Origin of the sequence: uncultured Williamsia sp., from assembly GCF_947494875.1 — a bacterium.
In the GTDB taxonomy this organism is placed as follows: Bacteria; Actinomycetota; Actinomycetes; order Mycobacteriales; family Mycobacteriaceae; genus Williamsia_A.
Genome location: NZ_CANLWM010000009.1, coordinates 173,015 through 229,951, shown reverse-complemented (window position 1 = coordinate 229,951; position 56,937 = coordinate 173,015). Strand labels below are relative to the sequence as shown.

Genomic DNA, 56,937 nt, shown 5'->3' with positions numbered 1-56,937 from the left:
GTCGATCGCACTGACGGCCGCACGACCCACGACGCGCAGTGCCTGGTTGGTGGTCTCCAGCCCGAGGAGCCCTGCGAACGCCTCGAGGGCATGCCATCGGCCCGCCTCGTAGATCTCCCATGCCTCGGAATCCACCCCGCGGCCACCGAGCACGAGTCGCAGTGCGAGGCCGCGGTGTTCGTGCAGATAGGCGAGGTGTTGTTCGAGTGCACCGTGGATCATCTCGCGCGGGGTCGCCCCTGGCTCGAAGGTGAACGCGGCGTTGAGCTGTTCGGCGGTGGCTCGGACCGCGGCGAGGTAGATGCCGCGCTTGTTGCCGAAGTAGTGGAAGAGAAGGCCGTGTGCGACTTTCGCGCGGGCCGCTATGTCTGCCACCGCGACCTGGTCGTAGTCGGTGTCCGAGAACACCTCGATGGCGACGTCGATGAGGCGCGCCTTGGTCTCCGCCGCCTGCGCTGCCCGCTTCGTGGGTTTCCGCGAGGCGGGGTCGGGCACGGCGCGCTCCTCACTGATGACTTGTCGGGTGCGATCCTATCGCCGCGACCGTCCGGGACGGGTCACCACGTCAGAGGGTGAGTGGGGCGTCACCGGGTGACGCGAAACGGTGTACTTCGTCGACGAACCGTCGTGGACGTTCGATGTGCGGCCAGTGACCGGTGTTGTCGAGCCGGACCTCGTCGGCGGAGGGGACCCGCGACAGGAACAGGGCGACGTCATCCGGAGGGGACAGGGCATCCTGCGCTCCACGCAGGATCAGGGTCGGGCATCGCACGTGCTCCAGGTCGCGCCCGGGATCACCCGTCACCGTCGAGGCGAGAACCGGGAATGTCGCGGGCGCACCCAGATCCTGCATGGTGGCGCGGACGACCGCGGGGTCGAGCAGGTCAGGCCGGGCCACGAAAGCGCCCAGCGCGGCTCGGCGCAGGCGCGCCGACCCGGCGATGACGGATGCGACGGACTGCGGGAGCGGCAGACCCACCACCGCCGACTCGGCCACCAGCGTCGACACCGCCCTCGGGCTGCGCCGGAACGTCTCGACCGGCCGTCGGACGAGGTGCACCAGGGAGAGGATCGGCCCGCCGGTGATGATCAGGCTTGCCAGGCGATCCGGATGTCTCACCGCCACACGCGTGGCCACCAACGAGCCCATCGAGTGGCCGAGGACGACCGGCGCGTCGACGTCGAGCGCATCGCACACATCGACGACCGAGTCGGCGAGCCCGTCGAAGGTGAGGTGGTGCCGCGAGAACGGCGACCCACCGAAGCCAGGGAGGTCCACCGCCAGGATCCGATATCGCTGCGACAGGGCTGGGAACAGGTGGGCGAACCATTTCCAGCTCGCCGAGATGCCGTGCAGCAGAACGATCGTCGGGCCGTCCCCGTGGGCCACGTCGACACAGCTCACCCGAGCGGTCCGCGTCGACACGGTGCGTACCGATGATGCCCAGTCGTCCGTGGACACGGCCCCGGGGAGGGTGCCGCCATACCCGTCCCACACATCGCGTCCGCCGAGTCCATCCTGGCGAGTCATCCGATCACCGGCAGTCGTTCCGCCGTGAGGGCCTTGAGTTCCACCGCCATCGCGGAGTGGACACGGTTCGCGTAGTCGGCGACCGACTCGCCGGGTTCGGGCCGCATCGGCGGGAGGATGGTCGTCGTCAGCTTCGTCGGGAGCGGCAGGTAGGGCAGCAGTCCCACCAGTCCGGCGTTGACGCCCCAGGGCAGCGACACCGTGAGGGCGACGGTCTTCACGCGCAGGAGACGGTCGAGTCGAGCGAGGCGGGCGAGCCTTCGTCCCGCGCCCAGCACGACGAGGGATTCGCCCGCGCCGGCGGTCACCACCGGGACGATCGGTACGTCGGCGTCCATCGCGAGCCGGGCGAATCCGGTTCGTCCGACGAAGAGGACCTTGTTCCTGTCGGTCCACGACTTGAACCCGTCGATGTCGCCGCCGGGGAACACGAGCGCATGCTTGCCCGACCGCAGGGCGCGCAGTCCGGACCCGTGATCGGCCGGGACGGAGCCGAACCTCTCCAGGATCGACCCGAGGCCCAGCGTCCACGCGATCTGATGGGTGAGGACGGCGACGTCGCGGGTGTCGCCCAACTGGTCATGAGCCGACGCGAACGCGAGCACGTTGAGATCGAACACGCCACCGAAGCCGTGGTTGGCGACGAACAGCACGGGGCCGTCGGGCATCGGCGCCCGCTGCTCGGCGCTGATCCGGTGGTAGAGCCGACCGATCGCGATCGTCGCGTCGAGCACCTTTCGCGCCGCGTCGTCCATGGTCAGCCGCTGTCCCCGCGCTCAGCTCAGGCCGTAGGAGCGGGCCATGACCGACTCGATCACCCGGCGGGGGAGCAGGCGGCGCGCGGCGAAGACCATGGGCGCTCGGCTGCCGATCGCGTAGAGGGGCTCCGGTCGCCGGGCGGTCGCGGCGCGCAGGATCGTCTGTGCGACACGATCAGCCGAGATCCCCTGTGACTCCTTCTCGTCGAGGGCGGCGACGGTGGTCGTGAACGCCTTCCGATAGGGCGAGTCGTCCGCGATGTACTTCGTCCGGCGATCGGACAGGCCCGTGTCGATCGATCCGGGTTCGACGGTGGTGAGGTGGACGCCGAACGGCGCCAGTTCGAGCCGTGCGGCCGTCGCGAATCCCTTCAGCGCTGCCTTGCTCGCCACATAGGACGACCGGAAGGCCAGTGGGAAGCTGGCGAGCATCGAGCCGACGAACACGACCCGCCCCTGCCTGCGTGCGCGCATCGCCGGGAGGATCAGCTGGGTCAACTCGATGTGTCCCAGCACGTTCAACCGGAAGAGCCGCTCGAGTGCCTCGGCCGGGAGCTCCTCCAACGGCCCGCACTGGCTCTCGCCGGCGTTGTTCACCAGGACGTCGACCTCGGTGTCGGACAACCCGTGCGCGAACACTCGGATCGACTCGGGTGACGCGAGATCGAGGTCGCGATAGTGCACTCCGGGAACGGGATCCACGACTGACCGGCTGTCGCGGCTCGTCCCGATGACCCGGAAGTGGGCGGCGATCAGCGCTTCGGCTGTCGCCCTGCCGATCCCGGACGATGCGCCGGTGACAACTGCGGTTCGCACACGGACCTCACTGATCGACGACGCTGTCGGAGCGGCGTGGCCGCTCCCGGTTGCGCCACCACCCTAAGCATTCGTTGACTCTCAGTCAACAGAGCCTTGCCGGTTCACCCGTGCAGACGCACCGGGTAGGACGAGTACCCGTGCAGCACACGGGTGTTGCGGCGAACCGGTTGCCCGGCGCGGACGAGGTCCGGAAATCGCTCGAAGAGGGTCTGTAGGCCGACCTCGGTCTCGGCGCGCGCCAGTGCTGCCCCGAGACAGAAGTGGCGACCACCGGAGAACGAGTGGTGCTTGTTCGCGTTCTCGCGGGTCACGTCGAAGCGGTCGGGGTCGTCGAACACGGCGGGATCGCGATTCGCGCCGGCCAGTACCAGCAGGATGAGCCGGTCAGCGGGCAGCGTGGTCCCCCCGACCTCGGTCGGGCGCACGGTCGCACGGGCGGTCATCTGGACCGGTGATCGCAGGCGGAGCATCTCGTCGGCGGCGTTGGCCCAGAGATCCGGACTCGCGGTGAGGACCTCGAGCTGGTCCCGGTGTGTGGTCAACAGGTCGATGCCACTGCCGAGGATGTTCACCGTGGTCTCGAATCCTGCGGCGAGCACGAGGCCCGCCGTCGCGAGCAGTTCCTGCTCCGTCAGGGCCACTCCGTCGTCACGTGCGGCGATCAGCTGGCTCATGAGGTCGTCGCCAGGGTTCTCCCGCAGCCTGGCGAGGTGCCCGTGGAGCCATTCGATGAATCGGGACAGCCCGTCGTCGACTCGGCAGCTCTCCGACCACGACAGGCCGAGATCCAGACTGGGGGCCGCGAGCTCGCCGAACTCGAGAACGCGGTCGCGTTCGTCCTCGGGTACGCCGAGGATGTCACCGATGACCGCAACGGGGAGTCGAGCGCAGTACCGATCGATGATGTCCACCGTGCCTGTCTCGCCGTCGAGTTCGTCGAGAAGGCGGGTGGCCGTCAGCTCGACGTTGTCGCGCATCGACGCGACCGCGCGCGCGGTGAACACCGACGACACCAGCCTGCGATAGGTGGTGTGCGACGGGGGCTCCGTGGCCAACAGGGAGGGCGGGCGAAGGGGGTGCAATCCGTCCGTGCGAGTGCGCTGTTCGATCGCGGCGATGATCTTCGGGCCTTGCGGACCCGAGCCGGCGGTGCGGAAGTCATCGGACCGCAACACATCTCGCACCACCGCGTGGTCGACCGTGACATCCGCCAGCCTGCCGCGTGCGATCGGACCCCGTGACCGGATCTCGCGGTGAACGGGACCGGGGTCGACGCGGACCTGCGGGTCGCTGATCAGACGGGCCTGGAGATCTCCCAGGCGCGCACCGAGCGGCGCGGCGGCACGCACGAGCCCATGCGTGGCCATCCAATGGGTGCGCCTGCGGGCGGACTCCAGGGCGAACGACATCGGCTGCTCCTCCGGGTGTGTGATCACCCTCTGACCCGCGCCGTGGCTCCCCGCCGTCAGAGGCTGTCTGGTGGGCCACCGTGAGGGTAGCAGTATTGGACACAGATTCAGTAGTGGAGGCGACGAGACGCCATGGATGTCAGCGACGGGTGTCGTGCACGCGCCGGTCGACCTCGCGGCGCGCGAACTCGCGAAAGCCGGTGGGCGCGCGATCGAGCAGTGCCGGGAGGTGTGTCAGGTCGCCGACGGGCAGGCCATGGGTGTCGTAGTAGGTCATCATCTGCACGTAGTTGTCGCGGGCTTCCGACGACCAGGACCGGATCCCGCGGGCGTTCGGGGCGTCCTTCATCCCGTTCAGCAGGTGGATCGCGCGCCGCGGCGACAGAGTGGGGATCGCGCGGGCAACCCCGCTCAGGACGGCAGCGGCGGCGCCGGCCTGGTTGACGACAGCGGTCGGGGGCAGGCGAACAGCGGTCACAGGATGGCCGAGCGCGTCGGCGAAGCAGCTCGCCATCGCATCGCGGGTGATCGTCTCGGTCGACAGGTCGTAGGTCTTCCCGATGTGCTCGTCGGGCGCGGCCAGCACGACCGCGGCGGCCTCGGCGACGTCCTCGACGTCGACCACGCCCATCGGGCTGGTCGTCGACACCGGATAGGGCATCAGCCCGCCCCGGATGAACTCCCAGAAATCGAGGTAGTTCTGCATGTAGTGCGAGGGCCGCAGGATCGTCGTGGGGATGGACTGTGTGGCCAGCAGTCTCTCGACGGACTCCTTCTGCGTGTGGTGCGGCAGTTCGGTGATCTCCGGGTGGATGACCGAGTGGAAGACGAGGTGGGACAGTCCGTGTCGCGTGCCGAGCTCGACGATGTGCTCGGCGATCGGGCCCTCGTCGATGATCTGCGTCGGCGCCGCGTGATACATCCCGTCCGCGCCGCGGATGGCCTCGTCGAGGGTGGCGGCGTCGCGCATGTCGCCCACGCGGATCTCGGTCGCCCCGTCACGCCGCGCGAGCGACGCCTGGGCGTCGTTCTTGACGAGTGCGCGGACGGTCGCGCCCCGGGCGCTCAGTCCGCGGACGAGGGGGCGGCCGACGCCGCCGGCGGCACTGGTGACGAGAACTGTGGACATGGGACTTCTCCTTGGTGGGTGTCTCGGGGGTGGGGAAACGGCTGCGAGTCAGGTGAACTGGCGCATCGATCGCGCGAGGGCCGGGAGGAGCACCCGCTTGGGTGCGACACGGGCGCCGACGGCGGCCAGGGTGTTGCGTCGCCCGGAGACGACATACAGCGGAGGGAATCGCCGGTCGAGCGCCGACAGTGCCGTGCGCGCCACCTGATCGGCGGTCTGCATCGACCCGACGACGGCGGCGTTCTCGCCGATCACGTCGAAGAACTCGGTCTCGGTCGGTCCGGGTGCCAGCGCCATCACCCGGACACCGTGCTCGCGGGCCTCACACCACAGGGCCTGGGTGAAGCTGAGGACGAACGATTTCGCCGCCGCGTACACCGCCAGGGTCGGCACGGGCTGAAACGCCGTGGTGCTCGACACGTTGAGGATGGTGCCGGAACGGCGTGCTGCCATTCCGGGCAGGAATGCATGACACACGTCGACCAGTGCGGCGATGTCGACAGCGATGACGCGGTCGAGATCGGCGGTGTCGGCGTCGATGAACAACCCCTGGGTGGCGACCCCGGCGTTGTTGACCACCAGGTCGACGTCGCCCGCGACTCGCGCCCGCAACGCCGCGCCCGGGCGATCGCCGGAGAGGTCCAGGGCGACGACGTCACACGTGATCCCATACCGGGATTCGAGTTCGGACGCCAACGCGCGCAATCGATCTTCCCGCCGGGCGACCAGCACGAGGTCGGAGCCGCGTTCGGCTAGGCGACGCGCGAGTGCCGTACCGATCCCGGCGCTGGCGCCGGTGATGAGCGAGCGCGACGGCGTGAAGGCCATGAGTTCCTCCGGATTCGGCGTTGTGTGGGGCTGAGGACCCATAATGCAAAACTAGCATTCGATATGCAAGTGTTCGCGTATTCAAGTGGCGTCGGTGCTGCCGGTCTCGTACGTTGTCGTCGTGGCTCGACAGTCGCGGTTCACCGCCGCCCAACGGCACTCGGCGGTTCTGCGTGCCTTCGGCGGGAAGGAGGACTGTGACGCGGTCGCAACGGAACTGGGTGTCCACAGCGCGACGCTGTATCGCTGGGCCAAGGAGTCGCGTCATGACCCCGGTGGGTCCACTCGCGAACGGTTGATCGGCGCGGCGCAGGACATGTTGCGCGACAACACCTATGCGTCGATCACGGTCGAGGCGGTAGCCGCGCGCGCCGATGTCGCGCAGCGCACCGCTTTCCACACGTTCTCCGGCAAGGCGGAGTTGTTCCAGGCGGCGGTCGACGACGCGGCCACCCGACTCATCGACGCCATCGGTGCCGCCGCGAACGACGTCGCGTGGCCTGCGACCCCGCTCGAACAGCTCGGTGTGTTCCTGACCATCGCAGCCCGGAGCATCTACGAGACACCTGCGGCGCACGTGCTGTTCCGAGACGTCGGTGTCCCTCGTGGCGACGGGCCGGCAGAGAACTGGCACGCGGCTTTCGTCGATGCGGTGGCCGCTCTGATCGCGGAGGGGATCGAGGGCGGTCAGATCGAGGACGGCGTCGACGTCCGCGCCTCGGCGGAGATCATCACCGGCGCGATGCGGGGCATCCACGCCGCGGTGTTCGACGGGGCCGACGCTGCTGTGGCGGTCGAATCCGTCGGTCGACTCAGCGCGGTGGTCGGTGGTCGACCGCGCTCCTGAGGTTTGCGTCCGGCGTGAGAGGTCCTCCTGGCCGGCGCATCGGTGATCGCTGTCGGATCGCAGGCTCCTGGTGATGAGAGCCACTCGTGACCCGCCGACGTACGCAGAGTCGCATCCTCGAGGAGGGCGGATCGGCTCGTCGGGCGCATACCGTTGTCGTGGACGACGGATGTGGCGACCCGGCCGAGATCACGTCGTCGGGGAAGGGGAGGCGACCGATGGTCACTCTGTTCGTGGTCGGCTGTGGGGCAATCGCATTCATCGTGCTGTCGGGGGGCGGCGGACTCGATTTCGCGTCGCGATCCCGGCAGAACCGGTCGTTCTGACCCGCGACCGATCGGTCAGCTCACCGACCACAGTGCGGCGACAGCGGCGACGATCGAGGGCGCACCGGCCACGAGACCGAGCGCGGAGAACCCGCCCGCTGAGACCGCTACGCCGTCGCGGCTGACGATGCGCCGCCACAGCAGGTTCGCCAGCGAGCCGACGTAGGTGAAATTCGACCCGATGTTGACCCCGAGGAGCATCGCCAGCAGCGCGACGGTCGGGGCGCCCGACATCGCGGCGAGCAGCAGCAGCGTCGCGGGGATGTTGTTGATGATGTTGGCGACCACGGCGCCGATCGCCGCGACACCCAGCAGGGCGAGCAGGCCGGTGCCGTGCGGCACGATCCCGGCGAGCCAGCGGCCGATCGAGCCGTCGGCGATCGCTGCCACCAGGACACCCAGTGCGAACACGAACAGCAGGAACAGCGGGTTGATCGCGCGCACGACGTCGACAGGTCCGGATGCCCTGCGCACCACGGCGATCACGGTGAGGACGACCGCGCCGGCGGTCGCGAACCAGACCGGCTCCACACCGACCTGCGACGACAGGACGAAGCCGACGAGGGTCGCTGCGAGGACGACGAGCGCGGCGATCGGGGCCGGCCCCGGGTCCTGGGGCGCACTGTCGGGGACGTCGGCGATCTCGTGGCGGAACCACCAGCGGTGCACCGCGTACTGGACGACGAGTGTCGCGAGCCAGGGCAGTGCCATCAGGACGGTGAACCGCCCGAAGCCGAGACCGGTGGCCGAGAACGCCAGCAGATTGGTGAGATTCGAGACCGGCATCAGCGACGACGCCGCGTTGGCGAGGCTGATCGTCGCCACCGAGAGCGGCCGCGGTCGGACACCGAGTCCGCGCGTGACCGCGATGAGCACGGGCGTCAGCAGGACGACTGTCGCGTCGAGGTTCAGTGCCGCGGTCGTGACGGCGGCACCGACGAATCCGAGCGCGAACAGCCGCCGGCCGTTGCCCGCGCCGGCGCGCCCGATCTGCCGGGACACCCAGCCGAACACCCCGAGCACCTCGCAGGCATGCGAGAGCGCCAACAGAGCGGCCAGGGTCGCGACCGTCGTGGCCAGTGTGCGGATCTCGTCGAACGCCTCGCTCAGGGTCACCGCGCCGACCGCGATGGCGATCGCGGCGGCCGGGACCGCGACCGTCGCCTCGGGCAGGCCCCGCGGCCGCCAGACGGCGAACGCGAGCGCCAGCACCATGAGCGCAACCGCGCCCGCCTCGACCATCCCCGTCGCTCCCGGTGCCTCAGCCCAGGATCTTGCGCAGTGTGCGCAGATTCCGATTGGTGGTCGTCGCCTTGTACTTCGCCTTGCCGAGTTCTTTGCCGAACGCGCTCGTGAGCGTCTGCTTCTGCGGCACGGACCAGTAGACGACGCCGTCGCCGCGCTCGACCGACTCGACCTCGTCGACGTCGACGCCGAGCAGCTGCTCGAGGACGGTCTCGTCGGCGACGAAGACGACGTACGCGTGGACACCGTCCTGCTCGTCGAAGGGGTAGGCCCCGGTCACGGCGGCGACATGATCGCGTCGGTGCACGAAGGCGAAGGCGTCGTATCCGAAGCGGTCGGCGAGGGCCGCCTCGAGATCGGTCCGGAGTGCGGCGATGTCGTCGGAGTCGCTGGTGAACCGAACGTTCCCGCTCGCCAGAACGGTGGATACGTCGCCATGTCCGAGTTCGGCCACCAGGGCGCGCAGGTCCGCCATCGGGATGCGGATCCCGCCCACGTTGATGCCGCGCAGGAGGGCGACGTACTCGGCCACCGGGCAAGGGTAGTGGGTGCCACGCGGCACATGTCTACGATGACGGGGCGAACGAGTCGGCCGGGTGATCGCGGCACCGGGGACAGGCGCTGTGTTGCGGCGGCGCCCGGTGTCGAGGAAAGTCCGGACTCCACAGAGCAGGGCGGTTGCCAACAGCAACCCGGGGCGACCCGCGGGACAGTGCCACAGAGAACAGACCGCCGACCCGTGAGGGTCGGTGACGGTGAAACGGTGCGGTAAGAGCGCACCAGCGCCGTGGGTGACCACGGCGGCTCGGTAAACCCCGCCCGGAGCAAGGTCGAAGGTCGCACCCTCACAGGTGCGGCTGCGCAGGTGCACGAGGGCTGCTCGCCCGAGCCTGCGGGTGGACCGCTCGAGGCACCCGGTGACGGTGTGTCCAGATGGATGATCACCACCGACCGCATGCGGTCGGGACAGGATCCGGCTTACAGGCCGGCTCGTTCGCCCTACAGGTCGTCGGCGTGACGCGCGTACTGACGCAGCGCCTCGTCGTGGGCGGCCTGCTCCCGCGCGTCGATGCGACCGAGCACGAACGCGTCGGCGGGGTCGGCGACGGCGCGTGCCACCTCGGCGATCAGCTCCCGGCTGAGGTTGGCGTCGTTGGAGTCGCCGAGGGCCGACTGGATCTTCTTCGCCGCCGAGGCGGTCGACGCGTACTTCTTCGTGCCGAGCGTGACACCCGACTCGGCGACGTACCGCAACCGCTTCGCCCGTTTGCGGACGGTGTGCATCTGCTCGACCCACTCGGGGGAGTCGGTCTCCATCCGGTCAGCCTTCGCCTGTGCCTTGCGGACCTTCTTCGCGCTGTCCCGCACCGCGTCGCGCAGCGCCTTTTTCGCGCCGATCTCGGCGTCCGCACCGGCGGGTGGTCGGGCCAGGAGGTCGTCGAGTTGGTCGAGAAGCGAGAGGTAGCGCGCGCTGTTCAACGCGGCGACCGCCGAACGCTGACCGCGTGCCCGTCGCCGCATCTGCTCACCGACGAGCCTGTCGTGGACGGCGTCCGACGCGTCCTCGTCGACGAGGAGGTCGCGGTAGCGGTCCGCGGTCACCTCCGCGTCGCGGACGACACCGAGGATCGCGGCGAGCTCTCTCAGTTCGGCGTCCAGTCGGTCGACCTTCGGCCCGGCGACGACGCCGCGGAACGCCCGCAGGACGCTGCGCAGACGACGAGTGGCGACGCGCATCTGGTGCACGGCGTCCTCCTCGTCGGCGCGGACCCGGGGGTCGTGTGCGACGAGTTGCTCGCGGTGACGGGCGAGTTCGGCGACGACGAGTTCGAGCGCGGTCGCCGACGACGAGACCGTCGTCGTGCCGGCGTGACCCGGTGTCGCACCGATCGCCCGGGCCAGCTTCGAAGCCGCCGACGCGGTGCGTGCACCGGCTTCCCGAAGCAGCTCCTCGGCGTCGGCGAGGAGGTCGCTGTCGCCGTCGACCAGCTCGAACTCCCACTCCGCCCACGTGCGGCAGCTCCCGCCGGGCAGCAACGACCGGGCGGTGACGACGTCGGCGCAGAGCAGCGCCAGCACGCGGTCGTCGGCGTCGCGGGCCTCGTGGATCGTCCGCCGGGTGCCGATCGCCGCGACGGGCTCGAGCCGACGTGCGCGCACGTGCACCCGCACAGGGTCGAGGAGATCGGACGGGACCGTCGTGTCGTGGTCGGAGCCCTCGGCGGGCGGACCCAGCGGGACATGCAGCTCGCGACGTCCACCGGCGTCACCGGGACGCTTGAGGTGCCACCCCTCGTCGTGGCCACCTTCCCGGCGGCGCAACGTGATCCGATTGTCGGTGAGGTCGAGGTTCTCGGTGTCGTAGTAGACGGCGTCGAGGTTCTCCTCGATCGGACCCGTCACGCTCTCCACACCCGGCAACCGGGTGAGGTCGGGGACTGCCCGCCCGGGGTCGACGTCGAACTTGAGCTCGATCTCCAGGTGCTCCGTGGCGCTCACGCCGTGACCCCTTCCCGGGTGTCGGTGTCGCGGAAGCCGTCGGTGGCCTCGACGAGGTGGTGCACGATGCCCTTCTCGAACGAGGAGTGCCCCGCGTCGTCGACGATGTGCAGCGCGGCCGACGGCCACGCGCGGTGCAGATCCCACGCGCTGCGGACGGGGCAGACGACGTCGTAGCGACCCTGGACGATCACCCCCGGGATGTGCGCGATGCGGTCGATGTCGCGCAGCAGTTGGCCGTCGTCGAGGAAACCGCCGTGGGTGAAGTAGTGGTTCTCGATCCGGGCGAACGCGAGGTCGAAGCGGACGTCCACCTCGCCGTCGTCGGGACGGGGGAGCAGGTGGCTGGTGGACTGCTCCCAGTTCGTCCACGCTGTCGCGGCGGCCTCGGCCGTCGACCGGTCGTCGGAGGCGAGAAGTCGCGCGTAGGCGGCGACGAGATCACCGTCGCGCTCGGCCTCCGGGACGGGCGCGAGATAGTGCTCCCACAGGTCGGGGTACAGGTGTGCGGCGCCGCCGTTGTAGTACCAGTCGATCTCGCCGCGCCGCAGCAGGAAGATGCCGCGCAGCACCAGTTCCGTCACCCGCTCGGGGTGCGTCTGCGCGTACGTCAGGCCCAGCGTCGACCCCCACGATCCACCGAACACCTGCCACCGGTCGATCCCGAGGTGGGTGCGGATGCGCTCCATGTCCGCGACGAGCCGATCGGTGGTGTTCACCGACAGGTCGGCACCATCGGCGATGTGCGGCGTCGACCGCCCGCACCCGCGCTGGTCGAACAGCACGATCCGGTAGGCCGCGGGGTCGAAGAACCGACGCTGCTCCGGTGACGTGCCCCCACCGGGACCACCGTGCACGAACACGACGGGCTTCCCGTCGGGAGAACCGCTGCACTCGACGTGGATCCGTTGTCCCTCACCGACGTCGAGCATCTCGGTGGAGTACGGCTCGATCGGGGGATACAGCTCACGCATGGGTCCATCATGCCAAGTGCGCCGCCCCGATCCCGACAGAACGCCCGCGGGCGGCGGGCGGGTCAGTAGCTGTGCTCGGGTCCCGGGAAGGTGCCGCGACGGACCTCGTCGGCGTACTGCTCGGCGGCGCGGCGCAATTCGCCGCCCACGTCACCGAACCGCTTGACGAATTTCGCGGTCTTGCCGTGGGTCATGCCGGCCATGTCCTGCCACACGAGCACCTGCGCGTCGGTCTCGTTGCCGGCGCCGATGCCCACGGTGGGGATCGTCAGCTTGCGGGTGATCTGACCGGCGAGGTCGGCCGGGACCATCTCCATCACGACCGCGAACGCGCCCGCCTCGGCGACGGCGATCGCATCGGCGACGAGCTGCTCGGCGCCGTCCCCACGACCCTGCACGCGGAAACCACCGAGGCCGTTGACGCTCTGCGGGGTGAAGCCGATGTGGGCCATCACGGGGATCCCGGCAGCGGTGAGCGTGGCGATCTGGTCGGCCACACGCTCGCCGCCCTCGAGCTTCACCGCGTGCGCTCCGGCCTCCTTCATGAAGCGGGTGGCCGACGCGAGCGCCATGGCCGGGCCACCTTCATAGCTGCCGAAGGTGAGGTCGGCGACGACCAGCGCGTGGGGCGCACCGCGGACGACGCCGCGGACCAGCGGGATCATCTCGTCGGTGGTGACCGGGACAGTGGTGTCGTAGCCGTAGACCACGTTTGCGGCGGAATCGCCGACGAGCAGCACCGGGATGCCGGCCTCGTCGAAGATGCGGGCGCTGGAGTAGTCGTAGGCGGTGAGCATCGACCAGCGGTCGCCGTCGGCCTTCATCTGTGCCAGGTGGTGGATGCGGGTGGCGCGGCGCCGCGGGGAGTCGGTGGAGGTGGAGCCGTACACGGGTGCGTCGGAGCTGTCGGACATCGTCGTCCCTTTCGTGCCTCGGGTCTCGCATCGCGAGTACCCGGGTGGAAGCTGACCCGACCAGTGTGGCACCGCGCCGATCGCACCCCTAGAGCTGCGGGTTGTGGACTAGCTCACACGGTCCGGGGTCGCGCAGGAAGGGACTGTCTCGGACGCATGTCACGATGGCGGGGTGACGTCCCGCTCGCGTGTCCGCGTCCCGCTCGTCCTCGCCGTCGTGGTCGTCCTGGGTGTCGGTCTGCTCGCGGCGTGCGGTGGTTCCCGGGTCGCGCGGCTGGGCCCCGAGGCGGTCGGTTCGTCGGCGTCGTCGACCGTGAGTGCGACCCGACCGTCTCCGGCATCGGGCCCGTTGGCCCGCTACTACACGCAGCGCATCGCGTGGGGGACGTGCGCCGACATGGCACCCGACGGCGACTACCCACCCGATCGCAGCGACTGCGGGCGGCTCACCGTGCCCGTCGACTACGACCGCCCCGACGGCGCCACCGCCTCGTTGGCCGTCTTCCGGCTGCGGGCGGCGAAGGAGTCGACCGGGGTGCTGATCACCAACCCGGGCGGGCCCGGTGTCTCCGGTGTCGACTACATGGCCGGAACCGCCGCGCAGTTCGCGCGGATCCCGGTGGGGGACTCCCTCGACATCATCGGGTTCGACCCGCGGGGTGTCGGCCGCTCGACCCCCGCGGTGCGATGCCGCACTGACGCGCAGCGTGACGCGGTGCGGGCCCGGGACTGGGTGGACACGTCGCCGGCGGGCATCACGGCGACCGAACAGCGCAACGCCGCCGTCGGGCAGGAGTGCCTGTCCGCGCTCGGCCGGGAGTTCCTCGCCCACCTGGGCACCAGCGACGTCATCGACGACATCGACGTCCTGCGCGGCGCACTCGGCCAGCAGCAGATCAACTACCTCGGGTACTCCTACGGCACGCTGATCGGTGCGCGATACGCCGAGCGGTACCCGACGCGGGTACGGGCCATGGTCAACGACGGCGCCGTCGACCCGTCGACGAACCCGGTCGACGACATCGTCGCCCAGAACACCGGGTTCCAGAGCGCCTTCGACGGCTTCGCCGCCGACTGCGTGACGAGGCGGGGGTGCGCTCTGGGCAGCGATCCTGCCCGCGCGACCGAGCGTTACGTGACGCTGGTGCGCTCGCTCATCGGACGCCCGGCGAGCACCCGGGACCCGCGCGGACTGACCTATGGGGACGCGATCACGGCGACGGGTCAGGCGTTGTACACACCGTCCCTGTGGAAGTACCTGCGCGACGCGCTCGCGGAGCTCACCGACGGTCGCGGGGACACGATGCTGCGGCTGGCCGACCTGTACGAGGGCCGCGACCGCTCGGGGAAGTACGACACCACCGCCGACGCGTTCACCGCGATCCGCTGCGTCGACGGGCCGGCCATCACCGACCGCGCCACCATCGACCGCCTCGACACCGAGTTGCGTCGCACGGCCCCCTTCCGTGACGACGGGCGCGGATCGGGTCGCGGCGCCGCCGACGAGTGCGCGTTCTGGCCGGTGCCGCCGACCTCGCAGCCGCACCGGATCAGCGCGCCGGGTCTGGCGACCACCGTCGTCGTGTCGACCACCGACGACCCGGCCACCCCGTATGCGGCCGGCGTCTCGCTCGCGAAGCAGCTGAACGCCCGGCTCGTGACGTTCCGCGGAACGCAGCACACCGCCTCGTTCGAGGGCGACGACTGCCTCGACGGCCCCCTCACCCGCTACCTCGTCGACCTCACCCCGCCCGCCGAGGGACTGACCTGCTGACCGCCTGATCTCCTCGCCCGCGATGTGGCGGGTTCGCCACCCGAGGTCGGATTCGCCCGGCGAATCGCGCGGGCGAAACGCGGACGCGGTGGCGGCGTGGGTGCAGTTCTTTGGGCCTCACAACAACGGATTCGATATCGGCGTGGCGTCGTAACACGGATTTAACAGCGCGCTCCTAGCCTCTGAGGCTATGGATCGCCAAAAGGAGTTCGTCCTCCGCACGCTGGAGGAACGTGACATCCGCTTCGTCCGGCTCTGGTTCACCGACGTGCTCGGATACCTCAAGTCCGTGGCGATCGCACCGGCCGAACTCGAGGGTGCATTCGCCGAGGGGATCGGCTTCGACGGCTCGTCGATCGAGGGCTTCTCGCGCGTCTCCGAGGCCGACACCATCGCCAAGCCGGACCCGTCGACCTTCCAGGTCCTGCCGTGGACGACCAGCCAGGGCAAGCACCACTCGGCCCGCATGTTCTGTGACATCGCCATGCCGGACGGCACCCCGTCGTGGGCGGACTCCCGCCATGTCCTGCGCCGCCAGCTGAACAAGGCCGCCGACCAGGGGTTCACCTGCTACGTGCATCCCGAGATCGAGTTCTTCCTCATGAAGGACGCGCCGACCGACGGCACCCCGCCCACCCCGGCGGACGGTGGCGGCTACTTCGACCAGGTGGTCCACGGCAGCGCCCCCAACTTCCGTCGGCACGCCATCGACGCGCTGGAGTCGATGGGCATCTCGGTCGAGTTCTCGCATCACGAGGGCGCTCCGGGTCAGCAGGAGATCGACCTGCGCTACGCCGACGCGCTGTCGATGGCCGACAACGTCATGACCTTCCGCTACATCGTCAAGGAGGTCGCGATCGGTGAGGGTGTCTGGGCCACGTTCATGCCCAAGCCGCTCTCCGACCACGCCGGCTCGGCGATGCACACCCACATGAGCCTGTTCGAGGGCGACACCAACGCCTTCCACAACCCCGACGACCCGATGCAGCTGTCGGACACCGGCAAGCAGTTCATCGCCGGCATCCTCACGCACGCACCCGAGATCAGCGCCGTCACCAACCAGTGGGTGAACAGCTACAAGCGCCTCATCCACGGCGGCGAGGCCCCGACCGCGGCGACGTGGGGTGGCGCCAACCGCTCGGCACTCATCCGGCTCCCGCTGTACACGCCGAACAAGGCGTCGTCGCGCCGCATCGAGGTCCGCAGCCCCGACTCGGCCTGCAACCCCTACCTGACGTTCGCGGTGCTGCTCGCGGCCGGTCTGAAGGGCATCGCCGAGAAGTACGAGCTCCCCGACGAGGCCGAGGACGACGTCTGGGCCCTCACCTCGGCCGAGCGTCGCACGATGGGCTACACCGAGCTGCCCGGCAGCCTCGCCGAGGCGCTCAAGGCGATGGAGTCCTCCGAGCTGGTCGCCGAGGCGCTCGGCGAGCACGTCTTCGACTACTTCCTCCGCAACAAGTGGACGGAATGGAACGAGTACCGCAGCCGGGTCACCCCGTTCGAGCTCGGTCGCTACCTGTCGCTGTAGACCGTTCGGCGCTCCCGCTACCGTCTGTGGCGTGAGTTCTCCTGTGTCGCGGACCGTCGTGCCGGGTCCGGCGCGTCTCGGACTGATCGACGAGTCGGCACCGGCCGCGCTCGCCGAGCTCGGGTGGACCACCACGGCCGATCTCGCGCTGCTCTGGTCGCTGTCGCGTGCGCCCGATCCCGATCTCGCGTTGCGCACCCTCATGCGACTGCGGGACGTCGTCGACGACTGGTCGGGGCTCGAGAAGGCGTTGCGTGAGGACGTCACCCTGCGGGGCCGGCTGTTCGCGGTGCTGGGGGCGTCGGAGCCCCTCGGCGACCATCTCGTCGCGGAGTCGACGACCTGGCGCCTGCTCCTGAGGGACACGCTGCCGGACGCCGACGAGATGCAACGCTCGATACTCGCCGCCGTCGACGCGGTGCCCGCCGTCGGCGAGGATGTCGGCGCCGAGGACCGCGTGTGTCGCGCACGCATCACCGGTCCCCAGGCCGTCGTCGCCCTGCGGACGGCCTATCGCGACCTGCTGCTGCAGATGGCCGCCCGTGATGTGGCGCCGGCGGTCGAGGACGAGCCCGTCGTGTGGTTCCCCGAGGTGGGTCGCTACCTCGCCGACCTCGCCGACGCCGCACTCACCGCGGCGCTCGCCGTCGCGATCGGGACGGTGTGCGGCGAGGACGACGTCCCCGTACGGCTCGCTGTCATCGCGATGGGCAAATGCGGTGCGCGCGAACTGAACTACGTCAGCGATGTCGACGTGGTGTTCGTCGCCGAACCGGCCGACGGGGTGTCGGCCCGGATCGCGGGGGAGATGATGCGCATCGGGTCCCTCGCGTTCTTCGAGGTCGACGCGGCCCTGCGGCCCGAGGGCAAGGCGGGTGCGCTCACCCGGACGCTCACCTCGCATCTGGCCTACTACCAGCGCTGGGCCAAGACCTGGGAGTTCCAGGCGCTGCTCAAGGCGCGTCCCATGACCGGCGACATGGCGCTGGGGTGGGAGTACCTGCACGCGGTTGCCCCGATGGTGTGGGAGGCGTGTGAACGTGAGGACTTCGTGCACGAGGTCCAGGCGATGCGCAGACGCGTCGAGAGCAACGTCCCGCCCGAACTGCGCTCGCGGGAGCTGAAACTGGGCCGGGGCAGCATCCGCGACGTCGAGTTCGCGGTGCAGTTGCTGCAGCTGGTCCACGGACGCACCGACGAGTCGCTGCGCGTGGCCTCCACCGTCGACGCCCTCGCCGCGCTGAACGCCGGCGGCTACGTGGGCCGCGACGACGCCGCGAACCTCACCGCGTCGTACGAGTTCCTCCGCCTCCTCGAGCACCGACTGCAGTTGACCAAACTCAAACGGACACATCTGCTCCCGGAGTTCGACGACACCGAGGCGCTGCGGTTCCTCGCCCGGTCGGCCCACATCCGCCCCGAGGGCGATCTCGACGCCGCCGATTCGCTGCGCGCCGAGATCCGTCGGCAGTCGCAGCGGGTCCGCCGACTGCACGAGAAGCTGTTCTACCGGCCATTGCTCGAGTCGGTGAGCCGCCTCGACGTCGACGGTCTGCGGTTGTCCGACGAGGCCGCGACCCGCCGCCTGGCCGCGCTGGGATACGCGAAACCCCAACACGCCCTGAGTCATCTGCGTGCGCTCACCGGGATGCGGGGCCGGCGCGGACGCATCCAGGAGCTGCTGCTCCCGACCCTGCTGGAGTGGATCAGCAACACCCCCGACCCCGACGCCGGACTGCTGAACTACCGACGACTGTGCGACGAGCTCGCCGACCAGGACTGGTTCCTGCGGCTCCTGCGGGACGACGGCCTGGTCGCCGAACGCCTGATGCGGGTGCTCGGCACCTCCGCCTACATCTCCGATCTCGTCATCCGCTCGCCCGAGGTCATCCGGCTCTACGCCGACTCGGCGACCGGACCGAAGCTCGTCGAGGTCGCCCTGCGCGACGTCGCCAACGGGCTCGTCGCCTCGGCCCGCCGCCATCGGGATCCCAAGCGCGCCATCGCCGCCGCCCGCTCGTTGCGTCGCGCCGAGCTCGTGCGGGTCGCCTCCGCCGACATCCTCGGCATGCTGGACGTCCCCGCGGTCTGCGAGGCGCTGTCGAGCGTGTGGGCCGCCGTGTTGAACGCGGCGCTGCAGGCGGTCATCGCGGACTCGCTCCGCGACGACGAGGCGGCGCCGGCGCGGATCGCGGTCATCGGCATGGGCCGCCTCGGTGGCGGTGAGCTCGGGTACAGCTCCGACGCCGACGTCCTGTTCGTCTGCCGGCCCGACGGGGCCGCGGACGAGGCTCGCGCGGTCCGCTGGGCCAACACCGTGGCCGAGCGCGTACGGACCGTCTTGAGCACACCGAGCGCGGACCCGCCGCTGGAGATCGACACCGGCCTGCGCCCCGAGGGCCGCAACGGCCCCGTCGTGCGCACCCTCGCCGCCTACGAGGCCTACTACCGCCAGTGGGCGCAGCCGTGGGAGATCCAGGCCCTGCTGCGGGCACACCCGGTCGCCGGCGACCCGGACCTGGGGATGGCGTTCCTGCACATGGCCGACAAGACCCGGTACCCCGAGGGCGGGGTGTCGCCCGACGCCGTCCGCGAGATCCGACGCATCAAGGCCCGCATCGACGCCGAACGGCTTCCCCGCGGCGCCGATCCGCACACCCACACCAAACTCGGCCGCGGCGGTCTGGCCGACGTCGAATGGACCGTGCAGCTCCTGCAGTTGCGTCACGGCCACCGCCTGCCGTCGCTGCACAACACCTCCACGCTGCAGACACTGGACGCGATCGGGTCGGCCGAGATCCTCAGCGAGACCGACGTGACGTTGCTCAAGGAGGCGTGGCTGACCGCGACCGCCGCGCGCAACGCCATCGTCCTGGTCCGCGGCAAGGCGATCGATCAGCTGCCTGCGCCGGGTCAGCAACTGCGCGCCGTCGCCTACGCCGCGGGCTGGCCCGAGGACCAGGCGGCGGAGTTCCTCGACAACTACCTGCGCGTGACACGGCGGGCGAAAGCGGTCGTGCTCAAGGTGTTCGGCGGATGACGCGGGCCCGGCCGTCGGCACGCCGCCGCCGATGGCCGTCGGCGCTGCGGGTGATCGCGGTGGTGGTCGTCACGCTGCTGCTCGCCGCCGGGATCACCGCGATCTGGCTCCACTGGTATCCCGGCCGTGGCCGCTTCTCGACGGCGCTCACCGCCGGGGTTCCGATCGCTGTGGCCGGCACCGCGGTGGCACTCGTGGTGGCCTTGGTGGCGCGTCGCTGGATCCTCGCGGGCATCGGCGTGGTCGTGGTCTCCGCCGGGGTGTGGACGCAGGTGCCGCTGTGGGTCGCGCACACCGCGCCCACCGGACAGCGGATCACACTGGTGCAGAGCAACATCAAGCTCGGCGCGGGTGACGTCGACACCGTCGCCCGGATCGTCGCCGATCACGACGCGACGGTGGTGACGCTCAACGAGGTGACGCCGGACGCGGCGGCGCGTATCGAGGCCTCGTCACTGCGGACGCTGATGCCCCACCGCTATGTCGTGCCCGGGACCGGTGGGGTGGGTTCTGCCATCCTCAGCCGGTACCCGCTGCGCGACACCACCCTCCTCGACGGCTACGCACTGAACTCGTTGCGCGCGACGGTCGAACTCCCGGGGCTGGGGGACACCGTCGTCTACGCGATGCACCCGATCCCGCCCTACCCCTACGACTCGGCGCGGTGGGTGGGTGAGATGCAGCGGATCCGCACCGAACTACACGCCCAGCGGGGTGCCCGCGTGCTCGTCGGCGGCGACTTCAACGCCACCTGGGACCACCGTCAGTTCCGCGATCTCCTGCGTGACGGGTACACCGACGCCACCGAGACCGCGGGCGGGCGCTGGCTCCCCACGTACCCGGCCGACGAATGGTACGGACCCGTCATCGGCATCGACCACGTCGTCTCACGAGGCTTCGTCGCCACCGATGTGCACAGTGCCGACGTCGCCCGCTCCGATCACCGCGCGCTCGTCGCGACGCTCGCGGTCGGGTGACCGGCCCGCGCCGCACGACCGCGGTCGACGGTGCCGTTGTCGTCGGACTCGGCGTCGCCGGCGCCGCGACGGTTCTGCGTCGCTACCGCGGCAGGGCGCAACTGCCCGTCGCCGCAGCCAGTTTCGCCTCGTGGCTCGCACTCACCGCGCCTGTCGCCACCGTGGTGTCGGCGGCCCGGCGGCGCCGGGCCGCCACGGTTGTCGGGGCGGTGCTGACCGCGGTCGTCGTCCACGACCGCCGCGCGCTGATCCCATCCTGGCGCCGCCGACGGCCGGAACCCGGGGCGCTTCGGGTGATGCAGGCGAACCTGTGGCTCGGACGGGCCGACGCCGACGCCGTGGTGGCGGCCGTCGCCGCACACGACGTCGACCTGCTGTGCGTCCAGGAACTCACCCCGGAGTGTCGCGACGCCCTGGGCGACGCGGGTCTCGACCACCACCTGCCGTACCGGTTCGTGGTCGCGGCACCGCAGGGCGCCGGGACCGGCCTCTGGTCGCGGCACCCACTGCACGACGCGCACGCGCTGTCGGGGTTCACCTGTGCGGCGGTGCAGGCGCGGGTGCAGTTCTCCGACGCGACAGCGGTGACGCTGCTGTCTGTGCACCCGATGCCGCCGTATCCCTACGAACCGCGGCTGTGGCTCGCCGAGCTACGCCGCATCCGTGATGCGGTCGACAGCTGTGCGGGTCCCGTCATCGTCGGCGGCGATCTCAACGCCGCGCACGACCACGCCGCCTTCCGGGCGTTGGTGGGCGACGGTCTCGTCGACGCCGGTGCAGCGTCGCGGTCCGGACCGCTGCCGACCTATCCCGCGCACAAGCGGTGGATCCCGCCGTTGATCGGCATCGACCACGTCCTGCTGCGCGGAGTCCGGGCGATCGGGGTCGTGCGCGTGCGGGTCCCGGGTTCCGATCACCGGGCGGTGGTGGCCACGGTGCGGTTCGAGTGAGGCTCAGTCCTCCTGCGCGCGAGCGAGTTCGGCGATGGCGTGCGACAACGTCTCGACCGCCTCGGCGAGCAGCTTGTGCCCGCGGTCGTCGTCGAGATGTGTCTTGGCGATGCTCGCGAGACCCGCGGCCTCGTCGGCCTTCTCCGCCGCCTGCTCGAAACCCATGGTCGTCCACCCTTCGTCGTCGCGCACCGGAAGTCCCCTCCGACCGTATCCGTCCGCCGCGGTCAGGTGACGAGAAAGCGCTCGATCCGGATGTCGCCGATCGGATATCCGGCGTCGAGGAGCCAGTCGCCGAGCGTCTCGACGTACTCGTTGCCCCCGCACAGGTAGAACAGGGGCCGCGACTCGACCGGCAGCACCGCCGCGAGGAACTCGTCACGACGGATGCGTCCGGCCGGACGGGCGGCCCCCGCCGATGCGGATCGGCTGTAGAACCAGTCGACGCGCAGCCGACCGGTCGAGGTCAGCAGCGCGAACTCGTCGCGGTAGAAGGCGTGGTCGGGGGAGCGGGTCGAATACACCAGTCGCATCGGCACATCGGGTCGCGCGGCCTCACGCCACCGGACCATCGACATCAGCGGCGCGATGCCCGACCCGCCGCCGACGAGCTGGACCGGTCGATCCGCGTCGGCCTCGGAGGGCGGCCAGACGAACTGCATGCCGACCGGACCGGCGACCTCCACCTGTTCCGCGATCTCGAGGTCGTGCACGAGGAACGGTGACACCTCACCGTCGTCGAGTTCCTCCACACTCACCGAGACCGTCTCGCCCTCACGGACATCGGACAGCGAGTAGGAACGCGACGTGGAGTAGCCGTCGGGCGCGGTGAGCCGGATGTCGATGTGCTGACCGGGTCGAGGCGTCGGCAGACCGGGGATCTCCAGCCAGATCGAGCGCGCGGTCGCCGATTCCATGACCGCACCGACCACGGTCGCCACGCGCCAGGTCGTCATCGCCTCACCGCGTCAGCCATACCGCTGCTCGAGCCACGGGTCGCCGTACATGTGATACCCGTTGCGCTCCCAGAAACCGGGCTCGTCGCCCTCCATGAGGTGGATCTCGCTGACCCACTTGGCGCTCTTCCAGAAGTACAGGTGCGGGATGACGAGCCGTGCCGGCCCACCGTGCTCCGGTGCGAGCGGTTTCCCGTCGAAGGTGTGCGCGACCATCGCCTGCACGCCGACGAGATCGGCCAGCGGCATGTTCGTGGTGTAGCCGTCGGAGCTGTGCGCCATCACGTGCGTCCCGACACCGGTGGCACCCGCGGCCTCGAGGAGGGTGTCGACCGCGACGCCCTTCCAGGTGGTCCCCAGCTTCGACCATCGTGTGACGCAGTGGATGTCGACGGTGAACTCGGTCTGCGGCAGGTCGAGGAATTCCCGCCACGTCCAGCGGTGCCCCTGCCCGTCGGGCGTCGTCACCGACAGGGACCACCGGTCGGTGAGGACTCGGGGCGTGGTGCCGATCTGCAGGACCGGGAAGTCGGTGGTCAGGTACTGACCGGGTGGCAGCTGCGGTCCGTCGCGGCGCTTGCCGCGGAACCTCGCGTTGATGACGGCCATGGCGTCGATCCTCCCAGGAACGGACCGTGGAGACGACTCCGCCCGCCCTGCGGGACGCAGGACGGGCGGAGGAGGCGTTGTCGCCGAGGGCGACTCAGCAGTCGTAGTACAGCGAGAACTCGTACGGGTGCGGACGGATCTGCGTGGGCAGGATCTCGTTCTCGCGCTTGAGGCTGATCCAGGTCTCGATCAGGTCCTCGGTGAACACGCCACCCGCGGTGAGGTACTCGTGGTCCTCCTCGAGGCGGTCGATGACCGCGGAGAGCTGCGTCGGGGCCTGCGGGATGCCCTTGGCCTCCTCCGGCGGGAGCTCGTAGAGGTCCTTGTCGACGGGCTCGTGCGGCTCGATCTTGTTCTTGATGCCGTCGAGCCCGGCCATCATCATGGCCGCGAACGCCAGGTACGGGTTGCCCGAGCTGTCGGGGCAGCGGAACTCGAGGCGCTTGGCCTTCGGGTTGTTGCCCGTGATCGGGATACGCACACAGGCCGACCGGTTGCGCTGGCTGTAGACCAGGTTGATCGGGGCCTCGTAGCCGGGCACCAGACGCTTGTAGGAGTTCACCGTCGGGTTGGTGAACGCCAGCAGCGACGGCGCGTGGTGCAGGATGCCGCCGATGTAGTGGCGCGCCAGGTCCGACAGGCCCGCGTACCCGGCCTCGTCGTGGAACAGCGGCTTGCCGTCCTTCCACAGCGACTGATGGCAGTGCATGCCCGAGCCGTTGTCACCGAAGAGGGGCTTCGGCATGAAGGTGACCGACTTGCCCTGCTGCCAGGCCGTGTTCTTGATGATGTACTTGAACAGCATCACGTCGTCGGCTGCGTGCAGCAGGGTGTTGAACTTGTAGTTGATCTCGGCCTGACCGGCGGTGCCGACCTCGTGGTGGCCGCGCTCGAGCACGAAGCCGGCGCTCTGCAGGTTCGTGGCCATGTCGTCGCGCAGGTCGACGTAGTGGTCGTAGGGGGCGACCGGGAAGTAGCCGCCCTTCGGACGCACCTTGTAGCCCAGGTTGGGGCTGCCGTCGGGATCGGTGGGCGAACCGGTGTTCCACCAGCCCGACTCCGACTCGATCTCGTAGAAGGTGCCGTTCATCTCCGACCCGAACTGCACCGAGTCGAAGATGTAGAACTCGGCCTCGGCGCCGAAGAAGCAGGTGTCGGCGACGCCGGTCGAGGCCAGGTAGTCCTCGGCCTTGCGCGCGATGTTGCGCGGGTCGCGGCTGTACGCCTCGCGGGTGAAGGGGTCGTGGACGAAGAAGCTGATGTTCATCGTCTTGGCCTTGCGGAACGGGTCGATCCGCGCCGTGGCGGGGTCGGGCAGGAGCATCATGTCCGACTCGTCGATCGACTGGAAACCGCGGACGGACGAACCGTCGAACGCCAGGCCGTCCTCGAACACACTCTCGTCGAAGGCCGATGCGGGGATCGAGAAGTGCTGCATGACACCGGGCAGATCACAGAACCGGATGTCGACGTACTCGACTCCCTCGGACTTGATGCCCTCGAGGAGTTCTTCCTTTGAGCTGTACACCTGTCGGTGGCTCCTTCTCTACAGACGGGATGATGCGGCCCTCACACTATCGTCACGGCCGCTTCTCCTGCGCGTTCCCTATCATCGAGGCATGAGCAGAACTCTCGGTTCCTGGCTGTCCGGCCCGCAGGCGGGCATGGATCAGGCCGCCGACACGGGCGCCTGGCGGGGCGAGAAGCTCGGGTTCGGGGAGTCCGGTCCGGGATCTCTGGCGTCGTCGTGGCCGCGTGTGCTCGGCCTCTTCGTCGACTGGGTGATGTGTTACGGCGTCTCGCTGCTGTTCGTGGGGTTCCTGTCGCAGTCGCTGTCTACCGTCGTGCTCGGCATCTGGTTCGTCGTCGGTCTGTTGGCCGTCTCGATGTTCTCGTTCACGCCCGGGCAGTTCCTCGTCGGGTTGCAGGTGGTGCGCGTCGACGGGGCCGGCCGCGTCGGCATCGTCCGCGCGTTCTTCCGGCAGCTGCTGATCGTGTTCATCGTTCCTCCGCTGCTCAACGACGCGGACGGCCGCGGACTGCACGATCGCGCGACCGGGACGGCTCTCGTCCGCACGCGCTGACCCGCGTAACCCGGCCTCCGGTCGGGATCGTCGCAGCTCATGGCGTTGTGTCGCCCGCGAAACCTGATCGTTGCGTGCTGCGGTGGCCGCGTAACACGGGTCCGTCGTTCGCTGGGTGTCACCGAGTTCCTCGGTGATCCCGACGAGGAGGGCCTGCCATGTCCGACCACCCATCCGAGGCGTACGCCGAGGCCGTGATCGCCGGTCACGGACTGTCGATGGACGCCGCTGACCGTGCACGCCTGGCGGGCACGATCGCGGCGTTCCGGCCACTGGCCGAGATGCTCCATGCGACGCCCGCCGCGCGCTACGCCGTCCCGGCGATCGCACTGGACCCGCGGGTGCCCACCGGGGGTGATCGGTGATGGACGCACTGCCGGACATCGTCGGCACCGCCGAACGTCTGCGACGAGGCGAGGTCACCTCCGCGCAGCTGACCGAGGAGGCGATCGCCCGCACCGACCGGATCGACCCGGAGGTCGGCAGCTTCGTCAGCCGTTTCGACGACCAGGCCCGTGACGCAGCCGCCCGCGCCGACGCCGAGTTGCGCGCCGGGCACATCCGGGGGCCCCTGCACGGCATCCCGGTCGGGGTGAAGGACATCATCACGACGACCGAGGGACCGACCACGGCGCAGAGCCTCGTGCATGACGCCGCGTGGAATCCCGAGGACGCAGTCGTGGTGTCCCGCCTGCGGGAGGCCGGCGCCGTGATCGTCGGCAAGCTGACGACGATGGAGTTCGCCATCGGTGCCCCGGACGAGGAGAAGCCGTTCCCGATCCCTCGCAACCCATGGGATCTGAGCCGCTGGGCGGGCGGGTCGAGTTCGGGGTCTGGCAGTGCCGTCTCCACGGGCATGGTGTTCGCCGCGCTCGGCACCGACACCGCGGGCAGCATCCGCATCCCCGCCGCCTACTGCGGGATCACCGGGCTGATGCCGACATTCGGGCGGGTGCCGAAGTCGGGATGCGTCCCGCTGGGTTTCACGCTCGACCACATCGGGCCGATGGCGCGCTCGGCGGCGGACTGTGCCGCCGTCCTCGACGTGATCGCCGGGCATCACCCGTCGGATCTCACCTCGATCGACACCGACCACACGCCGGTCGTCGGCGGCCTATCGGGGGACCTGCGCGGGAAACGTGTCGGCGTGGCCTCGCTCGTCGACGAGGCCGGCGATGCAGCCGACCCGATGACGCAGCGGTTGTTCGCGGACGCGGTGACCCTGCTGGAGGACGCCGGCGCGACCGCCGTCCCGGTCCAGCTGCCCCTCTACGCCGAGATGCGTGCGGCGAACATGGTCATCATGCTCAGCGAGGCGCTCGCGTATCACCTGGGTGACCTGCGCGCGCACTGGTCGGACTACTTCACCGAGACGCGCGCGCTGGTCGCGGCCGGCCTGGCGTTCACCGGCGCCGACTACGTGCAGGCGCAACGGGTCCGACAGGTCGCCCAGCAACAGATGGCCGAGCTGTACACCGACGTCGACCTCGTCGTCACCCCGACCTGTGCCACCGGCGCGTCGCCGCTCACGCGCGCGGTCGACGTCGTCGAGGGCGACGACTTCGCGACCATCCACACCCAGTACTGGGACTGCATCGGCAACCCGGCGATGTCGCTGCCCATGGGCTTCAGCGCCGACGGCTTGCCGCTGGGCCTGCAGGTGGCGGGCCGACCGTTCGACGAGGCGGGTGTGCTCGCCGCGGGCGTCGCGGTGCAGGAGCGCAGCGACTGGCATCGTGCCGTGCCGCCGGTCGCGGACATCGCGGTGACGGACGCGGCGTAACCCACCGGCAACCACGATCTTTCGCCGCCGTCGCATCGGGGCTGCACAGTCGAGGCATGGTCCCGCGACACGAGCATCCGCCCTCGGTGTGCCGCGCCGATCCGCGGACGTCGGGGTCTCGTCGCCTGGAGATCGGCCGGTTGAGCGATCTGCTCCGCGTCTCGCTCACCGACCGGCCGGTCGGGACCGACAGCGCCCGCCTCGCCGACGAGGCGGCGTTGATGCGCGAGTACCGGGCATCACGCGACGTGATCCGCGCGGCGCTGGCGTTGCTCGCCGACGAGGGCATCATCGAGCGCCGTCGGGGACGCGGGACCCTCGTCGTGGGGGACCACCGCACGGTCGACGGCAGTCTGCCCGGCGGGGAGTCGTTGGCAGAGCACGTCGGCGACATCGCCATGACGTCGCAAGTGCTGTCGTGGGACCGTGTCCCGGCCCCACCGGTGGTCGCGGCGCGCCTCGACGGCGTGGGCGCCGGCGACGACATGCTCTGCATGACCTACGTGTTGCACGCGCACGGTCGGCCGATGGGGGTCATCACCAACCACCTCCGGGCGCCCGAGGCGGACGGGCTCGCGGCCGCGTCGTTCACCGGGGACTTCTACGCGCTGCTCGACGACCACGGCGTCGACGTGGCGAGCCACGACATCGACCTCAGCGCGCACCCCGCGGCCCCGTGGGTGGCCGACACCCTCGACGTCGCGCCGGGCAGTCCGGTGCAAGTGTTCGAACAGACCATCCGCGATGCGACCGGTGCCCGCGTCGACTTCGCGATCGGGAGGATCCGCCCGGAGTTCCCGCTGCGGATCACCGGCGTCGGCCGCGTGACGGCGGCCGGCGAGCCGCGCTGAGTCCGGGTCAGCGCCGCCGGGCGGTGCGGGCGACGTTGCGCATCTTCGCGCCCGCGGGCATCGGACCCTTGGGCACACCGGGGCCGGCCTGACGTCCGCCGAGTGCGGCGAGGCGACCCTCGAGGGCGTCGATCCGCTTGCCGTCGATGTTGTTCGGCAACTTGTTGAGGTGGCGCTCGAGACGCTTCAGCGGGACCTGGCCATCGTCGTTGCCGACGACGACGTCGTAGATGGGGGTGTCGCCGACGACCCGGGCGATCTTCTTCTTCTCCTGCGCGAGCAGCTGCCGCACACGGGCCGGGGACCCCTCACCGACGAGGATCACGCCGGGCTTGCCGATCACGCGGTGCACGGCGTCGAGGTGGGCGGTGCCCGTGACGGCCTGCTTGACCCGCCACCGGCCGCGCATGTTGTCCAGCGCCCACCCCGCGGCACCGGCCTGACCCTCGGCCTTGCGGAACACACTGCTCTGCACGCGGCGACCGAAGATGATGAAGGCGATCAGCACGCCGAGGACGATGCCCAGCGGGAGCAGGAACCACAGCAGGCCGACGACGAGCCCGACGACGACGAACACCGCGGTCGAGACCAGCAGAGCGCCGATCATCAGGGGCAGCAGCAGCTTGTCGTCCTTGCGCTGCATCTGGAACGCCTGCCAGAGCTGCTTGCGCCGATCGCGCGACGCCTGCTTGCGGGCGGCCTTGGCCGCCGCCTTCGCCTCTTTCGACGCATCTGCCTTCGCCATGGCACCCAGGATAGGGGACCGGGCCCGACCCTCCGCCAGAGGCGGAGACGCCGGTCAGCGTGCGAGGCGCTCCAGCACCGAGGTGGCTTCCTGCGCCGCGCCGGACTCGTCGGCGAGGTGGGCCATCGCGGCGGGCAGCTCGCGCCCGTGACGACGCATCGCCTGCGCGTAGAGGCGGCCCGCGCGGTAGGACGACCGCACCAGCGGACCGGCCATCACACCGGCGAACCCGAGCTCCTCGGCGTACTGCGAGTGCTCGACGAACTCCTCGGGCTTGACCCACCGGTCGACCGGATGGTGACGCGGCGACGGGCGGAGGTACTGGGTGATCGTGACGATGTCGCAGCCGGCCTCGTGCAGGTCGGCCAGGGCCTCGCGGATCTCCTCCGGCGTCTCGCCCATGCCCAGGATCAGGTTGGACTTGGTGACGAGACCGGCGTCACGGGCGGCGGTGAGGACACCCAGCGAGCGGTCGTACCGGAACGCGGGCCGGATGCGCTTGAAGATGCGCGGCACCGTCTCCAGGTTGTGCGCGAGAACCTCGGGGCGCGAGTCGAACACCTCGGCGAGCTGGTCGGCGTCACCGGTGAAATCGGGGATGAGGTTCTCCACCCCGGTGCCCGGGTTCAGCGCGTGGATCTGGCGCACCGTCTCGGCGTAGAGCCACGCGCCGCCGTCGGGCAGGTCATCGCGGGCGACGCCGGTGATGGTCGAGTAGCGCAGGCCCATCGCCTGCACGCTCTCGGCCACACGCCGCGGCTCGTCGCGGTCGAGTTCGGCGGGCTTGCCGGTGTCGATCTGGCAGAAGTCGCAGCGCCGGGTGCACTGCTCGCCACCGATGAGGAAGGTGGCCTCGCGGTCCTCCCAGCACTCGTAGATGTTCGGGCACCCGGCCTCCTCGCACACCGTGTGCAGGCCCTCGCGCTTCACCAGCTTCTTGAGCTCGGTGAACTCCGGTCCCATCGTCGCGCGGGTGCGGATCCACTCCGGCTTGCGTTCGATCGGGGTCTGCGCGTTGCGCACCTCGAGACGCAGCAGTTTCCGCCCTCCGGGCGCGGTGTCCTGGGAAGCGGTGGTGGTGTCCGGCGAGTGCGATGTCACTGCGTCGATGCTACGCGCGGCCGATCCTGCGCACCGGTCCGCGGTCGGGGGCCGTCGAGTGCGTCCGCGACGGCCGCCGCGACGGCCTCCCGCACGTCGTCGACGCCGACGTGGCGCCCGAGCTCGGCGGTCAGCGACGTGACCCCGGCGTCCGGTATGCCGCACGGGACGATCGAGGAGAAGGCACCGAGATCGGGATCGCAGTTCAGCGCGAACCCGTGGAGCGCGACCCCGCGGGCGACGCGGATGCCGATCGCGGCGACCTTGCGCTCCGGGCGCCCCGTCGCCGGATCGGCGGCGACCCAGGCGCCGCTGCGACCGTCGACCCGCCCGGCATCCACGCCCCGGGCGGCGCAGACGCTGATCATGGCCTCCTCGATGCGGCGCACGTAGTCGACGACGTCGAGGGGCTCGGCGAGCGCGACGATCGGGTAGCCCACCAGCTGACCGGGGCCGTGCCAGGTGATCTTGCCGCCGCGGTCGACCTCGACGACCGGTGTCCCGTCGACCGGACGGTCGCCGGGCTCGGTGCGCTTGCCCGCGGTGTACACCGGCGGGTGTTCCAGCAGCAGCAGGACGTCGTGGTCGAGGGTGCCGTCGGCGCGCTCGCCCGCGAGCCGGTGCTGGACCTCGAACGCCTCGGCGTAGTCGACGACGCCCATCGACCGGACCTCGAGGGCGGCGGGGTCGCGACGCGCGCCGCTCACCGGTCGCTCCCGTTCGCCCACCGCAGGCCGTCGTCGACGGTGGGGTGGGTGAAGGTGAACCCACTGTCCTGCAGCACCGTCGGCACCGCGCGCTGTCCGCCGAGCAGCATCTCCAGCGCGAGCTCGCCGCCCGCCACACGCAGCACCGCGCGGGGTGCTCGGAAGAACGCGGGCCGGTGCACGGCACGTCCGAAGGCGGCGGTGAACTCGGCGTTGGTGACCGGCTGCGGAGAGGTGATGTTCACCGGACCCGCCATCTCGCCGGTCAACACGTGCTGTACCGCCCGGACGTGGTCGGTGAGGGTGATCCACGGGAACCACTGCTTCCCGTCGCCCAACCTCGCGCCCAGCCCGGCCTTGAACAGCGGCCGCAGCGGACCGAGAAGACCGCCCGAGCGGGAGAACGCGGGTGCCGTGCGCAGATGGACGACGCGCGCCGAGGTGGCCAGCGAGGCCGTGCGCTCCCAGTCGGCGGAGAGGTCCGCCAGGAACCCGCTGCCCCGAGGGCTGCTCTCCGTGCGTTCGTCGTCGCCGGTGAATCCGTAGAACCCGGTGGCGCTCGCGCTGATGAAGGTCGGCACCTCGTGTTCGACGATCGCGTCGGCGAGCACCTGCGTGGGGATGATCCGGCTGTCGCGCAGCTCCTGCTTGAACTGACCCGACCACGGGCGACTCGCGATGCCGACGCCGCACAGGTTGATCACGGCGTCCACACCCTCGAGCGCGTCGTCGGTGAGGCCGAAGGTCTCCGGCGCCCACCCGATCTCGTCGTCCGAACGCGGTTCGCGGCGGACCAGACGGGACACATCGTGTCCGCCGTCCCGCAGCGCGGAGACGAGCGCCGTGCCGATGAGGCCGGACGAGCCGGCGACCACCACTCGCATGCGGCCTACAGCCCCAGCTCGGCCCCGAACGCCGCTTCCTCGAGCCGATGCTTGACCGTGGTCAGGAACCGACCGGCGTCCGCACCGTCGATGAGGCGGTGGTCGTAGGTCAGCGGCAGGAACGACATCGACCGCACCGCGATCGACTCGGAGCCGTCGTCGGAGGTGATGACGGTGGGCCGCTTGACGATGGCGCCGGTCCCGAGCATGGCCGCCTGCGGCGGCACCAGGATCGGGGTGTCGAACAGGGCGCCCTGGCTACCGATGTTCGTGATGGTGAACGTGCCACCGGCCAGCTCGTCGGGCTTGAGCTTGTTCTCCCGGGCCCGCGACGCGATGTCCGCGATGGCGCGGGCGAGCCCGGCGATCGACAGGTCGTCGGCGTTGTGGATGACCGGCGAGAGCAGCCCCTGCTCCGTGTCGACGGCGATGCCCAGGTTCACCGACCCGTGGTAGGTGATCTCCTTGGCGTCCTCGTCGATGCTGGCGTTGACGTTCGGGTGCGCCTTGAGCGCCTCCACGGTCGCCTTCGCGATGATCGGCAGATAGGTCAGGTTCACGCCCTCGGAGGACTTGAACGACGCCTTCGCTGCGGCACGCAGGGCGACGACGCGGGTCAGGTCGACCTCGAACACCTGCGTCAGCTGGGCGCTGGTCTGCAGCGACTCGCGGGTCTTCTTCGCCGTGATGAGACGGATCCGGTTGACCTTCTGCGTGGTCCCGCGCAGCGAGGCGAGCTCGGGGCGGACACCCTTCGGCGCCGACGGGGTGCTCGGCGTCGACGGTGCGGGGGTCGACGGCGCGCTCGCGGCCGGGGCGGCCTGCTCGGCGGGCTTCTTCGACTCCTCGGCGGCGGCCAACACGTCCTGCTTGCGGATGCGGCCTCCGACGCCGGTGCCCTTCACCGAGTCCAGGTCGACGTTGTTCTCCTGCGCCAGCTTGCGCACCAGCGGGGTGACGTACGGCGTCGAGGACAGGGTCTCGGGCTGCGAGCGCGACGAGTCGCCACCGGAGGACGACTCCTGCCTCGGGGCCGACTCCTGCTTCGGGGCCGAGTCCTCCGACGAGGAGTCGGGCTCGGGCTGCGGGGACGTGTCCGACTCGGAGGCGACGGACTCCTTGCCGGCGTCGGAGCTGCCGGAGTCGGTGTCGGCGTCGGCGGAGTCGGAACCGGAGTCGTCGGAGGACGGCGCGGACGCGGAGTCGTCGGAGTCGTCGTCCGACGAACCGCCGGAGGACGCCGGGCTGCCGGATCCGATGACGGCCAGCCGGCCACCGACCTCGACCACGTCGTCCTCGTTCGCGACGATCTCGAGCAGGGTGCCCGCGACCGGCGAGGGGATCTCGGTGTCGACCTTGTCGGTGGAGACCTCGAGCAGCGGCTCGTCCTCGGCGACCTCGTCGCCGACGGACTTCAGCCAGTTGGTGACCGTGCCCTCGGTGACGGACTCGCCGAGTTCCGGCATCGTCACGTCGGTGCCGTCACCGCCGGAATCGGCGCCGGCGGTCGGCTTCTTCGCGGGCTCGTCGGCGTCGGCGGACGGCTCGGGCTCGTCGGCGGGGGAGTCGCCGGACTCGTCGGCGGGCGCCGTGCCACCGGCCTCGTCGTCGTCCGAGGAATCGTCGGACGCGTCGTCGCTGCCGGAGTCGTCACCGCCGGAGGGCGACTCGCCCTCCTCGCCGATCTCGGCCAGGTCGCCACCGACCTCGACGACGTCGTCCTCCTGCGCGATGATCTTCGTCAGCACACCCGAGGCGGGCGCCGGGATCTCGGTGTCGACCTTGTCGGTCGAGACCTCCAGCAGCGGCTCGTCCTCGGTGACCGTGTCCCCCTCCTGCTTCAGCCAGCGGGTGACTGTTCCCTCGGTGACGCTCTCGCCGAGAGCGGGCATCTGGACGGAGAAGGCCATGTCTGTCGACTCCTCGACTCGAGATCCGGTGTGTGATCGTCGGTTCCGCTCACCACGGGTGAGGTGACGCGGGCGTGCAATCGGGCGCGACATGATGCGGCCACGCCCTCCGGGAAAACCCTACCTGTAGCGGCCTCTCCGACGGTGACCCCCGCCACGTCTCGCCCGGGGTCGTGCGCAGCTGCCCGCGGACGGGTCAGCCGTTCGCCGCGATGTCCTCGATGACGGCGATCATCGTGCGCACCGGCACGCCGGTTCCGCCCTTGGGCGTGTGGCCCCACGGTCCGCCGGTGTTGAACGCCGGCCCGGCGATGTCGACGTGCGCCCAGTCCAGCCCCGCCGGGACGAATTCACGCAGGAAGATGCCCGCCGCCAGCATCCCGCCGTTGCGGTGGTTGGTGACGTTGGCGAGGTCGGCCACACGGGACTTGAGGTCGGCCCGGAGCTCCTCCGGGAACGGCATCGGCCACCCGTGCTCCCCGACGCGCCGCGAGATCTCCGCGACACGGTCCCGGAAATCGTCGGTGCCCATCACGCCCGGTGTGCGTGCGCCGAGCGCGACCATCTGCGCGCCGGTGAGGGTCGCGGTGTCGATGAGGTAGTCGGGCTCGTCCTCGACGGCGCGGACGATGGCGTCGGCCAGGATCAGACGCCCCTCCGCGTCGGTGTTGAGCACCTCCACGGTCGTCCCGCCGTACTGGGTGAGGACGTCGCCGGGGCGCTGGGCGGTCGACGACGGCATGTTCTCCGCCATGGGCACGGTCGCGATCACGTCGACGCCGACACCGAGACGCGCGGCGAGCACCACCGTCGCGACGACGGCGGCGGCGCCACCCATGTCCGACGTCATGTTCTCCATGTTCGCGGCGGGCTTGATGGAGATGCCGCCGGTGTCGAAGGTGATGCCCTTGCCGACGAGCGCGACGGTGCGGGCGTCGTCCACACCGCTGCGGTGGGCCAGCCGGACAAGGCGAGGCTGTCGCGACGAGCCCTTGCCCACGCCCACGATCCCGCCGTACCCGCCTGCGCGCAGCGCATCGTCGTCGAGGACCTCGACCTCGAGGCCGGCGTCGCGGCCGAGGTCGGCGGCGCGGCGCGCGAACTCGTCGGGGTAGAGGTGACTCGGCGGGGTGTTGACGAAGTCGCGGGCGATCGCGACGGCCTCGGCGACGTGCCGCGCGTGGTCGACGACGGCGTCCGCGTCCTGCGCGTCGTCGGCGGCGACGAGGGCCACGGACCCCAGCGGTGTGGTCGACGACCGCGACTTCTGCGACCGGAACTCCTCGAACCGGTATGCGCCGAGGAAGAATCCCTCGGCCGCGGCGGACAGGTCGAGCGTCGAGAGCGTGGTGACCGCACTCGCGACACCGTCGAGTCCGCGTGCCGCGGTGCCGGCGGCCTGGCGTACGGCGTCGCCGGTGACGTCCGCGTCGCCGCCGAGTCCGACCGTGACCACGCTCGTGGCGTCGACCCCGTCCGGCGCGGGGACGCGATGGGTCTGTCCGACGGCGCCGGTGGCTCCCACCGCGGCGGCCGCGGTCGCGACCGCGTCGGCGGCGTCCTGCGACAGGCCCGATCCGGCGACACGAGGCGAACCGTCGTCGGACCCGGAGAGGAGTCCCACGACGAGGACGTCGGCCGCGAGATCGTGCGCGACACGGAGATCGGGGCCGAGGCGGCGGGCGTCGGAAGAGGTGGTCACGGTGCGCCTTTCGGGTGGGACGGTCTGCGACCGCCCAGCCTACGGGCGACGCGGGACGGCGCGACCCGCGTGGGGCGACGCCTCCCTCTAGGGTGTCGGGCATGTCCGATGCGCCGATCCCGGGTCCGATCACCGACGTCCACACCGCCCTCGGGGCGACGTTCGCGGAGTTCAGCGGGTGGTCGATGCCGCTCTCCTATTCGGGCACGGTGGCCGAACACACCACCGTCCGCGAGACCGTCGGGCTCTTCGACGTCAGCCATCTCGGGAAGGCCTCGGTGACCGGGCCGGGCGCCGCGGCGTTCGTGAACCGCTGCCTCACCAACGATCTCGACCGCATCGAGGCGGGCCGCGCGCAGTACACCCTCTGCGCCGACGCCTCCGGCGGTGTCGTCGACGACCTCATCGCCTATCGCGTGGGCGACGACGAGATCTTCCTGGTGCCGAACGCGGCGAACACCGCGGCGGTCGTCGCCGCGCTCGCCGCCGCCGCACCGGACGACATCAGCGTCGTGGATCGTCACCGCGATTTCGGGGTGCTCGCCGTGCAGGGCCCGCGTTCGCAGGACGTGCTCGCCGAGGTCGGGCTCCCGTCGGACATGGACTACATGGGATTCGTCGACGCCGACATCGAGGTGGGTGGCAGCACCCGGCGTGTCCGCGTGTGCCGCACCGGATACACCGGCGAACACGGATACGAGCTGCTGCCGGCCTGGGACGACACCGCGGCCGTCTTCGACGCCGTCCTGGCGTCGGTCACCGCGGCCGGTGGACTCCCCGCCGGCCTCGGCGCCCGCGACACCCTGCGCACCGAGATGGGCTACCCGCTGCACGGCCACGAGCTGTCCCTCGACATCAGCCCGGTGCAGGCGCGCTGCGGGTGGGCGGTCGGGTGGAAGAAGCCCGAGTTCTTCGGTCGGGACGCCCTGCTCGCGGAGAAGGAGTCCGGCCCGACCCGCCGCCTCCGCGGTCTGCGTGCCGCCGGCCGCGGGGTCCCGCGCGCCGACTGCCAGGTCCAGACCACCTCCGGCGCCGACATCGGGGTGTGCACGTCGGGCACGTTCTCGCCGTCGCTGAAGCAGGGGATCGCGCTGGCGTTGATCGACACCGCCGCCGAGGTCTCCGACGGTGACACCGTCCTCGTCGATGTGCGCGGCCGCGGTCTGGAGTGCGAGGTCGTCGCGCCGCCGTTCGTGGACGTGCGCACCCGCTGACAGCGCGGCCCGTCCCCGGCGCGTGTGGGGCGGGTGGGGCGAACGGTACGGGGTCTACGATCGCCCCATGACCATGGAGCTCACCCGGATCGAGCACCCGCAGCCCACCCCGGCCTCGCGACGCGCGGAGATCCTGCAGGCTCCGGGGTTCGGCAACCACTTCACCGACCACATGGTCATGATCGACTTCGACGGCGACCGCGGTTGGCACTCACCGAGGGTCGAGCCCTACGGACCCATCGCACTCGACCCGTCGGCGATGGTCCTGCACTACGCGCAGGAGATCTTCGAGGGACTGAAGGCCTACCGGCAGCCGGACGGCACCATCGCGTCGTTCCGGCCCGACGCCAACGCGCGTCGGCTGAACTCGTCGGCGCGGCGCCTGGCGATGCCGGAGTTGCCCGAGGAGGACTTCCTCGGTTCACTGCGGGCGCTGCTCGACGCGGATCACGAATGGGTGCCGGCCGCCGGTGGCGAGGACTCGCTGTACCTGCGGCCGTTCATGTTCGCGACGGACCCCGCCCTGGGCGTGCGGCCGTCGCACACGTACACCTACATCGTCATCGCCTCGCCGGCCGGCGCCTACTTCCCGGGTGGCCTCAAGCCGGTCAGCGTCTGGCTGTCGTCGGAGTACGTGCGCGCGGCGCCGGGGGGCATCGGTGACGCGAAGACCGGCGGCAACTACGCGGCGTCGCTTCTCGCGCAGGCGCAGGCCGCCGAGCACGGGTGTGAGCAGGTCGTCTGGCTCGACGCCATCGAGCGCCGTTTCATCGAGGAGATGGGCGGCATGAACCTGTTCTTCGTCTTCGGGTCGGGCGCCGACGCGCGTCTCGTCACCCCGGAACTGTCGGGGTCGCTGCTGCCCGGTGTCACCCGCGACTCGCTGCTGACGCTGTCGGTCGACGCAGGGATCGCCGTCGAGGAGCGCAAGGTCTCCGTCGAGGAGCTCCGCAAGGGTGTGGCCTCCGGAGACATCACCGAGGTGTTCGCCTGCGGCACCGCCGCGGTCATCACCCCCGTCGGCCGCGTCGCCGGCGACTCCGACGACTACACGGTCGGCGACGGCAACCCGGGCCAGGTGACCACGGCCCTGCGCGACACGCTCACCGGGATCCAGCGCGGGACGTTCGCCGACACCCACGGCTGGATGACGCCGCTGCACGGCGCCTGACCCACCCACGCCCTCGCGCCGAAGCCGTCCGCCCGCCCGGCCCCCCCGGCCGACGTCCGCCCTGCGTCCACCCGTCGAGTGGGCGCCCGGAGACGTCGAGTGGGCGGCCGGAGACGTCGAGTGGGCGGCCGGAGACGTCGAGTGGGCGGTTGGGGACGTCGAGTGGGCGGGTGGCCGCCCGACTACAGGGCCAGGCCGACGAGCGCTGCGGCCGTGGTGAGTTCGACGGTCGCGCCGAGGACGTCGCCGCCGACCCCGCCGAGCCGGCGGGCGCAGTGACGCGCCCACAGCGCGGCACCGATCAGCACGACGACGATCACGACCGGCCCCTGCCACCGCCGGTCCTGGTCTGCGCCGACCGCCGCGACGACGGCGAGGACCACCCAGGCGAGCACCGACAGTCGTTGCGTCGCACCGACGATCGCGCCGAATCCGTCGACCGCGGCCGGGATCGACCGCTGACAGGCCACCACCACCGCGACCCGTCCCACCGTGACCGCCACGACGATCGCGACCCAGCGTCCCTCGTCGGCGAGCGACCCGATCAGCATGGCCTGCAGCGCCAGGACGACGACGAGCGTCGCCGCACCGAAGGGACCGACCGGTCCCGACCGCATGATCTCCCGTGCGGCCTCGGGCGGTCGCATGCTGCCGAGCCCGTCGGCGGTGTCGGCCAGACCGTCGACGTGCATGCCGCGGGTGATCACCGCGAGGAACCCCACCGCGAGGAATCCGACCGCCGCCGCGGGGAGTCCGGTCTGCGACAGGCCGACCGCGAGGCCGGCCGTGGCGGCGCCGAGCAGGATGCCGACGACGGGCGCGGCGGCGATCGCCGAACCTCCCGCCGTGCGGTCGATGGTGAACCGTGGCTGGGGTAGCGGCAGCACGGTGAGCCACGAGAACGCCAGCGCCACGGCGCGGATGGGCGTCGGGCGACGGGGCGACCGCTCGGCGGCGGCCATCGTCACACCGGCTCGGTCGCGTCGACCTCGTCGCGGGTGGACACGCCCGCGTCGTCGAAGGTGGCCATCGAGGCGAGGGTCGCGACCGCGGCCTGCAGGATCGGCAGCGCCGTGAGTGCGCCGCTGCCCTCGCCGAGCCGCATGCCGAACTCGACGACCGGCTCGAGGTCGAGTTGACGCAACGCGATCGCGTGGGCGGGTTCCGCGGACCGGTGGCCGGCGAGCCACCATCGCGTGGCACCCGGCGCGAGATCCTCGGCGACCAGCGCGGCCGCGGTGACGACGACGCCGTCGAGGATCACCGGTGTGCGCCGCAGCGCGGCCTGCGCGAGGAACCCGGCCATCGCCGCGATGTCCGCACCGGCGACCGCGGCGAGCAGGTCCACCGGCGATCGCGACACCTTCCGCGCCCGCCGCATTCCGTCGCGGATGGCCGCGGTCTTGCGGATCCAGCCGTGGTCGTCGATGCCCGTGCCGCGCCCGACCACCACGACGGGCTCGGTACCGGTGAGCGTCCCGACGAGCACGGCCGCGGGCGTCGTGTTGCCGATGCCGAGGTCACCGGCGATCAGCAGGTCCACGCCGGAGTCGATGAGGTCGTCGGCGATCGCCCGTCCCGCGGCGAGGGCGGTGCGCGCCTGGTCGGCCGTCAGTGCGTCCTCGACGCGGAGGTCGCCGCTGCCGCGACAGACCTTGTGCCCGGCGAGGGTGGGATCGGTGTCGGCGTCGACGGCGATGTCCTCGACGATCACTCGCGCACCCATCCGCTGCGCGAGCACCGACACCGCAGCACCCCCGGCGGCGATGTTGGCGACCATCTGCGCGGTCACCTCGGGCGGGTAGGCCGAGACCCCGGCCCGCGCCACACCGTGGTCGCCGGCGAACACGACGACCACCGGATCGGCGAAGGGTGCGGGCGGGCACACGCCCTGGCACGACGCCGCCCAGATCGACAGCTCCTCCAGGCGACCCAGCGATCCCTCGGGCTTGGTCAGCGAGCGCTGACGGGCACGGGCACTCTCGGCGACATCCGCGTCGGGTGACGCGACGACGTCGAACTCGTCGGGGGCGCCGCTGTGCGCCCCCGTCGACGGGGTGAGCGGCCGCGTCGGCGCCGCGGTCGGCGCCGTGGTCGGGACTGCGTCGGCCTCCACGGGCGCCGCCGCGGGGACGGGCGCCGCGACCGGGGCGGGCGTCACCTCACGGGCGACCGGGGCGCGGTGCTCGACGAGACCCGGGTCGTCGAGTTCGAGGACACGACCGGCGACGACCAGCAGCACGCGATCGCAGACGGCGGCCACTGCGGTGTTCACGCGGCCGAGGTCGTCCTGGAACCGTCGCCCGGAGGGCACCGACGCCACCAGCGACAGCCCGACCTCCGGGGACACCAGAACCAGATCGCCGCGGTGGGCGGCGACGGCGGCGGCGAGGTCGGCGATGTGGTCGGTCAGGTCGACGTCGGGGTTCTCCCACGCGCCGAGACGGTCGAGATGCGACGAGACCCAGTTGCCGAGGTCGTCGACGAGGGTGACGGAGTCGGGGTCGTCGCGCAGCACCGCGGCGACCTCGTCGTCCTCGACGACCGACCACGCCGACGGCCGACGACTCCGGTGCGCGTCGATGCGGGCGGCGAAGTCGGGGTCACCGGTCGGCGGCAGACTCGCGGTGGCGACGTAGCGGACGGCCGGGCCCGACTCGCGGACGAGGTCCTCGGCCAGCGCGGATTTGCCCGAGCGGATACCGCCCAGAACCAGCGTGCGCACGCCCCTAGACCGCGTCGCCGGGCTTCACCTGCGGGCGGGGGGCGCGCATGAAGCGCATCTGCATGGACCGGCTGAACGAGTACCAGCCCAGCGCGAACCCGCCGTCGGTGGAGTCCGGGAACCGTTCCCGCACACGCTTGTTCACCAGGCGGCCGAGGATGACGCCGTCGATGACCAGGAACACGGCGAACACCAGCATCAGCAGCGTCGCGTAGACGGCGATCGCGGGCAGGAACATGACCACGATCAGCAGGATCGCGAACGGCATGAACAGGCCTGCGAAGTTGCGCCGGGAGTCGACGACGTCGCGCACGTACTTGCGCACCGGACCCTTGTCGCGGGGCATCAGGTAGCGCTCGTCGCCGTCCATCATCTTCTGGCGCTGCTCGGCGCGGGCGTTCTTGCGGCTCTCGCCGTCGACCTTGCGTTCGGCGCGGCTCTTGCGGGGACCCTTGAGCTCCTTGCGGCGCGCACGGGCCTCGGCCCGGGTCGTCGGCGCCGGGGTGACCGGCCCACGACGACGGGCCTCCGCCTCACGTCGCTTCGGCGTCGGCCGCCCCTTGCCCTGCGTGGTGCGCGTGGCGGTCGCGGTGGTCCCGTCGGCGCTCGCATCGGCCGCCGCACGCGCGGACGACGAGGTCGCCTCACCGGCCTCGGCGGGGGTCTCGTTCTTCCAGGGCAACTTCACGCCCGCCAGGATATTCGACCGCGCGACCGGCATGGGGTGGGCCGTCGTGTCCGACCCACCACGGGGGCCGATGCGTTCCTATACTTCGCCCATGCGGGTCCTCGTCGCGCCCGACTCGTTCGGCGACACCCTGACCGCGGTCGAGGCGGCCGACGCCGTCGCGCGCGGATGGCTGCGCGCCCGCCCCGACGACGAGGTCGTGTGCGCACCGCAGTCCGACGGCGGTCCGGGGTTCGTGGACGTGCTGGCGACGCGGACCGGTCGCGTGGTCGTCACCACCGTCCGTGGTCCGCTCGGGAGCCCCGTCGACGCCCGGTGGCTGCTCGACGAGTCGGGGCCCACGCCGATCGCCTACGTCGAGTGCGCGCAGGCCTGCGGCCTGCACCTGGTCGGCACACCCACCCCGCACACCGCTGTCACCGCATCCACCTGGGGCGTCGGGGAGCTCGTCGCGGCTGCGCTGGCCGCCGGGGCCGGGCGCGTCGTCGTGGGTCTCGGCGGGTCGTCGAGCACCGACGGCGGCGCCGGGATGGTCGCGGCCCTGGCCGGTCACCCACCGCCCGCAGCCGACGAGGACCCGGCCGGTGCGTCCGACGACGCGGACCGGCAGAGGTGGATCGCGCTGGCTCGCGACCTCCTCGCCGACGTCGAGGTGGTCGTCGCCTCGGACGTGGAGAGCCCGTTGCTCGGCCCGAGCGGGGCGGCGGCGGTGTTCGGGCCACAGAAGGGTGCCGATCCGGCGACGGTGGACACACTCGAGGGACGGCTCCGCGAGTGGGACGATGCGCTGACCCGGGCGACCGGCCGATCCTGGCGGGACGAGCCCGGTGCCGGGGCCGCCGGCGGACTGGGCGTCGGCCTGCTCGCGCTCGGTGGCCGACGGGTGTCCGGCGCGCGGGTCGTCGCCGACGCCATCGGTCTGGAGGGTCTCGTGTCCCGGGCGGATGTGGTGATCACGGGGGAGGGGCGCGTGGACACGCAGACGCTGACCGGCAAGGTCGTCGCGGCCGTCGCCCGCCTGGCCGCGGACCGGCAGGTCCCGACCGCGGTGGTGGCCGGGCAGGTGCAGCTCGACGCCGCCTCACTCGACGCGGCGGGGATCGTCACCGCGCGCGCCGTCGTCGACATCGCCGAGTCGCTCCAGCACGCGATGGACCAGGCCGGACCGCTGCTCGCCGACCTCGTCGAACCCATGGCCCGTGACTGGAGCCGATGAGCCCGGTGACGCGGTGCACCGCCCCTGCGGGTCGTGCCCCGCGATGGGCGGGAACAGCGCCGACAGGAGTACCGTTGTCCTCTCAGGCACCTGATCGACGCGACACCGCCGAAGAAGCATGCACGTCGACACGACGAGAGATCGTCGGACCGCGAGCACATCGCGGGCCACGAGAACACGAGGAGAACGCATGACCGTCGACAACCAGGTCACCGCCGACACCGAGACCACCGCCCCCGCGACCGGCGTCATCCTGACCGACGCCGCGGCCGGCAAGGCGAAGGCCCTGCTCGACCAGGAGGGTCGCGACGACCTCGCCCTGCGCATCGCCGTCCAGCCCGGTGGCTGCGCCGGCCTGCGCTACCAGCTCTTCTTCGACGACCGCTCCCTCGACGGTGACCTCACCGCCGACTTCGGCGGCGTGAAGCTGGCTGTGGACCGCATGAGCGCCCCGTACGTGCAGGGCGCCTCGATCGACTTCGTCGACACCATCGAGAAGCAGGGCTTCACCATCGACAACCCGAACGCGACCGGCAGCTGCGCCTGCGGCGACTCGTTCAACTGATCTGACGAGGGCCCGTCTGTGACGGGTCCCAGGGTTCACGACCGTGGCCCCCACCGTGACGGTGGGGGCCACGGTCGTTGCAGTAGCGTGAGCGGTCGACCGATCCCGACGAAAGGGTTCCCCCACCGTGGCCATCGCCATCTGCGGCTCGATCGCGACCGACCATCTGATGCGGTTCAAGGGCAAGTTCAGCGAGCAGCTCCTCGCCGAGCACCTGCACCACATCTCCCTCAGCTTCCTGGTCGAGGACCTCGTCGTCCGGCGGGGCGGCGTGGCCGGCAACATCTCCTACGGCCTCGGTCTGCTCGGCGCGTCGCCGATGCTGGTCGGTGCGGTCGGCGCCGACTTCGACGACTACCGCGAGTGGCTCACCTCCAACGGTGTCGACTGCAGCGGTGTGCGCACCTCGACGTCCAAGCACACCGCGCGCTTCATGTGCACCACCGACGACGACATGGCCCAGTTGGCCAGCTTCTACGTCGGCGCCATGGCCGACGCGCGACAGATCTCCCTGTCCGACCTCGCCGACGAGTACGGACAGCCCGACCTGGTGCTCATCGGTGCCGACGACCCCGTCGCCATGACCCAGCACAGCCAGTCCTGCCGCGACCTGGGCATCCCGTTCGCGGCCGACCCGTCCCAGCAGCTCGCGCTGCTCGACGGTGACCAGATCCGCACCCTGATCGACGGCGCGGAGTACCTGCTCACCAACGAGTACGAGTGGGGCCTGCTGCAGAAGAAGACGGGCCTGAGCGCCGACGAGATCGCCGGGATGGTCACCACCCGCGTCACGACGCTCGGCGGCGACGGCGCGGACATCGTCGGCAAGGACGGCCAGACCGTCCACGTCGACGTCGTCCCGGCCACCGAGAAGGTCGACCCGACGGGTGTCGGCGACGGCTTCCGTGCGGGGTTCCTCTTCGCGCAGCAGAAGGGCCTGTCGTTCGAGCGCAGCGCGCAGCTCGGCGCGCTCATCGCGACGTCCGTGCTCGAGACCGTCGCCCCGCAGGACTGGACGTGGAACCGGGAGACCGCCCTCGCCCGCCTCGAGGAGACCTACGGCGCCGACGCCGCGCAGGAGATCGGCGCGATCGTCCCCTGACCCTCCCCGCCCCGTGCGGCTACAGCCGTACGGGGTAGGTGTGGTCGGCGATGTCGGGGACGATCGAGCCCTCGACGAAGATGCCGTGCCACACCAGGAACACCAGCACGGTCCACAGGCGACGACTGTTGTCGACGGTGCCCGCGCGGTGCTCGTCGAGCATCCGGCCGACGGCGGCGAGATCGACGATGTGGCCCGCGCCCGACGCCGCGATCGTCTCGCGCGCCCAGTCGTGGAGTTCGGTCCCGGCGAGCCAGTGTCGCAGCGGGACGGGGAAACCCAACTTCTTGCGGTGCAGCACGTGCGCCGGGACGATCTGTTCGAGCGCCCGCCGCAGCGCGTACTTGGTGGTGCCGTGGGAGATCTTCTCCTCGGTCGGCAGCCGGCGGGCCACGTCGAACACCTCGGGGTCGAGGAAGGGCACCCGCAGTTCCAGTGAGTTCGCCATGGTCATCTTGTCGGCCTTGACGAGGATGTCGCCGCGCAGCCAGGTGAACAGGTCGATGTGCTGCATGCGCGCCACCGGGTCCCAGCCCGCCGTGGTGGCGTAGATGTCGGCGGTGACGTCGGTGTGGGTCCACTCGGGGCGGTAGGTCTTCAGGACCGCGCGCAACCGGGCGTCGTCGAAGCTGCGGGCGTTGCCGTAGTAGCGCTCCTCGAGGGTCATCGACCCCCGATGCAGCAGGCTCTTGCCCCGCGTCCCCTCGGGGATCCGCTCCGACAGCCGGCCTGCGGCCCGACGAAGACCGCCCGGCAGCTTGTCGAACGGGGCGAGCGAGAGCGGCTCCTTGTAGATCGTGTAACCGCCGAAGAGCTCGTCGGCGCCCTCCCCGGACAGCACCACCTTGACGTGTTTGCGGGCCTCCTTGGCCACGAAGTAGAGCGGGACGAGCGCAGGGTCGGCGACGGGATCGTCGAGGTACCAGACGATCTCGGGGATCGACGCGGCGAACTCGGCCGGGCTGACGACCTTGACGACGTGCCGGGCGCCGATCGCCGCGGCGGACTCCGCGGCGACGTCGACCTCGGAGTAGCCCTCGCGTTCGAAACCGGTGGTGAAGGTGATGAGGTCCGGGTTGTGCCGGATCGCGAGGGCGGCGATGGCCGTCGAGTCGATGCCGCCGGACAGGAACGACCCGACGGTCACGTCGGCGCGCATGTGCTTGGCGACGGAGTCCGAGAGCACGTCGGCGATCTCGTCGTACCAGCCCTGCGGCCCGGCGGCCGGCGTCGGACTCGCGACGAACTGCGGGGTGAAGTAGCGGTGGATGCTCGGCGAGCCGCCCGGCGTGACCGTGGCGTGGCACCCCGACTCCAGGCGGGTGATGTCGCGGTGCAGCGTCTCGGGCTCCGGCACGTACTGCAGCACCGTGTAGTGCTCGACGGCCCGCAGGTCGAGGTCGGTGCCCAGCCCGACCGTCTCGAGGAGGTCCAGGACGCTCTTCTTCTCGCTCGCGAACACCGTCCCACCCGGGCCGGTCGCCAGGAACAGCGGCTTGATGCCGAACGGGTCCCGCGCGAGGAAGAGGCTGCGGGCCTCGGTGTCCCAGATCGCGAACGCGAACATGCCCCGTAGGCGGGCGACACTGTCGGGACCCCAGTGGTGGAACGCGGCGACGACGGCCTCGCCGTCGCCCTCGGTGCGGAACACCGCGCCCTCGTCCCGCTGCAACTGCTCGCGCAGCTCGAGGTAGTTGTAGACCTCGCCGTTGTAGACCAGCGCGTACCGCTCGGGCGACTCCGGCGGACCCCACCGCAGGGGCTGGTGGGAGTGCTCGATGTCGATGAAGGACAGCCTGTTGAAGCCGACGACGACGTCGTCGTCGCTCCAGGTGCCGCCGGGCTCGTCCGGGCCGCGATGGCGCATGCAGTGCACGGCGGCGGAGAACTCGTCGCGGGGTGTCGCGCCGGACCCGTCGCTCGTCAGCAGACCCACCAGGCCACACATCGGCGCGTCCTCCGATTCGTCGTCAGGCTGCGTCGTCCGACCGCCGCCGGTCGTCGAGTATGCCCCACGGCGACGGGGGCTCTCGACTCCCGCGGGCGCGTCAAACCCCGATCACGAAACGCGGCCCAGGTTGGTCTACGCTGCGTAGTACATGGGTGGCGCGTCCCCGGCGACGGGTGGCGTCTGCCCACGGCAGTGGTGGTTTCACATGCGGAAGGCGTGGATGGTGACTCACGGAGATCGGTCCCGGCAGGCGAACGCCTCGGGCCGCCGCCGGTTCAAGCAGATCGGGGCCGTCGTCGCGCTCGGGCTGACCGCCCTGCTGATGTCGGGGTGCTCCGCTCAGGAGGCGATGCGGTTCGGGTGGCCCGAGGGCATCACCCCCGAGGCCGAGGACATGCGGCACCTGTGGACGTGGTCGGTGATCGCGGCGCTCGTGATGGGCATCATCGTCTGGGGGCTGACGTTCTGGACGATCACGTTCCACCGTCGCAAGCGGAACTCGCCGGCGACCGCGGAGGACGAGTTCCCGCGTCAGACCGCCTACAACGTGCCTCTGGAGCTGACCTACACGGCGATCCCGTTCGTCATCATCGCGGTGCTCTTCTACTTCACGATCATCGTGCAGAACGGCGTCGAGACGAAGAAGTCCGATCCCAAGGTCGTCGTCGACATCACCGCGTTCCAGTGGAACTGGAAGTTCGGCTACCGGACGGTGCAGATGGCCGACGGCACCACCTACAACGGTTTCCTGCGTGACGGCAGCCCCTACGAGCTCCAGCAGAAGGAGCTCAACAAGGAGGGCGAGGAGATCCCCGGCCCCGCCAACGGTCGTGACGACGACATCCGCAACTACCTCAAGTTCGACCGGATCGAGACCGTCGGCACGTCCGCCGAGATCCCGGTTCTCGTCCTGCCGGTGGGCGAGCGGATCGAGTTCGAGCAGGCCTCGGCCGACGTCATCCACTCGTTCTGGGTGCCGGAGTTCCTCTTCAAGCGCGACGTGTTCCCGTTCCCGAAGCAGAACCACACCGACAACCGGTGGCAGGTCAGTTCCATCGACAAGACCGGCGCGTTCGTCGGGCGCTGTGCCGAGATGTGCGGCACGTACCACTCGATGATGAACTTCGAGGTCCGCGCCGTGTCGAAGGAGAACTTCGATCGGTACATCGCCTACCGCGCTGCGAACCCGAACGCCACCAACGCGCAGGCGCTGCAGAGCATCTGTGAGACGCCGGTGTCGGTGACGACACGTCCGTTCGACACCCGTCGCGCGACCAACGGGACCGCCGAGGCCGTCGCCACCGGTGGGTCCTCGTCGAACACCGCCATCCCCGGCTGCACGGTAGGAGCGCAATCGTGAAGATCGAAGCCCGGCTCTTCGAGGTCTTGACCGTCTTCTTCTTCGGTGCCTCGATCATCTACGGCATCTCCTCGGGTCTGTCGAGCAAGAACGTTGAGTGGGTCGGCGTCACCGGCATGGTGATGACCGGTGGTCTGACCCTGATCATCGGCACCTACTTCCGGTTCGTCGCCCGCCGCGTCGACATCCGCCCGGAGGACTACGAGGAGGCCGAGGTCGAGGACGGCGCAGGCGAACTGGGCTTCTTCAGCCCCGGCAGCTGGTGGCCGATCGCCATGGCCGCGAGCGCCGCGCTGATCGGTGTCGCGATGGCCACGACCAACTTCTGGCTCGTCGCCGTCGGCGCCGTGGCGATCATCGCGACGGTCGGTGGCCTGGTCATGGAGTACCACGTCGGACCCGAGAAGCACTGAGCGCAGACGCTTCACGAAGGGCAGGTGCCACGGCACCTGCCCTTCGTCGTCTCCGGAGTGCCGAGCTGGGCGACGATCTGCGGGCACGGCTGCGGTCGGTGCTGGACGACGCGTTCGACGGTGACTTCACCGACGACGACTGGGATCACGCCCTCGGCGGCGTGCACGTCCTGGCCGAGGTCGACGGAGTCCTCGTCGGACACGCGGCCGTCGTACCGCGCCGGGTGTGGTTCGACGGCGACGAACGCTCGTGCGGCTACGTCGAGGCGGTGGCCGTCGCGGCCTCTGCCCGCCGTCGAGGCGTGGGGGTGACCCTGATGCGGGAGATCGCTGACCTCCTCGCCTCGTACGATCTGGGGGCTCTCGCGGCCACCGACGCCGGCGCGCCCCTCTACGCGGGCATGGGGTGGACGACGTGGGCGGGGGAGCTGTCGGTCCGGGTGACCGACGGCTCCATACGAGGGACCCCCGACGACCGCGGGGCCGTGATGGTGATCGGGGACGCACACCTGCTGTCCCGAGCGGCCGACGACACCGCCGTCCTCGTCGTCGACGACCGCCCTGGCGACCCCTGGTAGTCACCCACTCCCGCCCGTCGCGCACCAGCAGCCGTTCGTTGGGCGCCAGGAACCGTTCGTTGGGCGCCAGGAACCGTTCGTTGGGCGGTTGGCGATGCCCAGTTGGTCACATGTTCGTCGGTGGTCTCGTCGACGTCCGGCATCGACCGATGGAGCGGCTTCTGGTGGCCGACGAGTGGCTCCGCGTGCCCCACAAACGGTTCCTACTGCCCAACGAACGGTTCCTACTGCCCAACGAACGGCTTCTGGTGGCCGACGAGTGGCTCCGCGTGCCCAACGAGTGGCTCCAGATGTCCGACGAATGGCGTGGGGTCAGGTGTGTCGGGTGGGGGAGGGGAGTGGTCACGAGACCTGGTGTGCGGCACAGAGAGTGCAGACGACGAAGGCGGCGGATCCGTGTGGATCCGCCGCCTCCGGTGTCGTTCGGTGACCGTCAGGTCACTCGAGCATCCGCCCGCCCTTCGACTGCAGGTTCGAGAGGGCCTCGTGCTCGGCACGATGGTTCTCGTGCTCGATCTCGCGGTTGAGCTTCTGCTCCTCCAGCGGATCGGCCACCATCAGCGAACCGGTACCCGGCGAACCCGCCGAACCGAGCTTGTTCATGCGCTTCGGCAGCGCCGCACCCTCGTAGGGGAGCGGGATCGGGTGTCCATGGCTGTCGACCGGGCCGAGCGGCTGGTGCACCTCGATGTACTCACCGCGCGGCATCCGCTTGATGATGCCGGTCTCGATGCCGTGCTCGAGCACCGCACGGTCACTGCGCTGCAGGGCGAGTGCCCATCGATACGCGATGTAGTACGCCAGCGGCGGCACGACGATCAGTCCGATGCGGCCCATCCACGTCGTCGCGTTCAGCGAGATGTGGAACTTCAGCGCGATGATGTCGTTCATGCACGAGAGCGTGAGGACCGCGTAGAAGGACAGAGCCATCGCGCCGATGCCCGTGCGCACCGGGACGTCCCGCGGACGCTGCAGCAGATTGTGGTGCGCGTCGTCACCGGTCAGCTTCTTCTCGATCCACGGGTAGGCCATCATCGCGACGACCACCACGCCGATGATCGCGACCACCCAGAAGATCGCCGGGATCATGTACCTGTTGCCGAAGTAGATCTCCCAGGCAGGCATCAGTCGTGCCAGACCGTCCGTCCACATCATGTAGATGTCCGGCTGGGAGCCGGCGGAGACGTGGGCCGGGTTGTACGGGCCGATGGTCCAGATCGGGTTGATCTGCAGGACACCGGCCATGATGGCCAGCACACCGAACGTCACGGCGAAGAACGCACCGGACTTGACCGCGAACACCGGGAGGATCCGCACGCCGACGACGTTCTTCTCGGTGCGACCCGGGCCGGGGAACTGCGTGTGCTTCTGGTACCAGACCAGCGCCAGGTGGGCGCCGATCAGGGCCAGGATGATGCCCGGGAACAGCAGCACGTGAAGGATGTACAGGCGCGGGATGATGATCTCACCGGGGAAGTCCCCGCCGAACAGTGCCCAGTGCAGCCACGTCCCGACGACCGGGATGCCCAGGACGATGCCGGACATGGCCGCGCGGACGCCGGTGCCGGAGAGCAGGTCGTCGGGGAGCGAGTAACCGAAGAAGCCCTCGAACATGGCCAGCATCAGCAGCAGGCAGCCGATGACCCAGTTCGCCTCGCGCGGACGACGGAACGCACCGGTGAAGAAGATGCGCGCCATGTGCACGATGATCGCGGCGGCGAAGAGAAGTGCGGCCCAGTGGTGGAGCTGTCGCACGAAGAGCCCGCCGCGGACGTCGAACGAGATGTCGAGCGCCGTCGCGTACGCCTTGCTCATCGGGACGCCGTTCAGGGGCTGGTACGACCCGTGGTAGACGACCTCGGCCATCGACGGATCGAAGAACAGCGTGAGGTAGACGCCCGAGATGAGCAGGATTACGAAGCTGTAGAGCGCGATCTCACCGAGCAGGAACGACCAGTGCGTCGGGAAGACCTTGTTGATCTGCCGACGCAGGCCCGCTGCGACGTGGTATCGCGAGTCGACCTCGTTCGCCTGTGCTGCCGCGCGGTCCGCGATGGCACTCATGGCCTGTCCTTTCCTTGGCCGCGTTCCCAGAATGCAGGTCCGACCGGCTCGATGTAATCGCCCGCCGCGACCATGTATCCCTGATTGTTCACCGTGATCGGGAGTTGTGCCAGTGCCCGGGCAGCGGGGCCGAAGATCGGCTTCGCGAATTCCAGTGCGTCGAACTGGCTCTGGTGGCACGGGCAGAGGATGCGGTTGGTCTGCTGCTCGTAGAGCGAGCACGGGCACCCCAGGTGGGAGCAGACCTTGGTGTAGGCGAAGTAGTCGCCGTAGTTGAAGCTCTCCTGCCCCTGACGCTTGATCACCTTCGCGGTGTCGGAGGGGCGGAGTCGGATGAGCATCACAGGGTTGCGGACAGCCTTGAGGCCCTGGTTGAGCTTCTCGCGCGACTCCTCGGTCTCACCGAAGCCGTCGGACAGACGCCACGGGAAGACGGTCTCCATGCCGCCGGCGTCGAGGTCCTCGGGACGGACCAGGACGACCTGCGACGGGTCACCGGTGTCGCGACGGAGGAACACCGTCTCGTTCGGGCTTTTCGGGTCGTTGTAGATCGGCGACCACCCGGTGTGCCAGAGATCGGAGTCCTTGCCCTTGGCCCACGGGTTCTTCACGATGCCGCCCAGCAGCGCGACGACGCCGGTGAAGGCGAACGCGCCGAGTCCGAACGCGGCCGAGCCGATGATCATCTTGCGACGACCGATCGTCGACGTGGTGCCGGCGTTCGACAGCAGGGCCGAGGTGGTCGCCCGGTCGACGTCGGTCGAACCGCCGTCGTGGCGGTCCTGCACCGAGATCTCCTCGGGGATGAACTTCTTCGTGTACTGCACCAGTCCGATGCCGACCGCGAGGATCGACAGGCCGAAGGTGATGCCCAGCAGCGGTGTGTTGAGCGTGTACAGCAGGTAGTTCTTGCCCTCGGGGAGGACGAACTGCCAGTGGTTGAACGCGAAGATCACGAAGCAGGCCAGCGCCGAGATGCCGGCGAGGGCGAACCAGAAGGCCACCGACCGCTCGGCGCGCTTCTCCGCCTTCGTCCCCGGGGTCGGGAAACGCTCACGGCGGTGGATGATCTCGACGCCGTCCAGGTTCGTACCCAGTTTGACGAGCTCGTCGTTGCTCATCGTGTCGAGCTGGTCCTTGGTGAACGTCGGAGGGTGGTTGGTGCCCTCCGGGTTCTCCGGTGTCGTCGTCTCGTCGCTCATGAACGGGATCCAATCCACATCGCGGCAGCGACCACGGCGATCACGCCGATGACCCACATGGCCATGCCCTCGGACACGGGACCGAAGCCGCCGAGTGCGTACCCACCCTGCGGGTTGGTCGTGGTTGCGTACTTGATGTAGCCGATGATGTCCTTCTTCTCGTCCGGCGTGAGCTGGCGATCGGAGAACTTCGGCATGTTCTGGGGGCCGCTGAGCATGGCGGTGTAGATCTGCTGCTCGTTGGCCGGGTCGAGGTTCGGGGCGTACTTGCCCGACGAGAGCGCGCCACCACGACCGGTGAAGTTGTGGCAGGACGCACAGTTGAGGCGGAAGAGCTCACTGCCGAGGCCGACGTCGTTGCCGCGCAACGATCCCTGCGCCTTGACGGGGTAGCCGTTCTCCATCTTAACGGTGCCGTCGGGGTTCTTCTCGTAGACGACCGTCGGGCCGCCACCGATCGACTGGATGTACGCACCGAGCTGGTCGACCTGGGACTCGGTGAACTTCGGTGGCTTCCGTGCCGCCTGGGCCTCACCGCGGACGGCGGGCATGCGCCCGGAGGACACCTGGAAGTAGACCGAGGCGTCGCCGACACCGACGAGCGACGGACCGCGGTCCTGGACGCCGTCGAGGTTCCGGCCGTGGCACGTGATGCAGGCGGTCTCGTAGAGCTTCTTGCCGTCCTGGATGAGGGCGGCGTTCGTCTGCACGTCGGCCGTGGCGACCTGGGGCGTCGGTGTGATCGCCGTGGCGAGGCCGCCCGCGACGACGAGTCCCGCGAGCAGCAGCAGCGCACCGCTGGCCCGGCGGCGGAGCTTGCGACGAGCCTTCGCCCGTTTGGCGTCGGTCGCCCGCGTCCGCGACGGGGTGGTCCCGTCGGTCTGCTCGGGCGGGTGAGAAGAACTCATCTCTGCTCTCTCTGGTCGTGACGAATGGAGCGGGTGACGCGGACCGTGGCTGTGCGGACCGCGATCACCGGATGAAGTAGATGGTGGCGAAGAGGCCGATCCAGACGATGTCGACGAAGTGCCAGTAGTACGAGACGACGATCGCCGCGGTGGCCTGGGCGGGCGTGAACTTGCTCAACTTCGTGCGGATGAGCAGGAAGATGAACGCGACGAGACCGCCGATGACGTGCAGGCCGTGGAAACCGGTCGCCATGTAGAAGACCGAGCCGTAGGCGCTCGAGGAGAGGGTGGTGCCCTCCTCCACGAGGTGGAAGTACTCGTAACCCTGGCCGGCGACGAAGAACGCGCCCATGACGAAGGTGAGGATGTACCAGCGGCGCAGGCCGAACACGTCACCGCGTTCGGCGGCGAAGACGCCCATCTGGCAGGTCACCGACGACAACACCAGGACGGTGGTGACGGGGATCGCCAGGAAGAGGTTCAGCTTCGTGGGCTCCGGCGGCCAGTTGCCACCCGAGTTGGCGCGGGCCACGAAGTACATCGCGAACAGGCCCGCGAAGAACATCAACTCACTGGACAGCCAGACGATCGTGCCGACGCTGACCATGTTCGGGCGGTTCAGCGAGTGCACCCTCGAGGTGATGGCTGTGCCCTGGGTCCCTGCAACGCTAGTCACAGACTGAAGTATGACGGTTCGTAGTATCCCGTGACCACCTGGGTCACCGAAAATGTCGCCGATGTGTCAGGAGCGCTGGTCATGACCCGAGACCTCAACGGCAGACCCGTCCGCAACGGGACCGTGCGGCGGGTGCTGGGCCGTCTGACCGGGCGGGGTGCCGGCGGTGCGGAGACCGAGGTCGACGACTCCGCACTCGTGCTGGTCGCGCAGAGTTTCGACGACGCCGCCGCGAGTTCGACGGTTCTCGCCGACTCGTCGTGGCGCGAGTCCGACGAGGTGGTGGTGACGCATCTCATCGCTGTACCGGCAAGCCGGGAGGGTGAGGTGGAGTCGACGGCGGCGCAGGACGAGTATCGGCGTGTCGAGCCCCATGACGTCCCCGACGTCGTCCGCGACGCGGTCTCGGAGGACTCGGTGATTGTCGCATTGGCCCGTCCCCAGTTGCTCGACGCGCTGCACCTCTCGCAGGAGCGGTCGCGGATGGCCGGGCTCGGCGCGCGGCACGAGGGGACCGTCCTGGGCTGGCAGGTACGGCAACGACCGCCCCGGTGACCCCCGCCTACGCTGACGTGCCATGAGCACCGCGCAGAGCGCCGCCACGAGTTGGCCGGCCGTCCTCGGCACGCTCGCGCAGCGACAGGACCTGTCGCCGACCGACGCGCGGTGGGCCATGAACGAGATCATGTCCGACGCCGCGACGTCGGCGCAGATCGCCGCGTTCGGCATCGCGGTCAAGATCAAGGGGCCCGCGCCGACGGAGCTGACCGCGTTCGCCGCCGAGATGCTCGCGCACTCGGTGGAGGTGCCCGTCGAGGGGCTGGCGGTCGACATCGTCGGCACCGGTGGTGATCGTGCCCACACCGTCAACATCTCCACGATGGCGTCGGTGATCGTCGCCGCGATGGGAATCCCCGTCGTCAAGCACGGCAACCGTGCCCAGACCTCGCGCAGCGGCGGGGCCGACGTCCTCGAGAGCCTCGGCGTCGACATCACCCTCGACGCGGCCGGCGTCGCGCGCTGTGTCGCGGAGGTCGGGATCGGCTTCTGTTTCGCGCCGGTGTTCCACCCTGCGCTGCGCTACGCGTCGGCGCCGCGCAAGGAACTGGGCATCCCGACGGTGTTCAACGTCCTCGGGCCGCTGACCAACCCGGCGCGTCCCGGCGCCGGACTCGTCGGCTGCGCGTTCGACGACCTCGCGCCGGTGGTCGCCCAGGCGTTCGCCGACCGCGGCGACAGCGTCATCGTGGCCCGCGGCGACGACGGCCTCGACGAGTTGACCGTCACCACGACGTCGACGACATGGGTGGCCGCGGCCGGGGACGTCGTCGAACTGCACCTCGACCCCCGGCGCCTCGGCATCGAGTTCTGCGATCCCGGCGCCCTGCGGGGCGGCGACGCCGACGTGAACGCGGCGGTCGCACGGTCGGTGTTCGCCGGCGATCGCGGCCCGGTCCGCGACGCCGTGCTGCTGAACGCGGCGGGTGCGTCCGTCGCGCACGATCTGGCGCTCGCGGGGACCTCCCTCGACACCGGCGACCCCCTGGCGGACCTGGAGGAGCGACTCGGTGCCGCGATCACGCGTGCCGCGACCGCGGTGGACGACGGCTCGGCGGCGGCGCTGCTCGAGCGGTGGGCGGCGTTCCGGGCCTGAGCCCACACCGCCCGCGGCGTCACTCGCCGATCGCGAACCCCGCGTCGACGTCGGCGCTGGAGTAGGCCTTGAACGCGATGTGTGTGGCCGTGTGGCGCACGCCGGGCAGCTTGTTGATGGTGCCGGTGACGACGGCGGCGACGCGTTCGTGGTCGCGCACGGCGACGATCGCGATCAGGTCGACGTCGCCGGCGCACGAGAACACCTCGCGGACACCGTCGACGTCGGCGACCGCCTGAGCCGTCTCGTCGATGGCGTGGACGTCGGCGGAGATGAGGACGATGGCCGTGATCACCCGGTCAACTCTAGGCGGCGTGGGGCCGGCGTCGGCGTGAGCGGAGCCGGGGTGCCGCTCGCGTCGCGGACGGCCTCGTCGGCGCCGCGGAGCTCGCGGGCGCGGTCGCGGGCCACCGCGACGGTGTCCCGCCATCCCGACCATCGCGCAGCACTCCTGGCCGGCAACGCGAGACCTGCTGTGCCGCAGACGATCCGGACACCGGACTCGGTCAACCACCGGTAGACGAGCGCCACCTCCTCCGACGGCGCCCCGCCGAGCGGGCCGACCTCGGGGACGACGGTCTCCGCAGAGGCGCAGAGGGCTTCCGCCACGGGCACCGGCGGGACTCCGAGGCCGGCGACCCCGGCAGCGGCCAACCGGCCGTGGCGTATCACCGCGAGGTGCCAGCCGCCCGCGCCGTCGGACCGGGCGGCGACGATCTCGGCCACCGCGCACAACGACGCGAGACGCTGGCACCGCTCCAGCGCCCCCAGGGTCAGGGCGAGGCGATCGCGGACGCGCGCGGCGGTCTCGAACATCTCGACGCCCGCGAGGTGGTCGATGCGGGTGAGCACCGCGCGCAGCGGGGCGTCGTCGACGCCGGTGATGAGGTCTCGCGCGCGGTCCACCGCGGGTCGGTACTGCTCGACGTCGGTCGGGACACCGGCGGCCTGACACCCCCCGACCGGGATCCGGCCGTCGGCGGTCGTGGCGCACTCGTGTCGGCGGGAGGCCGCGATCCGGTGTCGACAGGTCCGCAGACCGCAGCAGCCGGCGATCAGGTCGGCGACGTCCCGGGCGTCGGCCCGGGACCGGATCGGTCCGACGGCCACGGCGCGGGGTGTCCGGGTGACGGCGAGTCGCGGGAAGGGCTCGTCGGTGAGCGTCACCCACCATCCGACGTGCGGGGTCTTCGAGCGGCGGTTGTAGGCCGGTCGGTGGGCGGAGAGCAGACGGAGTTCCCGCACGCCGGCCTCGAGGCGGTGGGCGCACTCGACGTGGTCGACCCGGGTGGCCAGCGCGATCATCTCGCGCATGCGGGTGCGTGTCTCCGCCCCGGTGAAGTACTGCCCGGCGCGACGTCGCAGATCGGTGGCGGTCCCGACGTAGAGGACCTCCTCGGAGGGGCCGCGGAAGAGGTAGACACCCGGTCGGGTGGGCAGCCCCGCGACCATCGACCGCTTCGCCCGGTGGGCCGCGGGGATCCCGGGGAGGAAGTCGACGAGTTCACGGAAGGTGCCGACCCCGAGGTTGCCGACCCGCTCGAACAGCGCGTGCATCACCTCGACCGTCGCCCGCGCGTCGTCGAGTGCCCGGTGGGTGGGCGTCGTCGAGACGGCGAACAGACGCGCGAGCGCCGACAGCTTGACCGTCGGGGCCTCGTCCTTCGTCAGCACACGCCGGGCGAGCTTGACCGTGCACAGGACGCGTCGGGCGGCGAACGTGTGACCTGTGGCGACGGCGGCGGCCCGGAGGAACCCGGTGTCGAACCGGGCGTTGTGCGCGACGATCACCGCGTCGCGGGCGAACTCGAGGAAAGCCGGCAGCACCTCCTCGATCGGTGGAGCCGCGTAGGCCATCGCCTCGGTGATGCCCGTCAGTCGCACGATGTGCGGCGGGATCGCGCACCCGGGGTCGACGAGTGTCGCGAACTCGCCCAGCACCTCGCCTCCACGCACCTTCACCGCGCCGATCTCCGTGATGCGGTCACGTCCGGGGCTGCCGCCTGTCGTCTCGAGGTCGACGATCACGAACGTCTCGGCGATGAGCGGTACCTCGGCGTCGAGCGTGAGCTGCACCGCGATCGGCGCTGTCGACGGACTCGTGTGGTCTGCGTGACGCATGAGGCGAACGCTAGTTCGACCGTCGGACATCGCCGACGCGCAGCGAGTCTGTCGGTGGGGGTGTCTAGCGTCCCCGACGAGCGACGTCGAGCCGCCTCCCGAGGCCGACGTCCGAGTTCCCGACTGAGACGGAGATCACAATGCGGATCGACTGTGCCACCTGCCCCGGCCGCGGCCGGGCCTGTGACGGCTGCATCATGAGTGTCCTGATCCCGGTGCGCGGCACGGTGATCAGCGACGACGACCTCGACGGTGGCGTCGACCCGACCATCGGCGAGGTCGACGACATCCGTGCCGCGATCGAGGTGCTGGTGGAGGCGGGCCTCGCCCCGCCGTCCGCCCGACGGTCCCGCATCGTGACCGAGAAGCGTTCGCGGGTAACGGATCTCGCGTCCCGAAGGGCCGGCTGACGCAGCGCTCCGCGATCTGTCCACATGGTCGTGTGT

General features: G+C 70.4%; 53 protein-coding genes and 1 other RNA gene (1 of these 54 running past the window's edge). 22 read left to right on the top strand and 32 right to left on the bottom strand.

Annotated elements, in window-relative coordinates; all coding sequences use genetic code 11:
* The 7 genes from Q1A98_RS20625 to Q1A98_RS20595 all read right to left on the bottom strand — a co-directional run.
* Window positions 1–495 carry the 5' portion of a helix-turn-helix domain-containing protein gene (locus Q1A98_RS20625; protein ID WP_299576964.1) on the bottom strand. It extends 156 nt beyond the left edge of the window, so the window shows 495 of its 651 coding nt (coding positions 1–495); it begins with the start codon at window positions 493–495; its stop codon lies beyond the left edge, outside the window.
* A gap of 70 nt (window positions 496–565) precedes the next feature.
* Entirely contained in the window at window positions 566–1,405 is an 840-nt protein-coding gene (locus Q1A98_RS20620) for an alpha/beta hydrolase (protein ID WP_299576962.1), read from the bottom strand.
* 122 nt (window positions 1,406–1,527) lie between these two features.
* A complete protein-coding gene (locus tag Q1A98_RS20615) occupies window positions 1,528–2,286 on the bottom strand; it encodes a 1-acyl-sn-glycerol-3-phosphate acyltransferase (protein WP_299576960.1) in 759 nt (252 codons plus the stop codon).
* A 21-nt stretch (window positions 2,287–2,307) separates the two neighbouring features.
* The gene (locus Q1A98_RS20610; RefSeq protein WP_299576958.1) at window positions 2,308–3,105 is read right to left on the bottom strand and encodes an SDR family oxidoreductase; all 798 of its coding nucleotides are present in this window, start codon (window positions 3,103–3,105) and stop codon (window positions 2,308–2,310) included.
* A gap of 104 nt (window positions 3,106–3,209) precedes the next feature.
* Window positions 3,210–4,517: a cytochrome P450 gene (locus Q1A98_RS20605; RefSeq protein WP_299576956.1), complete on the bottom strand. Its 1,308-nt coding sequence runs from the start codon at window positions 4,515–4,517 to the stop codon at window positions 3,210–3,212.
* Window positions 4,518–4,656: 139 nt separating this feature from the next.
* Window positions 4,657–5,646: an NmrA family NAD(P)-binding protein gene (locus tag Q1A98_RS20600; RefSeq protein WP_299576954.1), complete on the bottom strand. Its 990-nt coding sequence runs from the start codon at window positions 5,644–5,646 to the stop codon at window positions 4,657–4,659.
* A gap of 48 nt (window positions 5,647–5,694) precedes the next feature.
* The gene (locus Q1A98_RS20595; RefSeq protein ID WP_299576952.1) at window positions 5,695–6,474 is read right to left on the bottom strand and encodes an SDR family oxidoreductase; all 780 of its coding nucleotides are present in this window, start codon (window positions 6,472–6,474) and stop codon (window positions 5,695–5,697) included.
* Window positions 6,475–6,595: 121 nt separating this feature from the next.
* On the opposite strand from Q1A98_RS20595, the gene Q1A98_RS20590 reads away from it, so the two are divergent.
* The gene (locus Q1A98_RS20590; RefSeq protein ID WP_299576950.1) at window positions 6,596–7,321 is read left to right on the top strand and encodes a TetR family transcriptional regulator; all 726 of its coding nucleotides are present in this window, start codon (window positions 6,596–6,598) and stop codon (window positions 7,319–7,321) included.
* A gap of 341 nt (window positions 7,322–7,662) precedes the next feature.
* Here the strand turns inward: Q1A98_RS20590 and Q1A98_RS20585 are convergent, their stop codons facing one another.
* On the bottom strand, window positions 7,663–8,889 hold the full coding sequence (locus Q1A98_RS20585; protein WP_299576948.1) for an SLC13 family permease: 1,227 nt from the start codon (window positions 8,887–8,889) through the stop codon (window positions 7,663–7,665).
* A 19-nt stretch (window positions 8,890–8,908) separates the two neighbouring features.
* The gene (locus Q1A98_RS20580) at window positions 8,909–9,424 is read right to left on the bottom strand and encodes a DUF1697 domain-containing protein (RefSeq protein WP_299576946.1); all 516 of its coding nucleotides are present in this window, start codon (window positions 9,422–9,424) and stop codon (window positions 8,909–8,911) included.
* Window positions 9,425–9,476: 52 nt separating this feature from the next.
* Here Q1A98_RS20580 and rnpB point away from each other — a divergent pair.
* An RNA gene (rnpB, locus tag Q1A98_RS20575) (RNase P RNA component class A) lies at window positions 9,477–9,889 on the top strand.
* A gap of 2 nt (window positions 9,890–9,891) precedes the next feature.
* Here the strand turns inward: rnpB and Q1A98_RS20570 are convergent.
* From Q1A98_RS20570 to panB, 3 genes are all read right to left on the bottom strand, one after another.
* Window positions 9,892–11,391 carry a CYTH and CHAD domain-containing protein gene (locus tag Q1A98_RS20570; RefSeq protein WP_299576944.1) on the bottom strand — a complete coding sequence of 500 codons (1,500 nt, stop codon included), beginning with the start codon at window positions 11,389–11,391 and terminating at the stop codon, window positions 9,892–9,894.
* A complete protein-coding gene (gene pip / locus Q1A98_RS20565; protein WP_299576942.1) occupies window positions 11,388–12,365 on the bottom strand; it encodes a prolyl aminopeptidase in 978 nt (325 codons plus the stop codon). Before pip ends, Q1A98_RS20570 begins: the two co-directional genes overlap by 4 nt.
* A gap of 62 nt (window positions 12,366–12,427) precedes the next feature.
* The gene (gene panB, locus Q1A98_RS20560; protein ID WP_299576940.1) at window positions 12,428–13,279 is read right to left on the bottom strand and encodes a 3-methyl-2-oxobutanoate hydroxymethyltransferase; all 852 of its coding nucleotides are present in this window, start codon (window positions 13,277–13,279) and stop codon (window positions 12,428–12,430) included.
* Window positions 13,280–13,451: 172 nt separating this feature from the next.
* On the opposite strand from panB, the gene Q1A98_RS20555 reads away from it, so the two are divergent.
* From Q1A98_RS20555 to Q1A98_RS20535, 5 genes are all read left to right on the top strand, one after another.
* Window positions 13,452–15,053 (top strand): alpha/beta hydrolase, encoded by a 1,602-nt coding sequence (locus tag Q1A98_RS20555; protein ID WP_299576938.1) that lies wholly within the window; start codon window positions 13,452–13,454, stop codon window positions 15,051–15,053.
* A 190-nt stretch (window positions 15,054–15,243) separates the two neighbouring features.
* Complete coding sequence (gene glnA / locus Q1A98_RS20550) at window positions 15,244–16,584, top strand: type I glutamate--ammonia ligase (RefSeq protein ID WP_299576936.1); 1,341 nt, start codon at window positions 15,244–15,246, stop codon at window positions 16,582–16,584.
* A gap of 31 nt (window positions 16,585–16,615) precedes the next feature.
* Window positions 16,616–19,624, top strand: coding sequence for a bifunctional [glutamine synthetase] adenylyltransferase/[glutamine synthetase]-adenylyl-L-tyrosine phosphorylase (locus Q1A98_RS20545; RefSeq protein ID WP_299576934.1), 3,009 nt, complete (start codon window positions 16,616–16,618; stop codon window positions 19,622–19,624).
* Window positions 19,621–20,601 (top strand): endonuclease/exonuclease/phosphatase family protein, encoded by a 981-nt coding sequence (locus Q1A98_RS20540; protein WP_299576932.1) that lies wholly within the window; start codon window positions 19,621–19,623, stop codon window positions 20,599–20,601. The genes Q1A98_RS20545 and Q1A98_RS20540 overlap by 4 nt, the downstream gene beginning before the upstream one ends.
* Window positions 20,598–21,551: an endonuclease/exonuclease/phosphatase family protein gene (locus Q1A98_RS20535; protein WP_299576930.1), complete on the top strand. Its 954-nt coding sequence runs from the start codon at window positions 20,598–20,600 to the stop codon at window positions 21,549–21,551. The genes Q1A98_RS20540 and Q1A98_RS20535 overlap by 4 nt, the downstream gene beginning before the upstream one ends.
* Before the next feature lie 3 nt (window positions 21,552–21,554).
* Here the strand turns inward: Q1A98_RS20535 and Q1A98_RS20530 are convergent, their stop codons facing one another.
* The 4 genes from Q1A98_RS20530 to glnA (Q1A98_RS20515) all read right to left on the bottom strand — a co-directional run bounded on the left by Q1A98_RS20530 (window position 21,555) and on the right by glnA (Q1A98_RS20515) (window position 24,644).
* Entirely contained in the window at window positions 21,555–21,743 is a 189-nt protein-coding gene (locus Q1A98_RS20530) for a hypothetical protein (RefSeq protein WP_299576928.1), read from the bottom strand.
* A 35-nt stretch (window positions 21,744–21,778) separates the two neighbouring features.
* Entirely contained in the window at window positions 21,779–22,507 is a 729-nt protein-coding gene (locus Q1A98_RS20525; protein WP_299576926.1) for an FAD-binding oxidoreductase, read from the bottom strand.
* A 12-nt stretch (window positions 22,508–22,519) separates the two neighbouring features.
* Entirely contained in the window at window positions 22,520–23,116 is a 597-nt protein-coding gene (locus Q1A98_RS20520) for a sulfite oxidase-like oxidoreductase (protein WP_299576924.1), read from the bottom strand.
* 94 nt (window positions 23,117–23,210) lie between these two features.
* On the bottom strand, window positions 23,211–24,644 hold the full coding sequence (glnA, locus tag Q1A98_RS20515) for a type I glutamate--ammonia ligase (RefSeq protein WP_299576922.1): 1,434 nt from the start codon (window positions 24,642–24,644) through the stop codon (window positions 23,211–23,213).
* Between the two features lie 91 nt (window positions 24,645–24,735).
* Between glnA (Q1A98_RS20515) and Q1A98_RS20510 the strand changes: the two genes are divergently transcribed.
* The 4 genes from Q1A98_RS20510 (at window position 24,736) to Q1A98_RS20495 (ending at window position 27,834) form a co-directional block, all read left to right on the top strand.
* The gene (locus Q1A98_RS20510; protein ID WP_299576921.1) at window positions 24,736–25,200 is read left to right on the top strand and encodes an RDD family protein; all 465 of its coding nucleotides are present in this window, start codon (window positions 24,736–24,738) and stop codon (window positions 25,198–25,200) included.
* A 158-nt stretch (window positions 25,201–25,358) separates the two neighbouring features.
* On the top strand, window positions 25,359–25,565 hold the full coding sequence (locus Q1A98_RS20505; RefSeq protein ID WP_299576919.1) for a hypothetical protein: 207 nt from the start codon (window positions 25,359–25,361) through the stop codon (window positions 25,563–25,565).
* A complete protein-coding gene (locus tag Q1A98_RS20500) occupies window positions 25,565–26,983 on the top strand; it encodes an amidase (protein ID WP_299576917.1) in 1,419 nt (472 codons plus the stop codon). The genes Q1A98_RS20505 and Q1A98_RS20500 overlap by 1 nt, the downstream gene beginning before the upstream one ends.
* A gap of 56 nt (window positions 26,984–27,039) precedes the next feature.
* A complete protein-coding gene (locus Q1A98_RS20495) occupies window positions 27,040–27,834 on the top strand; it encodes a GntR family transcriptional regulator (protein ID WP_299576915.1) in 795 nt (264 codons plus the stop codon).
* A gap of 7 nt (window positions 27,835–27,841) precedes the next feature.
* Here Q1A98_RS20495 and Q1A98_RS20490 read toward each other — a convergent pair whose 3' ends face one another.
* The 6 genes from Q1A98_RS20490 to Q1A98_RS20465 form a co-directional block, all read right to left on the bottom strand.
* A complete protein-coding gene (locus Q1A98_RS20490; RefSeq protein ID WP_299576913.1) occupies window positions 27,842–28,579 on the bottom strand; it encodes a DUF4191 domain-containing protein in 738 nt (245 codons plus the stop codon).
* 54 nt (window positions 28,580–28,633) lie between these two features.
* Entirely contained in the window at window positions 28,634–29,680 is a 1,047-nt protein-coding gene (gene lipA / locus Q1A98_RS20485; protein WP_299576911.1) for a lipoyl synthase, read from the bottom strand.
* Window positions 29,677–30,387, bottom strand: coding sequence for a lipoyl(octanoyl) transferase LipB (gene lipB / locus Q1A98_RS20480; RefSeq protein ID WP_299576909.1), 711 nt, complete (start codon window positions 30,385–30,387; stop codon window positions 29,677–29,679). The genes lipA and lipB overlap by 4 nt, the downstream gene beginning before the upstream one ends.
* Complete coding sequence (locus Q1A98_RS20475) at window positions 30,384–31,271, bottom strand: TIGR01777 family oxidoreductase (protein WP_299576907.1); 888 nt, start codon at window positions 31,269–31,271, stop codon at window positions 30,384–30,386. Before Q1A98_RS20475 ends, lipB begins: the two co-directional genes overlap by 4 nt.
* 5 nt (window positions 31,272–31,276) lie before the next feature.
* The gene (gene sucB, locus Q1A98_RS20470; protein ID WP_299576905.1) at window positions 31,277–33,181 is read right to left on the bottom strand and encodes a 2-oxoglutarate dehydrogenase, E2 component, dihydrolipoamide succinyltransferase; all 1,905 of its coding nucleotides are present in this window, start codon (window positions 33,179–33,181) and stop codon (window positions 31,277–31,279) included.
* 196 nt (window positions 33,182–33,377) lie between these two features.
* Window positions 33,378–34,883, bottom strand: a complete 1,506-nt coding sequence (locus Q1A98_RS20465; RefSeq protein WP_299576903.1) for a leucyl aminopeptidase — start codon at window positions 34,881–34,883, stop codon at window positions 33,378–33,380.
* A gap of 101 nt (window positions 34,884–34,984) precedes the next feature.
* On the opposite strand from Q1A98_RS20465, the gene gcvT reads away from it, so the two are divergent.
* Together gcvT and Q1A98_RS20455 are read left to right on the top strand one after the other, a co-directional pair.
* Complete coding sequence (gcvT, locus tag Q1A98_RS20460) at window positions 34,985–36,097, top strand: glycine cleavage system aminomethyltransferase GcvT (protein WP_299576901.1); 1,113 nt, start codon at window positions 34,985–34,987, stop codon at window positions 36,095–36,097.
* Between the two features lie 67 nt (window positions 36,098–36,164).
* Window positions 36,165–37,268: a branched-chain amino acid aminotransferase gene (locus Q1A98_RS20455; protein ID WP_299576899.1), complete on the top strand. Its 1,104-nt coding sequence runs from the start codon at window positions 36,165–36,167 to the stop codon at window positions 37,266–37,268.
* A 182-nt stretch (window positions 37,269–37,450) separates the two neighbouring features.
* Here the strand turns inward: Q1A98_RS20455 and Q1A98_RS20450 are convergent, their stop codons facing one another.
* Genes Q1A98_RS20450 through Q1A98_RS20440 form a run of 3 tightly spaced genes read right to left on the bottom strand, consistent with a single transcriptional unit; the run spans window position 37,451 to window position 40,681 of the window.
* Window positions 37,451–38,230: an adenosylcobinamide-GDP ribazoletransferase gene (locus Q1A98_RS20450; RefSeq protein WP_299576897.1), complete on the bottom strand. Its 780-nt coding sequence runs from the start codon at window positions 38,228–38,230 to the stop codon at window positions 37,451–37,453.
* Window positions 38,231–38,232: 2 nt separating this feature from the next.
* Complete coding sequence (cobT, locus tag Q1A98_RS20445; RefSeq protein ID WP_299576895.1) at window positions 38,233–39,993, bottom strand: nicotinate-nucleotide--dimethylbenzimidazole phosphoribosyltransferase; 1,761 nt, start codon at window positions 39,991–39,993, stop codon at window positions 38,233–38,235.
* 4 nt (window positions 39,994–39,997) lie between these two features.
* On the bottom strand, window positions 39,998–40,681 hold the full coding sequence (locus Q1A98_RS20440; protein WP_299576893.1) for a DUF3043 domain-containing protein: 684 nt from the start codon (window positions 40,679–40,681) through the stop codon (window positions 39,998–40,000).
* A gap of 91 nt (window positions 40,682–40,772) precedes the next feature.
* Between Q1A98_RS20440 and Q1A98_RS20435 the strand changes: the two genes are divergently transcribed.
* The 3 genes from Q1A98_RS20435 (at window position 40,773) to Q1A98_RS20425 (ending at window position 43,564) form a co-directional block, all read left to right on the top strand.
* Window positions 40,773–41,897: a glycerate kinase gene (locus tag Q1A98_RS20435; protein ID WP_299576891.1), complete on the top strand. Its 1,125-nt coding sequence runs from the start codon at window positions 40,773–40,775 to the stop codon at window positions 41,895–41,897.
* 190 nt (window positions 41,898–42,087) lie between these two features.
* The gene (locus tag Q1A98_RS20430) at window positions 42,088–42,462 is read left to right on the top strand and encodes an iron-sulfur cluster assembly accessory protein (RefSeq protein WP_253656135.1); all 375 of its coding nucleotides are present in this window, start codon (window positions 42,088–42,090) and stop codon (window positions 42,460–42,462) included.
* Window positions 42,463–42,589: 127 nt separating this feature from the next.
* Window positions 42,590–43,564: a carbohydrate kinase family protein gene (locus tag Q1A98_RS20425; RefSeq protein ID WP_299576889.1), complete on the top strand. Its 975-nt coding sequence runs from the start codon at window positions 42,590–42,592 to the stop codon at window positions 43,562–43,564.
* A gap of 19 nt (window positions 43,565–43,583) precedes the next feature.
* Here the strand turns inward: Q1A98_RS20425 and asnB are convergent, their stop codons facing one another.
* A complete protein-coding gene (asnB, locus tag Q1A98_RS20420) occupies window positions 43,584–45,512 on the bottom strand; it encodes an asparagine synthase (glutamine-hydrolyzing) (RefSeq protein ID WP_299576887.1) in 1,929 nt (642 codons plus the stop codon).
* 223 nt (window positions 45,513–45,735) lie between these two features.
* Here asnB and Q1A98_RS20415 point away from each other — a divergent pair, with 223 nt between their 5' ends.
* From Q1A98_RS20415 to Q1A98_RS20405, 3 genes are all read left to right on the top strand, one after another.
* Window positions 45,736–46,875 carry a cytochrome c oxidase subunit II gene (locus tag Q1A98_RS20415; protein ID WP_299576885.1) on the top strand — a complete coding sequence of 380 codons (1,140 nt, stop codon included), beginning with the start codon at window positions 45,736–45,738 and terminating at the stop codon, window positions 46,873–46,875.
* Window positions 46,872–47,288: a cytochrome c oxidase subunit 4 gene (locus Q1A98_RS20410; protein WP_299576883.1), complete on the top strand. Its 417-nt coding sequence runs from the start codon at window positions 46,872–46,874 to the stop codon at window positions 47,286–47,288. The genes Q1A98_RS20415 and Q1A98_RS20410 overlap by 4 nt, the downstream gene beginning before the upstream one ends.
* Before the next feature lie 98 nt (window positions 47,289–47,386).
* Window positions 47,387–47,866, top strand: coding sequence for a GNAT family N-acetyltransferase (locus tag Q1A98_RS20405; protein WP_299576881.1), 480 nt, complete (start codon window positions 47,387–47,389; stop codon window positions 47,864–47,866).
* A gap of 438 nt (window positions 47,867–48,304) precedes the next feature.
* Here the strand turns inward: Q1A98_RS20405 and Q1A98_RS20400 are convergent, their stop codons facing one another.
* The 4 genes from Q1A98_RS20400 to Q1A98_RS20385 form a co-directional block, all read right to left on the bottom strand.
* Window positions 48,305–49,930 carry a ubiquinol-cytochrome c reductase cytochrome b subunit gene (locus Q1A98_RS20400; protein ID WP_299576879.1) on the bottom strand — a complete coding sequence of 542 codons (1,626 nt, stop codon included), beginning with the start codon at window positions 49,928–49,930 and terminating at the stop codon, window positions 48,305–48,307.
* Window positions 49,927–51,132, bottom strand: a complete 1,206-nt coding sequence (locus Q1A98_RS20395; protein ID WP_299576877.1) for a ubiquinol-cytochrome c reductase iron-sulfur subunit — start codon at window positions 51,130–51,132, stop codon at window positions 49,927–49,929. The genes Q1A98_RS20400 and Q1A98_RS20395 overlap by 4 nt, the downstream gene beginning before the upstream one ends.
* Window positions 51,129–52,040 (bottom strand): cytochrome c, encoded by a 912-nt coding sequence (locus Q1A98_RS20390; RefSeq protein ID WP_299576875.1) that lies wholly within the window; start codon window positions 52,038–52,040, stop codon window positions 51,129–51,131. Before Q1A98_RS20390 ends, Q1A98_RS20395 begins: the two co-directional genes overlap by 4 nt.
* 64 nt (window positions 52,041–52,104) lie before the next feature.
* Entirely contained in the window at window positions 52,105–52,716 is a 612-nt protein-coding gene (locus Q1A98_RS20385) for a heme-copper oxidase subunit III (RefSeq protein WP_299576873.1), read from the bottom strand.
* Window positions 52,717–52,797: 81 nt separating this feature from the next.
* Between Q1A98_RS20385 and Q1A98_RS20380 the strand changes: the two genes are divergently transcribed.
* Complete coding sequence (locus tag Q1A98_RS20380) at window positions 52,798–53,271, top strand: hypothetical protein (protein WP_299576872.1); 474 nt, start codon at window positions 52,798–52,800, stop codon at window positions 53,269–53,271.
* Between the two features lie 22 nt (window positions 53,272–53,293).
* Window positions 53,294–54,370: an anthranilate phosphoribosyltransferase gene (gene trpD, locus Q1A98_RS20375; RefSeq protein ID WP_299576870.1), complete on the top strand. Its 1,077-nt coding sequence runs from the start codon at window positions 53,294–53,296 to the stop codon at window positions 54,368–54,370.
* A 19-nt stretch (window positions 54,371–54,389) separates the two neighbouring features.
* On the opposite strand, the gene Q1A98_RS20370 is transcribed toward trpD, so the two are convergent.
* Window positions 54,390–54,665, bottom strand: coding sequence for an Lrp/AsnC ligand binding domain-containing protein (locus tag Q1A98_RS20370; protein WP_299576868.1), 276 nt, complete (start codon window positions 54,663–54,665; stop codon window positions 54,390–54,392).
* Window positions 54,662–56,491: a DEDD exonuclease domain-containing protein gene (locus Q1A98_RS20365; RefSeq protein ID WP_299576866.1), complete on the bottom strand. Its 1,830-nt coding sequence runs from the start codon at window positions 56,489–56,491 to the stop codon at window positions 54,662–54,664. The genes Q1A98_RS20370 and Q1A98_RS20365 overlap by 4 nt, the downstream gene beginning before the upstream one ends.
* A 197-nt stretch (window positions 56,492–56,688) precedes the next feature.
* Here Q1A98_RS20365 and Q1A98_RS20360 point away from each other — a divergent pair, with 197 nt between their 5' ends.
* Window positions 56,689–56,901, top strand: a complete 213-nt coding sequence (locus tag Q1A98_RS20360; RefSeq protein WP_299576864.1) for a hypothetical protein — start codon at window positions 56,689–56,691, stop codon at window positions 56,899–56,901.
* Window positions 56,902–56,937: the final 36 nt, after the last annotated feature.

Bases quoted from the DNA above. Each gene is read 5' to 3' on its own strand.
- Q1A98_RS20615 (WP_299576960.1), bottom strand. From the start codon at position 2,286: ATGGACGACGCGGCGCGAAAGGTGCTCGACGCGACGATCGCGATCGGT.
- Q1A98_RS20605 (WP_299576956.1), bottom strand. From the start codon at position 4,517: ATGTCGTTCGCCCTGGAGTCCGCCCGCAGGCGCACCCATTGGATGGCC.
- Q1A98_RS20600 (WP_299576954.1), bottom strand. From the start codon at position 5,646: ATGTCCACAGTTCTCGTCACCAGTGCCGCCGGCGGCGTCGGCCGCCCC.
- Q1A98_RS20595 (WP_299576952.1), bottom strand. From the start codon at position 6,474: ATGGCCTTCACGCCGTCGCGCTCGCTCATCACCGGCGCCAGCGCCGGG.
- Q1A98_RS20585 (WP_299576948.1), bottom strand. From the start codon at position 8,889: ATGGTCGAGGCGGGCGCGGTTGCGCTCATGGTGCTGGCGCTCGCGTTC.
- pip (WP_299576942.1), bottom strand. From the start codon at position 12,365: ATGCGTGAGCTGTATCCCCCGATCGAGCCGTACTCCACCGAGATGCTC.
- panB (WP_299576940.1), bottom strand. From the start codon at position 13,279: ATGTCCGACAGCTCCGACGCACCCGTGTACGGCTCCACCTCCACCGAC.
- glnA (WP_299576936.1), top strand. From the start codon at position 15,244: ATGGATCGCCAAAAGGAGTTCGTCCTCCGCACGCTGGAGGAACGTGAC.
- Q1A98_RS20540 (WP_299576932.1), top strand. From the start codon at position 19,621: ATGACGCGGGCCCGGCCGTCGGCACGCCGCCGCCGATGGCCGTCGGCG.
- Q1A98_RS20525 (WP_299576926.1), bottom strand. From the start codon at position 22,507: ATGACGACCTGGCGCGTGGCGACCGTGGTCGGTGCGGTCATGGAATCG.
- Q1A98_RS20520 (WP_299576924.1), bottom strand. From the start codon at position 23,116: ATGGCCGTCATCAACGCGAGGTTCCGCGGCAAGCGCCGCGACGGACCG.
- Q1A98_RS20510 (WP_299576921.1), top strand. From the start codon at position 24,736: ATGAGCAGAACTCTCGGTTCCTGGCTGTCCGGCCCGCAGGCGGGCATG.
- Q1A98_RS20505 (WP_299576919.1), top strand. From the start codon at position 25,359: ATGTCCGACCACCCATCCGAGGCGTACGCCGAGGCCGTGATCGCCGGT.
- Q1A98_RS20500 (WP_299576917.1), top strand. From the start codon at position 25,565: ATGGACGCACTGCCGGACATCGTCGGCACCGCCGAACGTCTGCGACGA.
- Q1A98_RS20495 (WP_299576915.1), top strand. From the start codon at position 27,040: ATGGTCCCGCGACACGAGCATCCGCCCTCGGTGTGCCGCGCCGATCCG.
- Q1A98_RS20490 (WP_299576913.1), bottom strand. From the start codon at position 28,579: ATGGCGAAGGCAGATGCGTCGAAAGAGGCGAAGGCGGCGGCCAAGGCC.
- Q1A98_RS20475 (WP_299576907.1), bottom strand. From the start codon at position 31,271: ATGCGAGTGGTGGTCGCCGGCTCGTCCGGCCTCATCGGCACGGCGCTC.
- sucB (WP_299576905.1), bottom strand. From the start codon at position 33,181: ATGGCCTTCTCCGTCCAGATGCCCGCTCTCGGCGAGAGCGTCACCGAG.
- gcvT (WP_299576901.1), top strand. From the start codon at position 34,985: ATGTCCGATGCGCCGATCCCGGGTCCGATCACCGACGTCCACACCGCC.
- Q1A98_RS20455 (WP_299576899.1), top strand. From the start codon at position 36,165: ATGACCATGGAGCTCACCCGGATCGAGCACCCGCAGCCCACCCCGGCC.
- Q1A98_RS20450 (WP_299576897.1), bottom strand. From the start codon at position 38,230: ATGGCCGCCGCCGAGCGGTCGCCCCGTCGCCCGACGCCCATCCGCGCC.
- Q1A98_RS20435 (WP_299576891.1), top strand. From the start codon at position 40,773: ATGCGGGTCCTCGTCGCGCCCGACTCGTTCGGCGACACCCTGACCGCG.
- Q1A98_RS20430 (WP_253656135.1), top strand. From the start codon at position 42,088: ATGACCGTCGACAACCAGGTCACCGCCGACACCGAGACCACCGCCCCC.
- asnB (WP_299576887.1), bottom strand. From the start codon at position 45,512: ATGTGTGGCCTGGTGGGTCTGCTGACGAGCGACGGGTCCGGCGCGACA.
- Q1A98_RS20415 (WP_299576885.1), top strand. From the start codon at position 45,736: ATGGTGACTCACGGAGATCGGTCCCGGCAGGCGAACGCCTCGGGCCGC.
- Q1A98_RS20400 (WP_299576879.1), bottom strand. From the start codon at position 49,930: ATGAGTGCCATCGCGGACCGCGCGGCAGCACAGGCGAACGAGGTCGAC.
- Q1A98_RS20395 (WP_299576877.1), bottom strand. From the start codon at position 51,132: ATGAGCGACGAGACGACGACACCGGAGAACCCGGAGGGCACCAACCAC.
- Q1A98_RS20390 (WP_299576875.1), bottom strand. From the start codon at position 52,040: ATGAGTTCTTCTCACCCGCCCGAGCAGACCGACGGGACCACCCCGTCG.
- Q1A98_RS20380 (WP_299576872.1), top strand. From the start codon at position 52,798: ATGACCCGAGACCTCAACGGCAGACCCGTCCGCAACGGGACCGTGCGG.
- trpD (WP_299576870.1), top strand. From the start codon at position 53,294: ATGAGCACCGCGCAGAGCGCCGCCACGAGTTGGCCGGCCGTCCTCGGC.
- Q1A98_RS20365 (WP_299576866.1), bottom strand. From the start codon at position 56,491: ATGCGTCACGCAGACCACACGAGTCCGTCGACAGCGCCGATCGCGGTG.
- Q1A98_RS20360 (WP_299576864.1), top strand. From the start codon at position 56,689: ATGAGTGTCCTGATCCCGGTGCGCGGCACGGTGATCAGCGACGACGAC.